58 protein-coding genes (2 of these 58 cut by a window edge) are annotated in these 54,334 nt (G+C 72.0%); 32 read left to right on the forward strand and 26 right to left on the reverse strand.

What is annotated here, in order from left to right:
* Positions 1-557, reverse strand: partial view of a GAF and ANTAR domain-containing protein gene (locus tag EDF27_RS08770; protein ID WP_123701657.1) — the 5' portion only. It extends 130 nt beyond the left edge of the window; 557 of the gene's 687 nt are visible here — the first part of the coding sequence; its start codon is at positions 555-557; the stop codon falls past the left edge of the window.
* A 53-nt stretch (positions 558-610) separates the two neighbouring features.
* Here EDF27_RS08770 and EDF27_RS08775 point away from each other — a divergent pair, with 53 nt between their 5' ends.
* Complete coding sequence (locus EDF27_RS08775) at positions 611-1,801, forward strand: MFS transporter (protein ID WP_132048251.1); 1,191 nt, start codon at positions 611-613, stop codon at positions 1,799-1,801.
* Positions 1,802-2,068: 267 nt separating this feature from the next.
* On the opposite strand, the gene EDF27_RS20240 is transcribed toward EDF27_RS08775, so the two are convergent.
* Positions 2,069-2,644, reverse strand: a complete 576-nt coding sequence (locus tag EDF27_RS20240) for a TetR/AcrR family transcriptional regulator (RefSeq protein WP_132048253.1) — start codon at positions 2,642-2,644, stop codon at positions 2,069-2,071.
* A 106-nt stretch (positions 2,645-2,750) separates the two neighbouring features.
* On the opposite strand from EDF27_RS20240, the gene EDF27_RS08785 reads away from it, so the two are divergent.
* Both EDF27_RS08785 and EDF27_RS08790 read left to right on the forward strand, forming a co-directional pair.
* A complete protein-coding gene (locus tag EDF27_RS08785) occupies positions 2,751-4,226 on the forward strand; it encodes an MFS transporter (protein ID WP_123655861.1) in 1,476 nt (491 codons plus the stop codon).
* A 154-nt stretch (positions 4,227-4,380) separates the two neighbouring features.
* A complete protein-coding gene (locus tag EDF27_RS08790) occupies positions 4,381-4,725 on the forward strand; it encodes a YciI family protein (protein WP_132048255.1) in 345 nt (114 codons plus the stop codon).
* A gap of 47 nt (positions 4,726-4,772) precedes the next feature.
* Here EDF27_RS08790 and EDF27_RS08795 read toward each other — a convergent pair whose 3' ends face one another.
* On the reverse strand, positions 4,773-5,105 hold the full coding sequence (locus tag EDF27_RS08795) for a hypothetical protein (RefSeq protein WP_123655863.1): 333 nt from the start codon (positions 5,103-5,105) through the stop codon (positions 4,773-4,775).
* A 186-nt stretch (positions 5,106-5,291) separates the two neighbouring features.
* Between EDF27_RS08795 and EDF27_RS08800 the strand changes: the two genes are divergently transcribed.
* A complete protein-coding gene (locus EDF27_RS08800; protein WP_132048257.1) occupies positions 5,292-5,942 on the forward strand; it encodes a hypothetical protein in 651 nt (216 codons plus the stop codon).
* A 63-nt stretch (positions 5,943-6,005) separates the two neighbouring features.
* On the opposite strand, the gene EDF27_RS08805 is transcribed toward EDF27_RS08800, so the two are convergent.
* Entirely contained in the window at positions 6,006-6,641 is a 636-nt protein-coding gene (locus tag EDF27_RS08805; RefSeq protein ID WP_132048259.1) for an MBL fold metallo-hydrolase, read from the reverse strand.
* Between the two features lie 61 nt (positions 6,642-6,702).
* Here EDF27_RS08805 and EDF27_RS08810 point away from each other — a divergent pair, with 61 nt between their 5' ends.
* Positions 6,703-7,161 (forward strand): MarR family transcriptional regulator, encoded by a 459-nt coding sequence (locus EDF27_RS08810; protein ID WP_132048261.1) that lies wholly within the window; start codon positions 6,703-6,705, stop codon positions 7,159-7,161.
* 2 nt (positions 7,162-7,163) lie between these two features.
* On the opposite strand, the gene EDF27_RS19655 is transcribed toward EDF27_RS08810, so the two are convergent.
* On the reverse strand, positions 7,164-7,328 hold the full coding sequence (locus EDF27_RS19655) for a hypothetical protein (protein WP_165931414.1): 165 nt from the start codon (positions 7,326-7,328) through the stop codon (positions 7,164-7,166).
* A 161-nt stretch (positions 7,329-7,489) separates the two neighbouring features.
* Here EDF27_RS19655 and EDF27_RS08815 point away from each other — a divergent pair, with 161 nt between their 5' ends.
* From EDF27_RS08815 to EDF27_RS08840, 6 genes are all read left to right on the forward strand, one after another.
* Positions 7,490-7,954: a hypothetical protein gene (locus EDF27_RS08815; RefSeq protein WP_132048263.1), complete on the forward strand. Its 465-nt coding sequence runs from the start codon at positions 7,490-7,492 to the stop codon at positions 7,952-7,954.
* 9 nt (positions 7,955-7,963) lie between these two features.
* Complete coding sequence (locus EDF27_RS08820; protein WP_123655868.1) at positions 7,964-8,305, forward strand: YciI family protein; 342 nt, start codon at positions 7,964-7,966, stop codon at positions 8,303-8,305.
* 233 nt (positions 8,306-8,538) lie between these two features.
* Positions 8,539-9,300, forward strand: coding sequence for a 5-oxoprolinase subunit PxpA (locus tag EDF27_RS08825; RefSeq protein WP_132048265.1), 762 nt, complete (start codon positions 8,539-8,541; stop codon positions 9,298-9,300).
* Positions 9,297-9,923 (forward strand): allophanate hydrolase subunit 1, encoded by a 627-nt coding sequence (locus EDF27_RS08830; protein WP_132048267.1) that lies wholly within the window; start codon positions 9,297-9,299, stop codon positions 9,921-9,923. Before EDF27_RS08825 ends, EDF27_RS08830 begins: the two co-directional genes overlap by 4 nt.
* Positions 9,920-10,804, forward strand: coding sequence for a biotin-dependent carboxyltransferase family protein (locus tag EDF27_RS08835; protein ID WP_123701641.1), 885 nt, complete (start codon positions 9,920-9,922; stop codon positions 10,802-10,804). Before EDF27_RS08830 ends, EDF27_RS08835 begins: the two co-directional genes overlap by 4 nt.
* Before the next feature lie 28 nt (positions 10,805-10,832).
* Entirely contained in the window at positions 10,833-11,138 is a 306-nt protein-coding gene (locus EDF27_RS08840) for an antibiotic biosynthesis monooxygenase family protein (RefSeq protein ID WP_123701639.1), read from the forward strand.
* A 21-nt stretch (positions 11,139-11,159) separates the two neighbouring features.
* Here the strand turns inward: EDF27_RS08840 and EDF27_RS20245 are convergent, their stop codons facing one another.
* A complete protein-coding gene (locus EDF27_RS20245; protein ID WP_260233370.1) occupies positions 11,160-11,291 on the reverse strand; it encodes a hypothetical protein in 132 nt (43 codons plus the stop codon).
* 40 nt (positions 11,292-11,331) lie between these two features.
* Positions 11,332-11,799: a DinB family protein gene (locus EDF27_RS08845; RefSeq protein ID WP_123701637.1), complete on the reverse strand. Its 468-nt coding sequence runs from the start codon at positions 11,797-11,799 to the stop codon at positions 11,332-11,334.
* 124 nt (positions 11,800-11,923) lie between these two features.
* On the opposite strand from EDF27_RS08845, the gene EDF27_RS08850 reads away from it, so the two are divergent.
* From EDF27_RS08850 to EDF27_RS08865, 4 genes are read left to right on the forward strand one after another with little or no spacing between them, the layout of a single operon-like run.
* Positions 11,924-12,862, forward strand: a complete 939-nt coding sequence (locus EDF27_RS08850; RefSeq protein ID WP_243698268.1) for a dihydrodipicolinate synthase family protein — start codon at positions 11,924-11,926, stop codon at positions 12,860-12,862.
* 9 nt (positions 12,863-12,871) lie between these two features.
* Positions 12,872-13,594 (forward strand): fumarylacetoacetate hydrolase family protein, encoded by a 723-nt coding sequence (locus tag EDF27_RS08855; RefSeq protein WP_132048269.1) that lies wholly within the window; start codon positions 12,872-12,874, stop codon positions 13,592-13,594.
* Positions 13,591-14,511: an ROK family protein gene (locus tag EDF27_RS19925; RefSeq protein ID WP_132048271.1), complete on the forward strand. Its 921-nt coding sequence runs from the start codon at positions 13,591-13,593 to the stop codon at positions 14,509-14,511. Before EDF27_RS08855 ends, EDF27_RS19925 begins: the two co-directional genes overlap by 4 nt.
* Positions 14,508-15,188 carry an N-acetylmannosamine-6-phosphate 2-epimerase gene (locus tag EDF27_RS08865; RefSeq protein WP_207909588.1) on the forward strand — a complete coding sequence of 227 codons (681 nt, stop codon included), beginning with the start codon at positions 14,508-14,510 and terminating at the stop codon, positions 15,186-15,188. Before EDF27_RS19925 ends, EDF27_RS08865 begins: the two co-directional genes overlap by 4 nt.
* Positions 15,189-15,248: 60 nt before the next feature.
* Here the strand turns inward: EDF27_RS08865 and EDF27_RS08870 are convergent, their stop codons facing one another.
* Complete coding sequence (locus EDF27_RS08870; RefSeq protein WP_123655877.1) at positions 15,249-16,757, reverse strand: MFS transporter; 1,509 nt, start codon at positions 16,755-16,757, stop codon at positions 15,249-15,251.
* 121 nt (positions 16,758-16,878) lie between these two features.
* Here EDF27_RS08870 and EDF27_RS08875 point away from each other — a divergent pair, with 121 nt between their 5' ends.
* Entirely contained in the window at positions 16,879-17,580 is a 702-nt protein-coding gene (locus EDF27_RS08875; RefSeq protein ID WP_123655878.1) for a FadR/GntR family transcriptional regulator, read from the forward strand.
* Between the two features lie 16 nt (positions 17,581-17,596).
* Here the strand turns inward: EDF27_RS08875 and EDF27_RS08880 are convergent, their stop codons facing one another.
* From EDF27_RS08880 to EDF27_RS08890, 3 genes are read right to left on the reverse strand one after another with little or no spacing between them, the layout of a single operon-like run.
* A complete protein-coding gene (locus EDF27_RS08880) occupies positions 17,597-18,631 on the reverse strand; it encodes a DUF2891 family protein (RefSeq protein ID WP_132048275.1) in 1,035 nt (344 codons plus the stop codon).
* The gene (locus EDF27_RS08885) at positions 18,618-19,715 is read right to left on the reverse strand and encodes a DUF979 domain-containing protein (RefSeq protein WP_123655880.1); all 1,098 of its coding nucleotides are present in this window, start codon (positions 19,713-19,715) and stop codon (positions 18,618-18,620) included. Before EDF27_RS08885 ends, EDF27_RS08880 begins: the two co-directional genes overlap by 14 nt.
* Complete coding sequence (locus EDF27_RS08890) at positions 19,712-20,416, reverse strand: DUF969 domain-containing protein (protein WP_123655881.1); 705 nt, start codon at positions 20,414-20,416, stop codon at positions 19,712-19,714. The genes EDF27_RS08885 and EDF27_RS08890 overlap by 4 nt, the downstream gene beginning before the upstream one ends.
* 119 nt (positions 20,417-20,535) lie before the next feature.
* On the opposite strand from EDF27_RS08890, the gene EDF27_RS08895 reads away from it, so the two are divergent.
* Positions 20,536-21,186 (forward strand): GntR family transcriptional regulator, encoded by a 651-nt coding sequence (locus EDF27_RS08895; RefSeq protein WP_123655882.1) that lies wholly within the window; start codon positions 20,536-20,538, stop codon positions 21,184-21,186.
* A 13-nt stretch (positions 21,187-21,199) separates the two neighbouring features.
* Here the strand turns inward: EDF27_RS08895 and EDF27_RS08900 are convergent, their stop codons facing one another.
* The 3 genes from EDF27_RS08900 to EDF27_RS08910 are packed head-to-tail and all read right to left on the reverse strand — an operon-like array spanning position 21,200 to position 24,133.
* Entirely contained in the window at positions 21,200-21,871 is a 672-nt protein-coding gene (locus EDF27_RS08900) for a response regulator transcription factor (RefSeq protein ID WP_132048277.1), read from the reverse strand.
* Positions 21,868-23,166, reverse strand: coding sequence for a histidine kinase (locus EDF27_RS08905; RefSeq protein ID WP_132048279.1), 1,299 nt, complete (start codon positions 23,164-23,166; stop codon positions 21,868-21,870). The genes EDF27_RS08900 and EDF27_RS08905 overlap by 4 nt, the downstream gene beginning before the upstream one ends.
* The gene (locus EDF27_RS08910) at positions 23,153-24,133 is read right to left on the reverse strand and encodes a CPBP family intramembrane glutamic endopeptidase (RefSeq protein ID WP_132048281.1); all 981 of its coding nucleotides are present in this window, start codon (positions 24,131-24,133) and stop codon (positions 23,153-23,155) included. Before EDF27_RS08910 ends, EDF27_RS08905 begins: the two co-directional genes overlap by 14 nt.
* A gap of 407 nt (positions 24,134-24,540) precedes the next feature.
* On the opposite strand from EDF27_RS08910, the gene EDF27_RS08915 reads away from it, so the two are divergent.
* Positions 24,541-24,798 carry a hypothetical protein gene (locus tag EDF27_RS08915; protein WP_123655886.1) on the forward strand — a complete coding sequence of 86 codons (258 nt, stop codon included), beginning with the start codon at positions 24,541-24,543 and terminating at the stop codon, positions 24,796-24,798.
* 122 nt (positions 24,799-24,920) lie between these two features.
* Here the strand turns inward: EDF27_RS08915 and EDF27_RS08920 are convergent, their stop codons facing one another.
* Both EDF27_RS08920 and EDF27_RS08925 read right to left on the reverse strand, forming a co-directional pair.
* A complete protein-coding gene (locus EDF27_RS08920; protein WP_132048285.1) occupies positions 24,921-25,916 on the reverse strand; it encodes a carboxypeptidase-like regulatory domain-containing protein in 996 nt (331 codons plus the stop codon).
* 97 nt (positions 25,917-26,013) lie between these two features.
* Entirely contained in the window at positions 26,014-26,589 is a 576-nt protein-coding gene (locus EDF27_RS08925) for a TetR family transcriptional regulator (RefSeq protein WP_123655888.1), read from the reverse strand.
* Between the two features lie 133 nt (positions 26,590-26,722).
* On the opposite strand from EDF27_RS08925, the gene EDF27_RS08930 reads away from it, so the two are divergent.
* Both EDF27_RS08930 and EDF27_RS08935 read left to right on the forward strand, forming a co-directional pair.
* On the forward strand, positions 26,723-28,300 hold the full coding sequence (locus EDF27_RS08930; RefSeq protein ID WP_132048287.1) for a phospholipase D-like domain-containing protein: 1,578 nt from the start codon (positions 26,723-26,725) through the stop codon (positions 28,298-28,300).
* A gap of 2 nt (positions 28,301-28,302) precedes the next feature.
* Positions 28,303-28,815, forward strand: a complete 513-nt coding sequence (locus EDF27_RS08935) for a GNAT family N-acetyltransferase (protein ID WP_132048289.1) — start codon at positions 28,303-28,305, stop codon at positions 28,813-28,815.
* Positions 28,816-28,826: 11 nt separating this feature from the next.
* Here EDF27_RS08935 and EDF27_RS08940 read toward each other — a convergent pair whose 3' ends face one another.
* The 4 genes from EDF27_RS08940 to EDF27_RS08955 all read right to left on the reverse strand — a co-directional run bounded on the left by EDF27_RS08940 (position 28,827) and on the right by EDF27_RS08955 (position 33,948).
* Positions 28,827-29,798 (reverse strand): helix-turn-helix domain-containing protein, encoded by a 972-nt coding sequence (locus tag EDF27_RS08940; RefSeq protein WP_132048291.1) that lies wholly within the window; start codon positions 29,796-29,798, stop codon positions 28,827-28,829.
* Positions 29,788-30,960 (reverse strand): MFS transporter, encoded by a 1,173-nt coding sequence (locus EDF27_RS08945; protein ID WP_123701607.1) that lies wholly within the window; start codon positions 30,958-30,960, stop codon positions 29,788-29,790. Before EDF27_RS08945 ends, EDF27_RS08940 begins: the two co-directional genes overlap by 11 nt.
* Positions 30,961-31,045: 85 nt before the next feature.
* Positions 31,046-32,629 carry an MFS transporter gene (locus EDF27_RS08950; protein WP_132048293.1) on the reverse strand — a complete coding sequence of 528 codons (1,584 nt, stop codon included), beginning with the start codon at positions 32,627-32,629 and terminating at the stop codon, positions 31,046-31,048.
* A gap of 104 nt (positions 32,630-32,733) precedes the next feature.
* Positions 32,734-33,948, reverse strand: a complete 1,215-nt coding sequence (locus EDF27_RS08955) for a YbfB/YjiJ family MFS transporter (RefSeq protein ID WP_132048296.1) — start codon at positions 33,946-33,948, stop codon at positions 32,734-32,736.
* Positions 33,949-34,064: 116 nt separating this feature from the next.
* Here EDF27_RS08955 and EDF27_RS08960 point away from each other — a divergent pair, with 116 nt between their 5' ends.
* From EDF27_RS08960 to EDF27_RS08975, 4 genes are all read left to right on the forward strand, one after another.
* On the forward strand, positions 34,065-34,928 hold the full coding sequence (locus EDF27_RS08960) for a LysR family transcriptional regulator (protein WP_207909589.1): 864 nt from the start codon (positions 34,065-34,067) through the stop codon (positions 34,926-34,928).
* A gap of 31 nt (positions 34,929-34,959) precedes the next feature.
* Positions 34,960-35,541: a TetR/AcrR family transcriptional regulator gene (locus EDF27_RS08965; RefSeq protein ID WP_132048300.1), complete on the forward strand. Its 582-nt coding sequence runs from the start codon at positions 34,960-34,962 to the stop codon at positions 35,539-35,541.
* Positions 35,542-35,620: 79 nt separating this feature from the next.
* A complete protein-coding gene (locus EDF27_RS08970) occupies positions 35,621-36,310 on the forward strand; it encodes a type 1 glutamine amidotransferase domain-containing protein (protein ID WP_123701597.1) in 690 nt (229 codons plus the stop codon).
* Complete coding sequence (locus EDF27_RS08975; RefSeq protein ID WP_132048302.1) at positions 36,307-36,600, forward strand: DUF1330 domain-containing protein; 294 nt, start codon at positions 36,307-36,309, stop codon at positions 36,598-36,600. The genes EDF27_RS08970 and EDF27_RS08975 overlap by 4 nt, the downstream gene beginning before the upstream one ends.
* A gap of 191 nt (positions 36,601-36,791) precedes the next feature.
* Here EDF27_RS08975 and EDF27_RS08980 read toward each other — a convergent pair whose 3' ends face one another.
* Positions 36,792-37,988 (reverse strand): ScyD/ScyE family protein, encoded by a 1,197-nt coding sequence (locus tag EDF27_RS08980; RefSeq protein ID WP_132048304.1) that lies wholly within the window; start codon positions 37,986-37,988, stop codon positions 36,792-36,794.
* A gap of 379 nt (positions 37,989-38,367) precedes the next feature.
* Here EDF27_RS08980 and EDF27_RS08985 point away from each other — a divergent pair, with 379 nt between their 5' ends.
* The 5 genes from EDF27_RS08985 (at position 38,368) to EDF27_RS09005 (ending at position 45,294) form a co-directional block, all read left to right on the forward strand.
* On the forward strand, positions 38,368-39,429 hold the full coding sequence (locus EDF27_RS08985; RefSeq protein ID WP_132048306.1) for a LacI family DNA-binding transcriptional regulator: 1,062 nt from the start codon (positions 38,368-38,370) through the stop codon (positions 39,427-39,429).
* Between the two features lie 86 nt (positions 39,430-39,515).
* Positions 39,516-41,183 carry an FAD-dependent oxidoreductase gene (locus EDF27_RS08990; protein WP_132048308.1) on the forward strand — a complete coding sequence of 556 codons (1,668 nt, stop codon included), beginning with the start codon at positions 39,516-39,518 and terminating at the stop codon, positions 41,181-41,183.
* Positions 41,184-41,215: 32 nt separating this feature from the next.
* Positions 41,216-43,357 carry a hydantoinase/oxoprolinase family protein gene (locus tag EDF27_RS08995; RefSeq protein WP_132048310.1) on the forward strand — a complete coding sequence of 714 codons (2,142 nt, stop codon included), beginning with the start codon at positions 41,216-41,218 and terminating at the stop codon, positions 43,355-43,357.
* Positions 43,354-43,998, forward strand: a complete 645-nt coding sequence (locus tag EDF27_RS09000; protein ID WP_132048312.1) for a hypothetical protein — start codon at positions 43,354-43,356, stop codon at positions 43,996-43,998. Before EDF27_RS08995 ends, EDF27_RS09000 begins: the two co-directional genes overlap by 4 nt.
* 3 nt (positions 43,999-44,001) lie before the next feature.
* Positions 44,002-45,294 (forward strand): transporter, encoded by a 1,293-nt coding sequence (locus EDF27_RS09005; protein WP_132048314.1) that lies wholly within the window; start codon positions 44,002-44,004, stop codon positions 45,292-45,294.
* 73 nt (positions 45,295-45,367) lie between these two features.
* Here EDF27_RS09005 and EDF27_RS09010 read toward each other — a convergent pair whose 3' ends face one another.
* The 3 genes from EDF27_RS09010 to EDF27_RS09020 all read right to left on the reverse strand — a co-directional run bounded on the left by EDF27_RS09010 (position 45,368) and on the right by EDF27_RS09020 (position 50,537).
* A complete protein-coding gene (locus tag EDF27_RS09010) occupies positions 45,368-46,195 on the reverse strand; it encodes an HtaA domain-containing protein (RefSeq protein WP_165931415.1) in 828 nt (275 codons plus the stop codon).
* Positions 46,188-49,262, reverse strand: a complete 3,075-nt coding sequence (locus tag EDF27_RS20250; protein ID WP_132048318.1) for an HtaA domain-containing protein — start codon at positions 49,260-49,262, stop codon at positions 46,188-46,190. Before EDF27_RS20250 ends, EDF27_RS09010 begins: the two co-directional genes overlap by 8 nt.
* A 180-nt stretch (positions 49,263-49,442) precedes the next feature.
* On the reverse strand, positions 49,443-50,537 hold the full coding sequence (locus tag EDF27_RS09020; protein WP_132048320.1) for an ABC transporter substrate-binding protein: 1,095 nt from the start codon (positions 50,535-50,537) through the stop codon (positions 49,443-49,445).
* Between the two features lie 42 nt (positions 50,538-50,579).
* Here EDF27_RS09020 and EDF27_RS09025 point away from each other — a divergent pair, with 42 nt between their 5' ends.
* The 3 genes from EDF27_RS09025 (at position 50,580) to EDF27_RS09035 (ending at position 53,437) form a co-directional block, all read left to right on the forward strand.
* Positions 50,580-51,650, forward strand: coding sequence for an iron ABC transporter permease (locus EDF27_RS09025; protein ID WP_132048322.1), 1,071 nt, complete (start codon positions 50,580-50,582; stop codon positions 51,648-51,650).
* On the forward strand, positions 51,647-52,444 hold the full coding sequence (locus EDF27_RS09030; protein WP_132048324.1) for a heme ABC transporter ATP-binding protein: 798 nt from the start codon (positions 51,647-51,649) through the stop codon (positions 52,442-52,444). Before EDF27_RS09025 ends, EDF27_RS09030 begins: the two co-directional genes overlap by 4 nt.
* A gap of 135 nt (positions 52,445-52,579) precedes the next feature.
* A complete protein-coding gene (locus tag EDF27_RS09035; RefSeq protein WP_132048326.1) occupies positions 52,580-53,437 on the forward strand; it encodes a DUF3761 domain-containing protein in 858 nt (285 codons plus the stop codon).
* On the opposite strand, the gene EDF27_RS09040 is transcribed toward EDF27_RS09035, so the two are convergent.
* Positions 53,383-54,066, reverse strand: a complete 684-nt coding sequence (locus tag EDF27_RS09040; RefSeq protein WP_132048328.1) for a DUF402 domain-containing protein — start codon at positions 54,064-54,066, stop codon at positions 53,383-53,385. The two genes, EDF27_RS09035 and EDF27_RS09040, sit on opposite strands and share 55 nt — an antisense overlap.
* Before the next feature lie 35 nt (positions 54,067-54,101).
* Positions 54,102-54,334 carry the 3' portion of a DinB family protein gene (locus EDF27_RS09045; RefSeq protein ID WP_123701572.1) on the reverse strand. The gene runs 385 nt beyond the window's last position, so only the last 233 of its 618 coding nucleotides appear in the window; its start codon lies beyond the right edge, outside the window — the gene reads right to left on this strand; its stop codon occupies positions 54,102-54,104.

A 54,334-nucleotide genomic window follows, 5' to 3' on the forward strand; every position in this document is an offset into this window, starting at 1 on the left:
GCGGCGACCATCCCGGTCGCCTGGTGGACCTCGCGCCGCGAGTACCGTCCGGCCCCCATGTCGGCTCGTCCGTCTGCCGCTGCGGCGAGGATCGCGTCGCGGAGGACCCGGCGGGCCGCGATCTCGGTCAGGGCGACCGCGCCGCGGACCTGGTCCACGGTGAGCACGTGGCCACGATCCACGGAGAGGTCGACGGCGCCGACGGGGATCGTGCCCACGCGCATCGGGAACGAGAACACGGCCCCGACCCCGGCACGCAGGAACTCGTCGAGCGCTGCCGGCCACCGCGTGGTCGGAGTCGCGGCCAGGTCGGGCTCGAGCACCGGGCGGCCGATGGTGAGGGCTTCCCAGCAGGGCCCCTCACCGAGGTCGAGCTGGATCTCGTCCACGCGTTCCGCGACGACGTCGCTCGCGCAGACGGTGCTCGAGCCGAGGGGGACGCCGAGGGTCGAGACGCCGACGCCGGACACGTCGAAGACGGCGAGGAACGGCGGACACAGGTCGGCTCCGTCGGGGGCCGCCTGCATGGCGCTCGCGGCGGCGGTGAACTCGCTCATGACGTGTTCCTCCGTCCGTCGCCCTCAGGCTACGCGCGACTACCGTGGTCGGCATGAGCGCCGGAACCGCGACCGCGGCCCGACCCGCCACCGGCTGGTCCCTCGTCGCCGCGACGTACGTGTTCGCCGTCGTGATGATCGGGACCACCATCCCGACGCCGCTCTACCCGACCTACGAATCCCGCTTCGGCTTCGGCAGCACCACCACGACGGTGCTGTTCGCGGTCTACGCCGGGGGTGTGATCCTCGCGCTCGTCCTCGGCGGGCGCCTGTCCGACGCGGTCGGTCGCCGTCCGATGCTCTTCGCCGGCATCGTGTTCTCGCTGGCGTCGGCCGTGGTGTTCGCGATCGGGACCGCGGAGTGGATGCTCTTCGTCGCGCGGGTCCTGTCCGGGCTGTCCGCGGGCATCTTCACCGCGACCGGCACCGTCGCCGTGCTCGAGAACGCCCCCGAGCAGCGCAGGGGCCTCGCGAGTGCGCTGGCCACCGCGGCGAACATCGGCGGGCTCGGCCTCGGCATGCTGCTCGCGGGTGCGGTCGCGACGGTGACGCCGTGGCCACTCCGTGCGCCGTACGTCGCGCACGCCGTGCTCCTCGTCATCGCGGGCGTCGCGCTGCTCGCCGTGCGGGACTCCGTGACGCCGGACCGCTCCCGCATCCGGCTGCAGTTGCCGGGCATCCCGCCGGAGAGCCGCGGGGTCTTCGCCGCGTCGGCCGTCGGCGCGGTGGTCGGGTTCGCGGTGTGCGGCCTGTACTCCTCGGTCGCGCCGAACTTCATGGGCAAGGTCCTCGGCGTCGAATCGCCGTTCGTGGTCGGGGTGGTCGTGTTCGCGCTGTTCGGGGCATCGGCCGCGGCGCAGATCGCGCTGCGGGGCCTCGCCGACCGCACCCTGATCGTGATCGGCGCGCTCGCCCTGGCAGCGGGCATGGGCGTGCTGGTCTGGTCGCTCCTCGCCACGTCGCTGGCGCTCCTCGTCGGGTCCTCGATCCTCGCCGGGATCGGCCAGGGGTTGCTGTTCATGACCGGGCTCCGTGCGATCACCGGTGCGACCGACGCGTCCCGCCGGACCGAGGCGACGACGTCCTACTTCGTCCTCGCCTACCTCTCGATCTCGATCCCGGCAATCGGCGCTGGTCTCCTCGCCGCGGGGATCGGGCTCGTCGCCGCCGGGGTCGTGTTCGCACTCGTCGTCGCGGTCGTCTCACTCATCGGCCTGACGGCCGCGCGCCGCTTCGCCGCCTGATCCCGCCTGCTCTGGACGTCCCCACCCACCGGCCTGGAGGCTCGGCACCAGCCCGGCCCGAGCCTCCCGTCCGGCGCACACGCGCGTTCCTTCCCATCGCGCGCCGACGGGAAGGGCGCAACGCGCGTAGGAGGTCGAAAGGAACGACCTCCCACGCGCGATTCAACTGCCCACGCGCGATTCGACCGCCTACGCGCGGGACCGCCTACGCGCGATTCGACCTCCTACGCGCGGGACCCCCGACGCGCGGGACCGCCACGCGCTCCGTCAGCTGCGACCCGTGAGCAGCGCGCGCAGTGCGTCGTCGAGCGGCCGGGCGATCTCGTCCTCCGGCGCGGTGGCCAGCGGCTCCACCCGGGTCGAGGTCCGCAGCATCGTCATCCCGAGCACCACGGACAGCGCGATCTCGGCGCGGAGCAGGAGTTCGTCGGTGACCGATCCGCCGACCACGGTCGCGAGCCGTTCGGCGTAGCGGCGGAGCGTCTCGCGGCGGATCGCGTCCGCACCGTCGTCCCCCGAGGACCGCACGAGCAGCATGAGCTGCATGGAGTCCTCGTCGGAGGGCGACCGCACGATGTGCCCGATCAGGTCGCCGAGCGCCCGGTCGAGCCCGACGGCACGGGGCGCGGGCGACTCCTCAGCACCGAGGTCCTGCACCACCCGGTCGAGGCACGCGCGGAACAGCCCCTCCTTCGACACGAAGTACCGGTTGATCAGGGCCACGTTGACCCCGGCGTCGGCGGCGATGTCGCGCACGGTGGTCGCCCGGTACCCGTCGAAGGCGAAGCGTCGCCTGGCGGCCTGCACGAGGAGCATGCGTGTGGCCTCGGCGTCCTTGCTCATGGCCGAAGCGTACCGGCTCGCCCCTCGATGTAAGCAAGTGTTGACATCGCGCCGGAACCGCGTACCCTCGTCAAGTCAGCAACTGTTTACATCGAAGCGGAGCACGATGACCACCACCACGGAGAACCCCCGCACGGGTTCCCACCCGACGACCGACGGTCGCCGTCCGAACAGCACGGCGATCATCGTCTACCTGTCCCTGGGTGGCCTGTCGTTCGCGGTCCTGCAGTCCCTCGTGGCCCCGGCCCTGTCGACCATCGGCAAGGACCTCGGCGTCACCACGAGCGCCGCGAGCTGGGTGCTCACCGCCTACCTGCTGTCCGCCTCGGTGCTGACCCCGATCCTCGGCCGCCTCGGCGACATGATCGGCAAGCGCAAGGTCCTCATCGTCGTGCTCTCGATCCTGCTCGTCGGGGCTGTGCTCGCCGCGCTCGCACCGAACCTCGGCACGCTCATCGTGGCCCGCGCACTGCAGGGCGCCGCCGGTGCGGTCATGCCGCTCTCCATCGGCATCGTCCGCGACGAGCTCCCGAAGGAGAAGGTCAGCGTCACGATCGGCCTGCTCTCCGCGATCTTCGGCATCGGCGCCGGTGTCGGCATCGTCGCCGCCGGTCCGATCGTCGAGCACCTGTCGTGGCACTGGCTGTTCTGGCTCCCCGCCGTCCTCGTCGTCATCGCCCTGCTCGGCGCGATCTTCGGCATGCCCGAGTCCCCAGTGCGCAAGCCCGGACGCCTCGACATGCTCGGGACGTTCGTCCTCGCGATCTCGCTCGTGTCGATCCTCCTCGCGATCAGCGAGGGCGAGACCTGGGGCTGGGGCGACGGCAAGACCATCGGCCTGCTGATCCTCGGCGGCGTCGCGCTCATCGCCTTCGTGTTCGTCGAGCTCCGTGTCGCCGAACCCCTCATCGACGTGCGGCTCTTCGCGGTCCGCGGCGTCTGGACCGCCCACGTCGTCGCGCTCGTCTTCGGTTTCGCGATGTTCGGCACCTTCGTGCTCGTCCCGACGCTCCTGCAGCTCCCCACCGCGGTCGGCTACGGCTTCGGCAAGGACGTCACCCAGGCCGGGCTCTTCCTGCTGCCGACCGTCATCATGATGATCATCGCGGGTCCGATCGCCGGCATCCTCGTCCGCAAGGTCGGGCCGAAGCCGCCGATGCTCATCGGCGGCGTCGCGATCGTCGCCGCGTTCCTGCTGCCGGCCATCGCCCACGGCGAGCTGTGGCAGGTCGTCGTCTCCGGCATCTTGACCGGCATCGGCATCGGCATGGCACTCGCCGCCTGCTCGAACGCGATCATCGAGAGCGTCCCGGCGAACCAGACCGGTGAGGCCATCAGCGCCAACACCGTTGTCCGGACCATCGGCTCGAGCGTCGGCACCGCGGTCATCGCGGCGCTCATCACCTCGCACAGCACCCCGCAGGGCCTGCCCACCGACGACGCGTTCACGATCGGCTTCTGGGCCTGCACGGGCGTCGCCGTCCTGGCGGTCCTCGCCGCGCTCGTCGCGCCGTCGATGCGCGCCCGTCGCGCAGCAGCGGTCGCGTCCGGTGTGACCGACTTCGACGAGGTCACGAAGTAGGGTCCGACCGACCCGTCAGCCTGGAGGCCCGCCCCGCGTCATCGACGCCGGGCGGGCCTCCGTGCGTGATCGGGTCCACGGACGTCGGCAGGTTCGGCGAGACGGCGTCAGGAGGAGCACGATGGGCGGCACCGAACCCAGGAGATGGTGCGCCATGCAGTTCCTCGTGTCCGTGATCGACGACGGCCAGGCCTCGGCCTCCCGCAGGACCGACTCGGCGACCGCCGCGGAGGAAGCGGCCGTCCAGACCTTCAACGACCGGCTCCGAGCGGACGGGCAGTGGCGCTTCGCCGGGGGTCTCGCCGCGCCTGCCGAGAGCGTCGTGATCGACAGCCGCGGTGACGCCCCGGTCGTCACCGAGGGGCCGCTCATCGACGCCGACGAGTACGTCGCCGGGTTCTGGCTGCTCGACCTGCCCGACGTCGACACCGCTCGGTCGATCGCCACCGAGGCATCGGCCGCGTGCAACCGGAAGGTCGAACTCCGTCGGCTGCTCTGACGACGTTCGGCATCCGCGCGGGCGGCTCGCGGGCGGCTTCCGGGCTGCTACCGCGCGGACAGGCCGAGCAACGCGTTCAGGAAGCCGAACCGTCGACGCTGCCGCACGGGTCGGAACTCGCGCGGCGGCGCGGGGAACGCCACGTCGTGCAGGTTGTTCCGCTTCGAGCCGTCCCAGTTCGCGAAGAGGTAGGCGCTGCCGAGGACCGAGAGACTCCGGACCGGAGCGCGTCGCCAGTCCCCCGCACGCACGAAGTAGCCCGAGTGCCCGGAGTGGATGTTGCGGATCACGGTGTCGACGTCGACGACGCCGGTCTCGGTGATGACGGCGGTGATGCCCGTTCGGTCTCGGGCGACGTACTCGATGATGTGTTCGGCCATGCTGCGCTCATGAATAGCGGTCCACGTCCTGACACCGGGAGGTGAGACCACGCGCAGGACCCTGCCGGAACCCTCGTTGCTTCCACAGCCAGGATACGTCGCAGCCACGCGATGTCCGCCGGGGGTGCGCATGACGGATCGGTCTGCCCTTGACCGCAACCACGGTTCAGGTCGTTGACTCCCTGCATGCGCATCGCCACCGTCACGCTCCCCGCCCGCTCCCTCGACGCCGTCGCCGCGTTCTGGGAACCGTTCGGCGTCCCGCTCACGCGGGATGCCTCGGCAGTCCGGATCCGCCTCGGGCACACCGAGGTCGTCCACGAGGCCGCGGAGTTCGACGGCACGCACCACCTGGCGTTCACGATCCCCACCGGCACGTTCGACGCCGCGGATCACTGGATCGGTCAGCGTGCGACGGTGCTGACCCGTGACGGCGTCCGCGAGTTCGAGGGACCGGCTGGATGGAACTCGCGGTCCGTGTACTTCGACGGCCCCGACGGACAGGTCCTGGAGTGGATCGAGCGCCGGGACATCGCACCGGACCACGACGGGCCCTTCAGCGCCGCGAGCATCGTCGGTGTCAGCGAGGTCGGGGTGGTGACCGCGGACGTGCTGGCGACGGTCGCCGAACTGGGGCAGGTCGGGGTCGCCCCGTACGCGGCGCCGCCGTCGCCGTCCTTCGCTGCGGTCGGGGACGTCCACGGGCTGCTGGTCCTCGTCGCGCCCGGCCGGCCATGGCTGCCGACGACCGACCGGATCGCGGCCGACACCGCGGTCACGGTCGACGGCGGCGTCGGTACCCCGGTGCGGTTGGGGCCCGACAAGCTGCTCCGGTGACCACCGGACGAACGGGAGGCTCGGTGCCAGCTGGCACCGAGCCTCCCGTCATGTGGTCAGGTCTCAGACCGTGACCGACTCGCCGTCGGCCAGCGTCACCAGCTCAGTGCCGGTGAGCTGCCCGGTGAACTGGGCGAAGGAGCCGCGCCCCGCGTCGCTGAGCATGAGGTCGTGGATCTGCACTGCACGGGTCGGGTGCACCGCGCGCACGAAGTCGACCAGCTCGCCGAGCTTCGCCCACGGGCCGGAGGTCGGCGCGAGCAGCGTCTCGACGGCGACGTCGGGCACGAAGTAGGAGTCGCCCGGGTGGTAGACGGCACCGTCGACGACGTAGCCGACGTTGCTCATCAGCGGGATGTCGGCGTGGATGACGGCGTGGTCGCCGCCGACGACCTGCACGGCGAAGCCGGCGGCCTCGAAGGTGTCACCGGGCGCGACCGTGGTGACACGTCCGTCGTGGCCACCGAGCTCGGCGGCGACGCTCGCCGGCGCCCAGACGCGGAGCTCGGGCTGGGCGTCGAGCGCCGCCGTGAGGATCGACGCGTCGAAGTGGTCGGGGTGGTCGTGGGTGACGAGGACCGCGGTCGTGCCGGCCACGAGGTCGGCGGAGTTCGGCGTGTACGCGCCCGGGTCGATCACGAGCGAGGCGTCGTCCTTGCTGAGCACGACGGTCGCGTGGGTGTACTTCGTGAGTTCCATGACTCCAAACCATACAGCCGCACTGTACAAATCACTACAGTGAACCTGTACAGTTCCTCGTGTGGACCGATCCCGGACGTTCGACCTCGACGATGCCAACGAACTCCGGCGCGCCATCGGCGAGACCATCCGCGCGATCCGGCGCTCTGAGACGACGCCCGAGGGGCAGATCGAGGTGCTGGGGTTCCTCGCGCGCGACGGGGCGTTCAGCATCGCGGCGCTCGCCCGGCTGCGGCGGGTGCGGCACCAGAGCATGCGGGTGACGGTCGGGGACCTCGAAGCGCAGGGGCTCGTCCGACGCTCCCCCGACCCGGCCGACGCGCGCGGGGTCCTCGTGTCACTCACGGATGCCGGGCGGGCGATGATCGACGAGTCGCGTACCCGGCGGTCGACCCGCATCCTCACCGCGGCCGAGTCCGCGCTCACGCCCGAGGAGCGTGCGGTGCTCGCGCGTGCGGCGGGGGTGCTCGACAAACTGACGGTGGCGCTGGAGCACGACGGCCAGGAGCGCTCGGTCTGACGTCAGAGGCGGCCGCGGCCCTTCCCGAGCAGCATGACGCCGAACAGGACGATGACCGCGACGACCACCACGATGACGACGAACATCCCGGTCCCGTCGGTGGACATCGTGTCCTCGCAGTCCGTGTTCGCGGTCGCACACGACGCGAGGACCAGTGAGCTGACCATGGCTCAGTGAAGCACACGCGTCGGGCGCGTGGGGCGGGGTCGCGGAGGTGGGGCCGCTGTCGCGGAGGTGGGCCGCGGACGTGAAACGACACCGCGCCTGTCGTTCGACAACAGCGATGTCGATCTGCTTCCGCGAAACGGCAACGCGTACGCTCCGGACCATGCAGCACGCCGCGGTCGAGGTGCTCCGCGCCTCCCGGTGGGAGCGGATCGCGAACCTCGTGATGGGCGCGGTGCTCGCACTGATGGGGTTGAGTTCGCCGCTGATCTTCCTGGTGCCGGGATCGAGCGCTCGCGTCTTCTGCGTGGTCCTCGGCGCACTGTTCGCCGTCGCGGGGATCACCCTCACCGTCCGCGCCCTCCGCGTGGCGGTCGTCCTGGACACCGACGAACTCCGGTACACCGGCTTCTTCGCCTCGACGACGATCCCGAGGGACGCGATCACCACCGTGCTCGACGACTGCACGGTCGAGTGGCGGAGCCCCGACGGCCGCGAACGACGGACTGCACTCTGGGTCTTCCGCCCGGCCTACGTCGACGACGGGACGAAGTTCGCGCCGTACTGGCGCTGGCGCCGCGCGGGACTGCTGCGCGTCCGCCAGTGGGCCGGTGCCCGAGCGGTGTAGACGAGGCGCATGACGAAGTACCTGATCTCCTTCCCGAGTGGTGCCATGGTCTTCCCGGCGGACGAGCTGCAGGCGGTCGCCGATGCCTCGCACGCCGTGGTGCGGGACGCGAAGGCCGCCGGCGTCTGGGTGTTCGGCGGCGGCATCGACGAGGACGTCCCACCCGTGATGGTGGATGCGGACGGCGGCGTGACCCCCGGCACGTACCCGCAGACTGCCCGGATCGAGGGCGGGTACACCGTGCTCGAGCTGCCCACCCGCGAGGACGCCGTGGCGTGGGCAGCGAAGATCGCCGCAGCGTGCCGGTGCGCGCAGGAGGTCCGGGCGTTCCAGGACGACCCCGAGAGCTGACCGCCGTCGCCCCGCGTACCGTGCACGCCGTGTCCGAGCCGATCCTGCGCGCCGCGTCCACACCCGTTGCCTTCGCCGCGATGGTCAGCGGACTGCCTCGGAGGACTTCCTGAACAGCAGGATCGGCCGCTAGATTGTTGAACAACCCGGCGACGGGTCGCGGCGCCCGGCGACGGGTGGCGGAACAACCCGGCGACGGGTCGCGGAACAACCCGGCGACGACAGGAGTCCTCGTGACGACGATCGACCTCAACAGCGACCTCGGCGAGGGCTACGGCGCCTGGACCATGGGCGACGACACCGCGATGCTCGACGTCGTCTCCAGCGCGAACATCGCCTGCGGCTTCCACGCCGGCGATCCGACGATCATGCTCGCGACGAGCCGCGCCGCCGCCGAGCGGGGCGTCGCCGTCGGGGCACACGTCGCCTACCGGGACCTCGCCGGCTTCGGCCGCCGCCCGGTGTCCGTCTCGCCGGACGAGCTGCACGCCGACGTCGTCCACCAGCTCGGCGCGATGCTCGCGACCGCGCACGTCGCCGGTACACGCGTCACCTACGTCAAGCCGCACGGTGCGCTCTACAACACCGCGTGCGCCGACCCGATCCAGGCCGAAGCCGTCACGCGGGCCGTCGCCGACGTCGACCCGACCCTGGCGGTGCTCGCACTGCCGGGTTCCGAACTCCTGCTCGCCGCCGAGCGCCACGGGCTCCGCGCCGTCAGCGAGGCCTTCGCCGACCGCGCCTACGAACCCGACGGGTCCCTCGTCGCCCGCAGCCGTCCCGGTTCCGTCCTGCACGACCCCGACCAGGTCGCGGCCCGGGTGCTCCGGATGGTCACCGACGGCGTCGCGACCGCCGTCGACGGCTCCGAGGTCCAGGTCCGGGCCGACTCGGTCTGCGTGCACGGCGACTCCCCGTCCGCAGTCGCGATGGCGCAGGCGATCCGCACGCTGCTGACCGCGCAGGGCATCACGATCGCGCCGTTCGCGTCATGACACCCGACGTCCGGACGGCCGGCGGCACCGCGCTCCTCGCCACGTTCGACTCGCTCGAGTCGGTCGTGGCGTTCCGCGCTGGCCTGCCCACCGACGGGCTGCCCGGCGTGGCCGAGGTCGTCTCCGGCGCCCGGACCCTGCTGTTCCGCTTCGATCCGTCCCGCACGGACGCCGGTCACCTCCGCGCAGCGCTCGCCACGGTCGCGCCGGTTCCCGCCGCCGACGTCCAGGCCGCCGCCGACCCGATCGTCATCCCCGTCACCTACGACGGCGACGACATCGACGACGTCGTGTCCGTCACGGGCATGTCCCGTCAGGAGCTCGTCGCCTGGCACACGGGCCAGGTCTGGACGAGCGCGTTCTGCGGCTTCGCCCCCGGCTTCAGCTACCTGACCGGCACGGAACCGTCGCTCGACCTCCCTCGCCGCGCCACCTCGCGCACGGCCGTCCCGAGCGGCGCCGTCGCACTGGCCGGCGAGTTCAGCGCCGTCTACCCGCGGACCTCCCCCGGCGGCTGGCAGCTGATCGGCCGCACCGACGTCCCGATGTGGTCCCTCGCCCGGACCCCGCCCGCGCTGGCTCCGGCCGGCACCCGGATCCGGTTCGTCGAGGCCGGCGCATGAGCGCCCTCACCGTCGTGCAGGTCGGCTTCGGCGCCACGACGCAGGACCTCGGGCGGCCCGGGTACAGCGACATGGGCCTGGGCGCGGCCGGCCCAGCCGACCGGGCATCCGCCGCGCTCGCCAACCGCATGGTCGGCAACCGTCCGGAAGCAGCCGTCCTGGAGGCCGTGCTCGGCTCCGTCGCACTCCGTTCCGACGCGCACGTGGTCGCCGCGGTCACCGGGGCCGAGTGCCCGGTCGAGGTCGAGCACGCGGACGGTCGGGTCCGCGGTTGCGCCGCGTACGAGGTCATCGCACTGGAGCCCGGTGACACCCTCAACATCGGCATCCCACCGACGGGGCTCCGCGCCTACCTGGCCGTCCGCGGTGGGTTCGATGTCGACCCGGTGCTCGGCAGCCGCTCGTGGGACTCCCTCGCACAGCTCGGCCCGGCTCCCCTCACGGCCGGCGACGTGCTCCCGGTCGGCACCGCAGCCGACGCGTGGCCGATCGTCGACGCGGTCCCGCCACCGCTCGAGCCGTGGCCGTGGGAGCCCGTCGTCCTCGACGTCACGCCGGGTCCCCGCGACGACTGGTTCACCCCGGAGTGGCGCGAGACCCTCACCGGCCAGGACCACCACGTGAGCGCCGACAGCGACCGCGTCGGCGTGCGCACCGCGGCTGCGACGCCGCTCGTCCGAGCCGTCACGCACGAGCTCCCGAGCGAGGGCGTCGAGACCGGCTCCCTGCAGGTCCCGCCGGACGGCTACCCCGTGCTGTTCCTCGCCGACCACCCGGTGACCGGCGGCTACCCCGTCGTCGCGGTCCTCACCCCCGAGTCCGTCGACCGCGCCGCCCAGCTCCGCCCGGGCGACGTGTTCCGTTTCCGCATCACCCACTGAGACATCACCCACTGAGAAAGGTGCTCCCATGACGACGACCGTGTTCCTCGAGGTCCGGCTCCGCGACGACCTCTCCGCCGAGAGCGTCGAGTCAGCCATCCGCGAGACGCTCGCGCAGACCGCTGCCTTCCCGGGCAACGAGTCACTCGAGGTCCTGATCGACGATGCCGACCTGAACCGGCTCGTGGTCCTCGAGGTCTGGACCTCGACCGACGCGCACGACGCCTACGTCGCGTGGCGGGCGACGCCCGAAGGCCGCGCCGAGGCACTTGCGGCGATCCTCGCCGAGCCACCCGTGACGCGCACCTTCGAGCGGAAGATCACGCTCCCCTGACGAAGCGGGGTCGTCCGCAGCTCAGAGCGCGAGCGCCCAGTCGAGTTGTGGCGTCTCGAAGACGGTCTGGAGCGATTCCCGCTCGTCCGCGCCGATCCCGAGGTCGCGTGCTTCCGCGTCCCACCGGGTGACTGCTCGTGCAGTGCGGCGCACGACTTCGCGTGCTGGTGCTGATCCGAGCCGGAACGCTCCGCTACCTCGGTGCCGGGGTCACTTGAGCGAGGTAGAGGTCGCGGAGGAGCGCGGCTTCTGCGGCGTGGTGGATCAGCTCGTCGACGACGTGCAGGACCAGGGACCGCTTCGAGCTGTCGCCGTACGGCCCGGCAACCGCACCGATCGGCTCGTCAGCCGCGTCACCGAGTCCGCGAGCGAGTTCGACGAACCGGTCGGTCGCCAGCTCCACGGCGGCCAGTGCGGCCGCTGCCGAGGTCGCCGGCGTCAGCATCGGGGCGCCCGCCACGTCAGCACCGAGCCACGCCCAGTTCCGCTCCTCGCCGAGCATCTCCGCGATGTGGTCGAGCCGCCAGCGGATCGTGACCTCGGCGTTCCCCGGGATCGGCTCCCACGCCCACTCGTCGTCGTCCAGGGTGGCCATCCGGTCCGCGAGCCGCTGTGACGCGTACTCCACGAGTTCGACGATGTCGTCCTGTGCGCTGACCATGGTCCATCTTGGCCCCGCAGCGCCGCGCGCGCAGCGTGTTGACCGCGTTGAAGTCAGCCGGTTAGGGTGGACGTAGGACGTCCAACGTCTCGACCCCCAGCCCCTCGGAAGGACAAAGACTCCCGTGACAACCACCCCCGCACTGCCTCCGCTCGCCGGCGTGATCCCGCCCGTCTGCACGCCGCTCACCGCCGACGGTGACGTCGACGTCGCATCGCTCGAACGGCTGGTCGGGCACCTCCTGACCGCCGGGGTCCACGGGCTCTTCCCGCTCGGCTCCACCGGCGAGGTCGCGTTCCTCACCGACGAGCAGCGCCGGCAGGTGGTCGACACCGTCAGCCGAGTCACCGCGGGACAGGTCCCCGTCGTCGCAGGCGTCATCGACATGACGACACCGCGCGTGCTGCCGCACATCCGGCAGGCCGAATCCGCAGGGGCGGACGCCGTCGTCGTCACGGCGCCGTTCTACACCCGCACGCATCCGGTGGAGATCGCTGCGCACTTCCGGATCATCGCCGCGAGCACCGCGCTGCCGGTCATCGCCTACGACATCCCGGTGTCGGTGCACTCGAAGCTGAGCCCGTCACTGGTCCTGGAACTGGCCGAGGAAGGCGTGCTCGCCGGCATCAAGGACAGCAGTGGCGACGACGCCGGCATCCGCGGTCTGGTCCTCGGCGCGAAGACGTTCACGGATCGCTTCAGCGTCCTCACCGGGTCCGAACTCACGGTCGATGCGGCACTCGCATTCGGCGCGCAGGGTGTGGTGCCCGGATTGGGCAACGTCGACCCCGACGGCTACGTGCGCCTCTGGGATGCCGCACAGGCCGGGGACACCGCGACCGCGGCACGCGAGCAGGAGCGCCTCTTCACGCTCTTCGACCTCGTGAACGCGGGAGACACCGCACGGATGGGACCGGCTTCGTCGGCGCTCGGCGCGTTCAAGGCCGCACTGCACCTCCGCGGGATCATCGACTGCCCGCGAACGGCCGACCCGTACGTGCAGCTCGACGACAGCGAGGTCGACCACGTGCGCGCGCGGCTCGCCGCGGCCGGTCTCCTGTGACCTGAACCGATGCGACTCGCTCGGCTCAGCACACCCGACGGACCCCGGCACGCTCGCTGGGACGCCGACCGATGGCACGAGGTCCCGTCGTTCACCGACCTCCGGCCCACGGGGCGGACCTTCCCGCCCGAGGCCACGCTGCTCGCCCCGGTGGAACCCCGGACCGTCGTCGGCGCTTCCCACCCGGAGGACGACCACGGCGCTCGCCGCGTGCAGGGATGGCTGAAGTCCTCGGCTGGGGTCACCGGCCCCGGCGGAACGATCGAGCGCGCGGCGTGGGCGACGACCGTGGTCGCGGAGGGTGAGCTCGCCGTCGTCATCGGTGCGGAGGCGCACGCGCTCACGAACGAGAACGCACTCGAGCACGTCCTCGGGTTCACCATCGCGAACGACGTGACGACCGTCGCGCCGACAGAGGACGCGGTGTTCTTCGCAGCGAAGGCCGGGACCGGGTACACCCCGCTCGGTCCCTGGATCGAGACCGACGTCGACGACCCCGACGCGCTCGCCATCCGGGTCAGCGTGGAAGGCACCCTCGTCCGGTCCTCGAGCACGGCGGACCTGCCACACACGATCTGCGAGATCCTCGCGGCGATCACCAGGACGATGACCCTGCAGCCCGGTGACGTCGTCCTGACCGGTTCGCCGAGCACCGACGCCGCCCTTCCCGCAGGGACGAGCGTCCAGGTGAGCATCGACCGGATCGGCACCCTCGAGAACGGCGTGGTATGACCCTGATCGGAATCGACATCGGCGGCACGAAGACCGCCGCCGGAATCGTCGCCGAGGACGGATCGGTCCTCGCACGGGCTGCTGCCCCCACGCCCGCGACGCAGGGAGGAGGCGCCGTCATCGGCGTGGTCCAGGCACTCGTCGAACACCTCCTCCCCCAGAGCCCGGACCCCGTCTGCGGCATCGGCGTGGGTTCCGCAGGCGTCGTCGATCCGCGTACCGGGGCCATCCGCGCTGCGACCTCCGCCATCCGGTCCTGGGCCGGGACGGAGCTGCGGACCGAGCTCAGCACCCGCTGCGGTCTCCCGGTGACCGTCCTCAACGACGTCCACGCCCATGCGATGGCGGAGGCACGGATCGGAGCCGGCGCCGATTCGCGGCGCGTGATGCTGCTGGCCCTCGGAACCGGGATCGGTGGCGCGATCGTCACAGACGGACGTCTGGACACCGGGCGGACCGGGGCGGCCGGCCACTTCGGTCACCTGCCGTCCGCTCAGGCCACGGGCCTGCCCTGCACCTGTGGAGGCACCGGACACCTCGAGGCCGTCGCCTCCGGACCCGCGGTCCTCGAGCAGTACCGTCGCGTGACGCGCGATCCGTCGGTCGTCGACACGAGAGCGGTCTTCGCCCGCGCGGCCGACGGCGACGACGTCGCGACGCGGGTGGTCGACCGTGCCGGCGCCGCCATCGGCGAGGCGATCGGCGGTCTCGTCAACTCCTTCGACCCCGACGTCGTCGTCGTCAGTGGCGGGCTCGCCTACGCGGACCCCACGTGGTTCGACCACATCGCACGAACGGCACGGACCACGATGATCCCGGTCGTGGCGGACTGCCCGATCACCTTGTCGACCCTCGCCGGGGACGCCCCGCTCATCGGCGCCGCTCTGCACCACCGCATCTCGGAGGAGACACCGTGACCCATCGACCACTGCAGGCCCTGGCCGGCGAGCTCGTCGTGTCCTGCCAGGCGTATCCCGGCGAGCCGATGCGGCACCCGGAGACCATGGCGCAACTGGCGGAGTCCGCCGTCGCCGGCGGCGCAGCCGGGATCCGTGCGCAGGGCGTCGCGGACGTCGCCCTGATCGCCGAGCGCGTCGACGTACCGTTGATCGGTCTCTGGAAAGTCGGCGCGAACGGGGTGTTCATCACCCCGACCCTGCGGCACGCCCTCGTGATCGCCGGAGCCGGAGCCGACATCGTCGCGATCGACGGCACTCGCCGTGCACGACCGGACGGGCGGACGCTCGCCGAGACCGTGCGGGAGTTCCGGTCGCGCTCGGGCGTGCTCCTCATGGCGGACGTCGGCAGCGTCGAGGACGGCCTCGCGGCCATCGACGCCGGCGTCGACTGCCTGAGCACGACGCTCTGCGGCTACACCGACGAGCGTCCGAAGACCGACGGTCCTGACCTCGAGGTTCTGGCTGCGCTCGCCGCACGATCGCCGCTGCCGGTGATCGCCGAGGGCCGCGTCCACACCCCGGCGCAGGCCGCAGCATGTCGCGCCGCCGGTGCGTACGCGGTGGTCGTCGGCACGGCCATCACGCACCCCGCCACGATCACGGGCTGGTTCGGGGAGGCCGTGCGCGGTCACTGATCGCTCCGCCGACGACGGATGCCCCGGGCCAGTCGGCCCGGGGCATCCGTCGTTCGTGCGTCAGCCGACGCGCTGGACCACCTTCGGGTCGCTGTCCACGATCGACAACCCGCCCTCGCGGGAGAAGTCACCCGCCCACGAAGCGTCCGGATGGATCCACCGCTGCACCCGAGCGGGCACGTTGAACGCCATGAGCAGGATCACCACGGCGGTCAGGGAGAACGAGATCACGGCGAGCGCTGTGCCGAGCGACGAGAACTGAACCGCCAGGCTCGCACCAAGGATCGGCGCGACCGCGCCACCGAGCGCACCGACGTTGTACGTGAAGCCGAGACCGGCGGCACGCTGCTCCGTCGGGAAGAACCCGCCGATCCACTTCGGGAGGAGCCCGGCGATGCCCTGTCCGAACACCTGCTGGACGAAGAGGAACAGCCCGAGGACCATCAGCGAGGTTCCGCCCACCGCGAAGAGCGGGAACACCAGGACCTCGGAGAGCAGCAAACTGCCGACGTACGCCCACCGGGTCCCGAGCCAGTCCCCGGTGAACCCCGCGACCCAGCACCCGACCGCGGCCCCGAAGCCGGCGAAGAACAGCGCATTGCTGACGTGTGCGGCGTCGTAGCCGAGATCAGTGCTGAGGTACGTCGGCAGCAACGACTGGATCGGCCACGAGTACAGGAACGCGGCGAACACCGTGACCGTCACCGCGAGGACCGCTGGCCAGCGGCGTTTCGAGAACTGCACGATGTAGGAGATGAAGACCGCGGCCAGCACTGCCGCTCCTGCCGCGACGGCGAACCCGTTCGGCATGAGCTGCCCGAAGATGAGTGACAACAGCACGATGGCCACCACGGCGCTGATGATGTTGAGCGCGCGGTGCCGGCCGGCGAAGAGCACGCCGAACACGTTCGGCGCCGGCACGTGGTCGTCGGACGTCGATGATGCCGCCGACTTCGCCGCCTTCCAGTCCTCGGACTCCGGAAGTGCGCGGCGGAGCCAGAGCGTGATGGCGATCGGGAGCAGTCCGATGACGAAGAGCGCGCGCCAGCCGAACTCCGGGACGACGAAGCGGTAGACCTGCGCCGCGATGATGGTGCCGATGGAGTAGCCGGAGATCAGGAAGCCGCTGGCCTTGTTCCGCAGGTGCGACGGCCAGGACTCGATCACGTAGGTGGAGCTCGATCCGTACTCCCCCGCCATGCCCATCCCGATGACGAGTCGGGCGGCGAAGAGCACCCAGTAGGAGGGGGCTGCGGCGCAAGCGACCGACCCCAGCGAGAACAGGATGATGCTGACGATCATCGCCGTCTTCCGACCGTAGCGGTCGCCGAGCGCACCGAGGGCCAGCCCGCCGAACCACCTGCTGATGAAGGCCGCGGAGATCAGTGACGCACTCTGCACGGTTCCGAGGTGGAACTCCTTCGCGATCTCGCTGAGGACGAGCGTGATGAGCACGAAATCGAAACCGTCCAGCAAGTAGCCGAGCCAGGACGCGGTGAACTGTTTCCACTGTTGCCGGGAGATGTCTCGGTACCAGGGACCGGACGGCGCTGTCCGCGCAGGAGACATGGTGTTCCTTCGATCGGGGCCAGTCTGACACCTCGTCAGACGTTGGACGTTGGACGTTGGCTCAGACGGTAACATCGGCAGGAATCCCCCGCAAGGGCTGTGAGGGAGGAAGGCGGACACCATGGCCTCTCGAGTCGTGCAGCAACCGGTCGCGCAGCAGATCGTCGAACTGGTCCGGGAACTCGGCCTCCGCCCGGGCGACGGCATGCCGACGGAACTCGAGCTCATCGAGCGGCTCGGCGTCTCCCGGAACACCGTCCGCGAGGCGATCCGGGAACTCCGCGCGTGGGGCATCGTCGACATCCGCCACGGACACGGGACCTTCGTGGCATCACCCTCGCTGCAAGCGCTCGCCCCGTCGCTCGTCTTCCGCACGCTCGTCGCAGGGCCAGACGGGCTCCTCGCGCTCCGGAACCTGGCTCGCGTGCGCGAGATGCTGGAGACCAGCGCGGTCGTCGAACTCGTCGGCGTGCTCTCGGACGACGACCGAGCGCACCTCACCGACCTCGCCGAGGAGATCGGCGACCCGAAGCTCTCCGCGGATGCCGACCGACGATTCCACCGCGCCCTCTACAGTCACCTCGACAACCCGCTGATCGGACAGCTCGTCGACGTGTTCTGGGATGCGTACCACGAAGCGCACGACCAGCTCGCGGATGTCTCCCCGTACGGACACGACTCGGTGGAGGCACACCGCGCGATCATCCGTGCGGTCGTCGACGGCGATGCCGGTATCGCGCAAGAGGCGATGCGGGCACACTTCCAGGGCATCTACGCCCGCCTGGACGCCTCGACTTCCAAGCTCACGACAGCGTCCGCCTGAGCAGCACGGAGACTCGTCAGCGGGCAGCGCCCTCGCGTGCCTCCATCGCGTCCCAGGCGAAGCTCGCGAGCCAGTGCGTGGAGTAGTACTCCTCGCCGACGCTCGCTTCGAGACCGGACGCCAGCAGACGGTCGGCTGCGTCGTCGAGCAGCCCGACGAGCTCAGCACTGTCCGTGCCCTCGAGTGCGTCGACGATCCGCCGCGCGGAACCGGCGCGGGACAGATCGAGGCCGAAGAGGTGCACCTGCTGCGGGTCGCTCTCGTCGACGACCACGGTGGGGCTCAGGATCGCGTCGCCGGAACGCACCTCGGAGAAGAAGCCGCGGGCCCACGACGCGAACTCCGCCGCTGGCAGGACCGCGCGCATCAGGTCGGCTTCGGCGAGGCCGGCGGAGAGGAAGTCGTGTCCGCTGCGCTCCCACGCGAAGGGCCAGCCGGCGTCGTCGCCGAACCAGTCGCGGGCGGTGCGCTCGATCGTCGCGGCGAGGTCGTCCCGTCCGAGGGACCGAGCCCCGTCGAGCACGAGCAGCAGCCCGAACGCGGAGTTCGAGTGCACCCCGTGCCGGACGGGGTGGGCGGCGCCGGAGACCCATCGGGTGACGAGGTCCTCGAGCACGTCGATGACCGGGGCGAACCCGGGCGCAAGTGCCCGGATCGCGGGGACGTCGGACGTGGAGACCTCGGCCGCGAGCCGCATCAGCCAGGCCCACCCGTAGGGACGCTCGTAGTGCGGGGTCTGTCGGAGGTAGGTCGCCTCGATCGCGAGGTGATCCGCGCTCAGGTGGGCCTGCAGGACGGGGACGAGCCGGGCCTCCAGGCTGGGCGTGAGCCCGAACGCGACCAACCGCGTGGCGAGCCAGTGCATGTGGACCGACGAGTGCCAGTCGTACGAGGTGGCGAACGCCGGGTGGAGCTCGACGGGCAGCGCACGGTCGTCCGGACCGGACGTGGTGTGGTGCGCGGCGTACGGGTACTCGCGGGTGACGTTGTCCGCGGCGACCGCTGCGAAGCGGTCGGCCCAGGCGGCGCGTGCGAGATCAGAATGCGACAAGGTACATGACTCCCATGTTGACGACGAGCAGGATGGCGGCGGTCGGGATCTGCGCCTTGATCGGGCCGTACTTGTCGCGCATCTCGAGGAGCGCGGCCGGCACGAGGTTGAAGTTCGCGGCCATCGGCGTGACGAGGGTGCCGCAGAAGCCGGCGAGCATCCCGATCGCGAAGATCGCGGCGGGGTTGCCGTCGAAGCCCTGGACCAGGACCGGCCAGCCGATCGCAGCCGTCATGATCGGGAAGGCGGCGAACGCGTTGCCCATGATGATCGTGAACAGCGCCATGCCGAGGCAGTAGACGACGACCGCGGCGAGGAGCGAGCCGCCGGGCAGGATCGACTTGATGATCGTCCCGACGGCGTCCCCGACCCCGGCCTGGGTGAAGACGATGCCGAGCGTCGAGAGCATCTGCGGCAGGAGCGCTGCCCAGCCGATGGCCTGCAGGAGCCGGCCGCCTTCACGGATCGGCGTGGCGACCTTCGGCGGACGGAGGATGAACACGGCGACCACCACGGCGAGGACCGAGCCGATGCCGAGCCCGGTCAGGGTCGCACTGCCCTCGGCCAGGAGCGGCTGACCGCCGATCGAGACGAGCGGACCGAGCGTCGCGACGAGCACGGCCACCACCGGGACGACGAGCGCCGGGATGAAGAGGCGGTTGCCGAAGCGGGTGGCGAACGCGGCGCGCTCGTCGGGGGTGGTGGTCGCGAGGACGCTGGTGCTGGCGCCACCGGTGCTCGGTCGCGCGGTCACACCGGTCGGCTCCGCCGGCCCGGTCTCCGCACCGGTGCCGGCGCCCGGGATGCTGGCCACCCGGGTGCGACTGGGCGCACCACCCCGCGCCGTCGTCCCGGTGAACCCGAGTCCGGCGAGCGCCACCATCACCAGCACCGCGACGCCGAGCGCCCACGCCGGAGCGGTCTTCGCGGCGACGAACGTGCCGTAGAAGAAGGAGAGGCCGAGGATGCCCCAGAACGCCGCGTTGCCGAGGCGCTTCGCGTGCGTGGTGTCCGTGACGATGAGGACCGCGACGGCGATGAAGAACGCGCCGATGAGCCAGTAGAGCCATTCGCTGGTGATCATGCCGGGGCTCCTGCCGTGGCGGGCTCGCGGACGTCCGCGGCCATCTTGTCGAGCTTCCGGTCGAACAGCAGCAGCCGTGTCCCGTGGACGAGCAGCGCGGCGATGCCCGTCGGGATCGCCCAGAGCGCGAGGTCGATCGGTTCGAGCGCCAGGTCGTACGTGGTGTCGACGAACGTCGTGATCAGGAGGATCGAGCCGACCGCGACGAAGACGTCCTCACCGAAGAACACCCCGACGGTGTCCGACGACGCCGAGTACCCCTTGATCTTCTCCCGCATCCGGTCGTCGAGCCGCCCGTACTTCTTGATCGCGGCACCTTCGGCCATCGGGTACACGAGCGGACGGACGGTCTGCGCCGGCCCACCGATGCTGGTGAGCCCGACCGCCGCGGTGATCTGCCGCACGGCCAGGTACGCCGCCAGGATGCGACCCGTGGTGAGCCGGTCGAGCTTCGCGATGAGCCGCTTCGCCTGGTCCTGCAGGCCGTAGCGCTCGATCAGGCCGATGACCGGCAGCACCAGGGCGAAGGTGGTGACGGACCGGCTGGACGCGAATCCGTTGCCGAACGCGTCGAGGATGCCGACGGGGCCGATCCCGCCGATGGCCGCTGTCACGATGCCCGCGACGGTGACGACGAGGAGCGCGTTGACGCGCAGTGCGAAGCCGACGATGACGACGGCGACGCCGATGAGGACGAACATGCGGGACAGTCTGGACCGCATTGTTCAACAATCACAAGACCCACTCCGGATCTGTAGCACGGCGGTCACACGAGGTGCCCTGTGGAGGAGTCGGTCCGCGCTCGTGTCAGGATCGGGGCATGACCCGAACCGTCGGCGGCGCCGAGTCCACCGCGACGCGCCTGCGCACGATGATCGCCGACGGCGACTTCACGCCGGGCGCGCAGCTGTCCGAGGAGCGGCTGAGCGACCAGCTCGGGGTGTCCCGGAACACGCTGCGCGAGGCGTTCCGGCTGCTCGCGCGGGACCGGCTCGTCGAGCACGTGTTCAACCGCGGCGTGTTCGTCCGGCGGCTGAGCGCATCCGACGTGGCCGACCTCTACGCCGCGCGCCGGGTGCTCGAGGAGGCCGCGGTCCGGGCGTGCACGCCGTCCTCGCCTGCACTCGAGGCCGCAGCTGCCGCCGTCGCGTCCGCGCGGGACGCAGCCGCAGCCGGCGACTGGCGCGCCGTCGGCACGGCGGACATCCGCTTCCACTCCGAGCTCGTCCGCGCGGTGCCGAGCGAGCGGATCTGGGGGCTGATGGACGGCATGCTCGCGGAGATGCGGCTGGCGTTCCTGACGACCGAGGACCCGGCAGCGTTCCACGCGCAGTTCGTCGACCGGAACGAGGCCATCGTCGCCGCACTGCGGGCCGGTGACACCGCGGCCGCGTCCGCCCTGCTCGCCGCCTACCTGGACGACGCGGAAGGGACCCTGCGGGCGGCCGCGGCGGAGGTCCGCCAGGACTGACCGGCCGTCCGGGTCACGGCTGGTCGGGCACCGCCACGATGTGGTTCTGGTAGGCCCACACCACGGCCTGCAGCCGCGAGCGCACCCCGAGTTTCGGGAGCATCCGCGCCAGGTGCGACTTCACGGTCGAGACCTCGAGCACGAGCTCGGCGGCGATGTCCTCGTTCGACATCCCCTGCGCGAGCAGCAGGAGCACCTCACGCTCCCGGGCCGTCAGGACGCCGTCCGCCCGGTCTCCCGCGACCGGCCGGAGGCTCCGGCGGGACACGAACTCGCGGAGCACCCGCCGCGTGAGGGCCTGGTCGAGCGTGCCGTTGCCAGCGGCCACCTGCCGCACCGCGTCGACGATGGTGTCCGGCTCGGCGTCCTTGAGCAGGAACCCGGACGCACCGGCCTCGAGCGCGCCGATCACGTAGTCGTCCAGGTCGAACGTCGTCAGCATCAGCACCGGGACCGCCGGGTCCGCGTCCGGCCCGCACAGGATCCGGGCGAGCTCGATGCCGTTCCGGACGGGCATCCGGATGTCCAGACAGGCGACGTCGGGTCGGGTGGAGCGCGCGAGTGCGAGCGCCTCGCCGCCGTCGGCGGCGACGCCGACCACCTCGATGTCGCGCTCGGCGTCGAGGAGCGCGGTGACCCCGGCGCGGACGAGTGGCTGGTCGTCCGCGACCAGGACGCGGATCACGCGACCACCTCGGCACCGTCGGACGCCCCGTCGGGTGCGGGAGGAGCCTCCCGTCCGAGCGTCAACGTCACCAGCCACCCGCCGGTGGCGGTGGGACCGGTCTGGAGGCTCGCCCCGACCAGGTCCGCCCGCTCGCGCATCCCCCGCAGGCCGTTGCCGCCCGATGGTGAACTCCCGACCGCCGGGACGACGGCCCGTGCGTTCTCCACCCGGATCACCACACGGGACGGGTCACGGTCGTCGACGACCACGGTGCACGGGGCGGACGGGGCGTGCATGGCGGCGTTGGCGAGTGCCTCCTGGACCGTCCGGTACGCGGCGAGCTGCGCGAGCGGACCGACGCCGTCCGCCAGCGGACGGGCTCCCGGGAGCACGTCGATCCGCACGTCGCTGCGGTACCGGGCGCGCTCGACCAGGTCGAGGATGCCGGCGACCGTCTCCACCGCCTGCTCTGCAGGGGTGTCGTCACGGAGCAGCCCGACCAGGCGACGGAGGTCGTCGAGGACGGCGGTGCTCTGCTCGCGGACCTGCCGCACCCCCTCGTGCGCTCGTTCCGGCTCGGTGTCGATCTGCCGGTCGATGACGGCCGACATCAGCGCGATGCCGGACAGGTGGTGTGCGGCGATGTCGTGGAGTTCGCGCGCCATCGCCGCACGTTCGCGGGACACGGCAGCGTCGACCAGCGCGTCCCGCTCGCGCCCCACGGCGCTCGCCTCGGCGTTGCGGGCGGCACGGACCTCACGACGTGAGCGGACGAGCAGGGCGACCAGGAGCGGGAACCCGACGGCACCGACGGCCTGCAGGGCACCCTGCCCGGCGGACGCGGCGAGTCCCTGCGCCAGGGGGCCGGGCCCCTCGGCCACGAACACGACGACGGACTGCCCGACGACGACCAGGGCCGCCGCGCCGATCAGCGTCGGCCAGAGCCGGGCGAGGGGCACACGGAGGGTCACGAGGACGACGGCGACGACGACCGGCAGGGCGGTCAGGCCGAACAGACCGGACGACCCGGGCGCGAGCGCGGCGACCACGACCGGCAGCGCCGCGATGGTCAGGAGCGACGTGCGCGGGGCCCGACGGGCGGCGAGCAGGGCGGCCGACTGGGCGAGCAGCCCCGCGGCGAGGACGGACCACGCGGTGCCGAACGGTGCCGGGACACTCGCGCCGAGGCCCGCGCTGTCGGGGTCGGCGGCGTCGAGCGGGGGCAGGCCGAGGAGCAGGCCGATCGCGAGGACGGCGGTGCCGACGGCGACGAGGACGTCGAGGCGTCGCTCGCGCGGCTCAGCGGGTGCCATCGTTCGATCCTACGAGGCGGGTCGGCTCGGCGGCTGCGTCACGGTCTCGGTCGCTCCTGCGGACCAGCGCGACGTCGTGGCCGAGGCGTCCTCGGGTGACCACGATGAGCACGACCGCGGCGATCGTGGACATGATCGCGAGCCCCGACAGCGTCGTGCCAGCGGTCATCCCCGGGTACATGTCCGCCCAGAACGTCGAGATCGTGTTGTTCACACCGACGTGCAGCAGCAGCGCGACGGGCAGACTCTGCCCGGTCTTGTTGAAGACCCAGGTCATCACGACGTTGAACGTGATCGTGAAGGCCGCGAAGACGAGCGGCTCGGTCCAGTGCGCGTCCGGCCAGCCGCCCCAGTCGCTGAGGTACAGCGGCATGTGCCAGAGCGCCCAGACCGGCCCGAGGATCGCCGCGGAACCGAGTGCCCCGAACCGGGACTGGAGGCGGGGCAGCGCGAAGTCGCGCCAGCCGGGCTCTTCGGAGAGTCCGGTCGTGAACAGCTGCACGACCAGTCCGGGCACGACGGCCGCGAACGCCAGGGCCGACGGCGCCCGGACGTCCCCGTTCGCGAACGGCAGCCCGGAGAGGATGATCAGGACCGGCACCACGACGAGTGCCAGGGCGTACCAGTACCAGGCGACGCGCCAGCGCCAGAGCCGGCCGACCCAGCGGCGGAGCCCCGGACGGCCGTCGGCGATCGCCGTCACCAGGAACGCGCTGCCGAGCGGGCCGAGGAGTGCTCCGGGCAGGATCCCGGAGAACTGGGCGGTGCCGAGCAGCTCCGGGAAGTGGATGTCCCACACCCCGAGCCCGTGCGGGGACAGGATGTAGGGGATCCAGGCGAGCCAGCTCAGGCCCAACGCGAGGGTGAAGAACGACGTGAGCGGGCGGCGGGCGACGAGGCCGCGTGCGCCTCCCGCCGGTCGGGGTGCGGTGCCGACGGTGGGCCGGACTTCGGTGGTGTTCGTCATGCCGTCGACGCTAGGGAGCGCCGAACGGCGGGACGACCGACGGAAGGACGCACCTGCCGGAGTTGCATCGAAGGATGCAGGACGACTGTTCCAGGACTGCGTGTTGCACATGTCACACTTCAGCGGCAGGATCGGACCATTACGGCGACGGACGCCGAATCGGGGAGGCAACGATGAAGTCACTGACCAGGAACGAGAAGTGCACGACCGCAGTGGTGGCCGTGCTGACCGCAGGAATATGCGCCTCACTGCTCGGCCCGACTCCGGCCACGGCGGCGTCACCCAGCGAGGCCGATCTTTTGGGGCGCATCGTTCAGCTGGGAGAAGATCCGGGCCCTGGGTGGCGCGGCAGCAGCGCTCGGCGCTGAGCTCATCGGCGTCACCGCCGTCAGACAGAAGTGCTTCTCATGAACCGCTGGAAGTCTGCGATCGTCCTCCTCGGTGGCGCGGCTGCCACGACGGCCGCCTGTCTCTTCGCCGAGCCCGCCCTTGCCGGAATGGTCTTCATGGCAACCGTCTTCTGCGCTGCCTTCACGAAACCGATCATCGGCAACACGCAGGTGCCGGTCAACGCGGGAATCAGCGTTGACGAGGTTCGGCGCTATCGCTTGCAGCATTCCGGGTCCACCATCAGCGAAGCTGCGGCTGCCGTCGCGCGCCGATGACGCTCGTGCGGCGGTGATCGCCGCGGCGGCCGCGGTCCTCCTCGTCAGGGCACCGTCGAGCGTGGGAGCGCCTCGCGAGCCGCTGGCCGCAGCAGCGGCAGCGGCAGCGGCAGCGGGGTGAACTAGCCGTTCGCCACGGGCACCGCCGCGCCCCATCCGGACCAGGACCCGTACGCGACCCGCACCGGGAGCGCCGACGCCCGGTCAACCAGGTACGCGGTCCTGCCGTCGACCGACCGCGAGAGCCACAGGTGGAGCGCGGCACTCGTCGGCGTCGCCACCGTGACGAGCTCGATCACGTACTGCCCCGTCGGCACGATGAACTGGGCCGACTGCTCGGAGTCGAGCAGCGTCGAGAACCGTGACGACGCGGTGACGCCCGTCGTCGTGTCGACGACCTTCACGGTCGCGCCGCTCAAGCGCGGGTCGGGCGCACGATCGGCGGAGTTCGCGAAGACCTCGAGGTCGTAGGTGCGGTGCACGTAGTGCGTCGACAGCGTCACACGCGACGCCGTCGACGCACCCTGCTGCTGCACGAGGGTCTTCCAGTGCGCCGGCTCCGCGTCACGCGAGTCGTACGCCGAGATCGTGTACTGGCCGGAGCCGAGCCCGACGAACTCGTAGCGTCCAGCCGCGTCTGACGTCGTCTGGAAGTTCTGCCACGTGTCGGTCTGGTTCGCGGCCGTCACCGTCTTCCCCGCGAGCGCTCCCGCCGGGCCCACGATCGAGCCGCTCGCCGTGGCGCCGACGCTCAGCGCGAGCGTGGTGCTGGTCGTCCCACCGGCGACGACGGCGACACCGGTCCGACGAGCGGGAGCCAGCGTCGCGGCTCCCTGCCCCGGGATCGCCCTCGTGGTGACCGTCACGGTCTGCGGACTCGTGATCCCTCCGAGCACGACCCGTCCGCTGGCATCGGTGAGCCCGTCGGCGTCGATGCCCTCGATCCCGAGAGCCGCCACCTCCACGCCGGCCACGTTGCGCGGAGTTCCGTCGGCTGTCGTGAGCTGCACGGAGACAGAGCCGACGGCCGCCGGCGCGGCCACCGCAGCCGTCGGCGCCAGCAGCCCGAGCGCGAGCACACCGGCCACCAGGCCGCCCGCAGTGGCGAGTCGCTTCATCACAGGTCCCCGATCCGGGCGGACACGGTGCCCTGCCACATGCGTCGAACAGTGCACCGTCAGCGGTCAGTGCGCACGCCCTCCGCGCGAGCCGGACTCAGCCGCGGAGGAGCGACCCGACCGCGTCCACCACGATCTGCCGACGCCGCGCGGGCACGACCGCCGTGACCAGGGTGTCGAACTCGGGGGTCGTCGCGTCCCAGAACCCGGCGACGTGGACCACCAGTCCGAGCAGCACGGCCGGGCGGTAGGACCGCGGGAGCACGCCTGCGCGCTGCGCGTGCTCGACGGCGGCGACGGCTTCGGCGTTGCTGCTGACGATCGCCTCGAGCGGCGCATCGGCGGCACGTTCGAGCCGGTACCAGGTCGCGAGCCGCGGCACCCACGGCCGACGGGCGTACGAGTCGAAGAGCCGCCCGGCGTACGCGGGGAGGTCGTCGGTGTCGATCGGCACCTCGGTGAGCGTCTCGGTGACCGTCTGTGTGATGAGCGCGTCGAACAGTCCCTCCTTGCTGCCGAAGTAGTGGAAGATCTGCGCCTTGTTGCTCGACGACGCCGCGGCGATGCGTTCGATCCGGGCACCGGTGAGCCCGACCGCTGCGAACTCGTCACGCGCGGCGAGCAGGAGCTTCGCACGCATGGCGTCGGCAGCGGGGGGCGTGAAGCTGGCCATGGAGACAACGGTATCGACCCGCCGGTCACGGTGGGCGCTCTGGTCCCGACCAGGACCGGACGGGAGGCCCGGTGCCAGCCGGCACCGGGCCTCCCGTCCGCCCCGTCCGCGGTTCAGGGCCTAGTGTTCGAACGTGCGCACCGAACCACGTCACTGGTTCCTCGCCCGCGACGAACGCGGCAACCTCGCCACGGACGTCCACGCCGGCGGGGCCGACGCGCTGCCCTGGTCCGAGGGCAACCTCGTCCGGCCACTGGTCCACGGGGCCCCGTACTTCGAACGCATCCACGCGGAGCTCGCGGCGCTCGCGCCCGGTGACCGTGTCTGGTTCACCGACTGGCGGGGCGACGCCGACGAACGGCTGCTGCCCGACGGCCCCACGATCGGCGACCTGCTCGCCGATCGCGCGCGAGCGGGCGTGGAGGTCCGCGGCCTGATCTGGCGCTCCCACGGCGAACGCGTGTCCGCGTCGCTCAGCGCCCGCGCGAACGAGCTGCTCGGCCGGAAGATCAACGACGCCGGCGGCGAGGTGCTGCTCGACCAGCGCGTCCGCGTGTTCGGGTCGCACCACCAGAAGTTCTTCGTCATCCAGCACCGCGACGACCCCTCGCGCGACGTGGCGTTCGTCGGCGGGATCGACCTGTGCCACAGCCGTCGCGACGATGCAGCGCACCAGGGCGATCCGCAACCCGTGTCGATCGACGCCCGGTACGGCAAGCGGCCGGCATGGCACGACGCGTCGATGGAGCTGCGTGGGCCGGTGGTCGCCGACGTCCTCGCGGTCTTCGCCGAACGGTGGGACGACCCGACCCCGCTCGACCGGAGCCTGCCGTACCGGATGCTCCTGCAGCGCCTCACCCGGATGCCGCGTCGCCCGGAACCCCTGCCGGAGCGGACTCCCCCGCCGCCGCCCGCCGGGGACCACGCCGTGCAGCTGCTCCGGACCTACGGGGTGAAGCGACCGCCGTTCCCGTTCGCGCCGGATGGCGAGCGGAGCATCGCGCGAGCGTACGGCAAGGCGTTCAAGGCCGCGGAGTCGCTGATCTACATCGAGGACCAGTACCTCTGGTCGAAGGAGATCGCGACCGGCATCGCCGAGGCCCTCGAACAGAACCGCGACCTCCGCGTGATCGTGCTCGTCCCGCGGTACCCGAACTCCGACGGGGTGCTCGGCGGCCCACCGGCGCGGTTCGGCCAGATCGAGGCGATGCGCACGCTCCGCCGGACGGCAGCGGACCGTGTCGGCGTCTTCGACCTGGAGCACGAGTCCGGGCGGCCGATCTACATCCACGCGAAGGTGTGCGTCGTCGACGACCAGTGGTCCACCATCGGGTCGGACAACTTCAACCGCCGGTCGTGGACGTCCGACAGTGAACTGACGTGCGCGGTCGTCGACACCTCGCCCGGTGCCGGGTCGATGGCTCGGGACCTCCGGCGCCAGCTGTGGGCCGAGCACCTGGCGACCACGCCCGACGACGAACGCTTCGACGGGTCGGGCGCGGAGCTCCTCGCGCTGTGGCGGTCGACGGCGCGCGCACTCGACGACTGGCAGGAGGACGGGCAGCCAGGACCTCGACCGCCGGGACGCATCCGCCACCACGAGCCCGAGCCCGTGTCCGCCTTCCAGCGGCTGTGGGCGCGCCCCGCGGCGGCGTTGGTCGCGGACCCGGACGGGCGCCCGCGCGGCCTCCGCGGGACGAGCCGGTTCTGACGGTGGAGACCCTCGAGACCGAGCGGCTGCGGCTGCGGCCCTGGCGGGTCGAGGACGCCCCGTTGCACCGTCGACTGTGGGCCGAGCGGGATCCGCGCGTCCCCGCGCACCGTCGTCTGTCACCCGACGGGCACCCGACCGTCGCCGAGCTCGAGGACTGGGTCCGCCGCGACGAGCACCTGCCGACACCCGGCTTGCTCGTGGTGGAGCGCACGGACACCGACGAGGCCATCGGGTACTGCGGACTCGTCCCGAACAGCGTCGGCCGACCCGAGGAGCCCGAGCTGGCGTACGAGTTCCTCCAGCGCTCCTGGCACCACGGGTTCGCGACCGAAGCCGCCGGCGCAGTCGTCGCCCAGGCGCGGCGGATCGGGTACGGGCACCTCGCCTCCACCGTGCGGGAGTGGAACACCGCGTCGCTCCGGGTACTCGAGAAGCTGGGCTTCGTCGACACCGGCGAGCGCGAGGAGGACGCCGTGCACGGGGCGTCGCTCCTGCTCCGGACGACGCTCTGACGACCGTCCGGTCACTCCTGGAACGTCGCGCGGTAGGCGGTCGGTGAGGTCCCGATGATCGCGCCGAAGTGCCGGCGGAGGTTCGTGTCCGAGCGCAACCCGGTGGCCTCGGCGATCCGGGTGACACTGAGGTCGGTGCGCTCGAGGAGCTCGCGCGCGTGGTCGATGCGGGCACGGAGCACCCACTGCATCGGGGTGATGCCGGTGTCCGCGGTGAAGCGCCGCGAGAACGTCCGGGGTGAGACGTTCGCGCGGCGCGCGAGCGTCGTGAGCGTCAGGTCGTCCTGCAGGTGGTCGAGCGCCCAGGCGCGGGTGGCCGCGAAGACGTCGCCGAGGGGTTCCGGGATGCTGCGGGGGACGTACTGCGCCTGACCGCCGCTCCGGTACGGGGCGCTGACGAGTCGTCGTGCCACGTGGTTCGCGAGCCCGACGCCGTGGTCACGGCGGATGAGGTGGAGGCAGAGGTCGAGGCCGCTCGCGGCTCCGGCGCTCGTGAGGACGTCGCCAGCGTCGACGAAGAGCACGTTCTCGTCGACGTCGACCGCCGGGTACCGCTCACGGAGCACGTGCGTGTAGTGCCAGTGCGTCGTCGCACGACGGCCGTCGAGCAGTCCGGCGGCGGCGAGCGTGAAGGCGCCCGTCGAGATGGCGGCGATCCGGGCACCACGCTCGTGGGCCGTACGCAGCGCGGCGATCACCGCGGGCGGCGTGGTGGTGTCAGCGGGGTTCCGGAACCCGGGGACGAGCACGGTGTCCGACCACGCGAGGGTCTCGAGGTCGTGGCCCACGGCGTAGGCGAGCCCGTTCCACCCGTCGACGGTGCCGGCCTGTTCCCCGCAGACCCGGACCTCGTACGGCATGCTCGGCCGCTTCGCGAAGACGTGCGCGGCGATCCCGACGTCGAGCGCCTTCGCGCCGTCCAGCACGAGCACGGCCACGCGGTGGTCGCGGACGGAGTTCACGGTGGCGAACCTAGCGCGCATCGAGCACCGGCCGGGACCGCGACGCGACGGCGGTCGCCACCACCAGGACGACCAGGACGACGCCGGCCGCTGCCGCGTACACGGCGCGGTACGGGTCCGGGAAGCCCCCGAGCCCGGCGATGAGCAGCCCCGCCAGGACCGCGCCGACGCGACGGGTGTTCGTGAAGAGCCCGGACGCGAGCCCAGGGCTCGGGAAGACGTCCTGGAAGACGGTCAGCCCGACACCGGCGACCGAGGCGAAGAACCAGGCGTTCAGCGGCTGCAGGGCCAGCAGCTGCCACGGCTCGTGGACCAGCGTCGCGAGTCCGTAGTAGACGGCACCGCACGCGCACCCGACGGCGAGCAACGTCCGGGCGGGGACACGCTCGTGGAGCCGCCCCATGACCAGCAGCGCGGGGATCTCGACCAGGGCGGCGGCGCCGAGCACGATCCCCGCCCACACGATCGGCGCGCCGAGGTCCCGGGCGACGAACAGGGTCGCGACGGTGACCGTGGCGATGTTCGTGGCCTGCAACAGCGTGAAGGCGGACACGACCGACCACCGTGACCATCCCCGCAACTGCGCGAGCAGGCTCGGACGGACCGCCTGGTCCTGCTCGGGCACGGGCCCGCGGCGGCGCAGCAGGAGCAGGGCGGTGACGACGTTGACGATGCTGATGCCGGCGAGCAGCAGCAGCGCGGCAGGGGTCCCGGCGAGGCCCGTGCTGAGCGTCGCGAGCGGCGGGCCGACCACCCAGGCGAACGACACGATGGCGCGCGTGCGGATGACCCGGGCCGGCGGTGCACCCTCGTGCCGGAGCTGCGCGAACAGCAGGGTCGACCCGACGCCGGGCGGGCCGCCGAGCACCACGAGCGCGATCACCAGGACGGGCAGCGAGGTCGTGAGGGCGAGTGCGGCGACGAAGCCTGCGCCGGCGAGCGCGCAGAACAGCAGCGGGCGGAGGTAGTCGTGGGTCCGGTCCGCCGTCGCGGGGATCACCAGCGACGCGACGAACCCGCCGACGTTGTAGCAGCCGAGCACCCAGCCGACCTCGGTCGGCGTCGCGCCGGCGAGCGTCACGAGGAGGACGGCGAGCAGCGGGTTCAGGACCGCGAACTGGAGCGCCCAGAACCACGCGGCGGCGGGCCAGAGCAGGCGGCCCGGTGGGCGTTCTCGTTCCATGCAGCCAACCCAACTGCTCCCGCGCGCGGCTCACCAGCAGCAGCCAGGACGGCGGTCGTACAGATCGCGCCAACCGGGTCGCCGCTCAGATCGACGCCTGGGTCCCCCGCACCTTCCCGACCACCACGTCGACGATGCCCGCCAGCAGCGCCGCGGCGACGAAGCCGAGCGAGACACCGAGCCCGAGCGGCAGCCCGTCGGAGTAGTCCCCACGCGACGTCGCCAGCGCCGAGTAGAACACGCTGCCGACCGCCGCGATGCCGATCGCCGACCCGACCCGCGCGCCGACCTGGATGAGCCCGCCCGCCGAGCCGCCCTGCTCGACCGGCACCTCGGACAGGGTGAGGGTCTGGTTCGGCGAGATGGTCAGCCCGGAGCCGATGCCCGCCACGAGCAGCGGCGCCACGAGCCACCACCCGAGGTCGGACCGGAAGTGGTTCGCGACGACCCAGATGACGCCGCCGAGTCCGATGAGCACGAGGACGGTCCCCACGACGATGAGCTGCCGTCCGAAGCGGTGCACGACCCGTCCGCCGACGGTCGACGCGATCCCAGACCCGATCGCGAACGGGACGGAGGCCAGTCCCGCCAGCAGTGCGGAGTAGTGCAGCCCCGACTGCAACGCCAGCGTCAGGACGAAGAACAGCGGGGTGAACCCGGCGAAGTACAGGGTCGCGAGACCGACGCCGAGTGAGAACGACCTGCGCCGGAACAGCCCGAGGTCGATCACGGGCTCCTTGGTCCGCTGGTACCGCCGCTCCCACAGCACGAAGCACGCACCGAACACGACGGCGACGACGACGAGCCACCACTTCGCGCCGCCCTTCCACTCTTGGGACTGCACGAAGGGCAGCAGGAGGGCCACCACGGCAGCTCCGAGCAGGGCGATGCCCACCGGGTCGAAGTCGTGCTTCCGGCCGCGTTCGGTCCGGGCCGCCGCCGGCAGGAAGCGGAAGGCCAGGAGGATCGTGACGAGTCCCACCGGCAGGTTCACGAAGAACACGAACCGCCACCCGTTCTCGGTCCCGAACGCGGTGATGAGCAGTCCGCCGACGAGCGGACCGATCGCGGTCGCGATCCCCACGGTCGCCCCGAACAGCCCGAACGCGGTGCCACGCTCCTTGCCGCGGAAGAGCTGCTGGATGAGCGCGGTGACCTGCGGGGTGAGCAGCCCGCCGGCGAGACCCTGCACGAGCCGCGCGATCACCAGCACGAGACCGTTCGGCGCGAATCCGCAGAGCGCGCTCGCGAGGGTGAAGAGCCCGACGCCGATGACGAACATGCGTCGTCGACCTGAGGCGTCCCCGAGCCGCCCGCCGGGCACGAGCAGCAGGCCGAAGGACAGCGCGTAGCCGGAGAGGATCCACTGCACGGCCTCGGGCGACGCACCGGGGAGTCCGCTCGAGATCGACTGGAGCGCGACGTTGACGATCGACACGTCGAGGAGCACGATGCCGCCGCCGAGCAGACAGACGACAAGGGCCTTCCAGCGGTTCGGGTCCGGCTGGTCGCCGGTGTCCGCCGGGGAGCGGTCGGGCTGGTCGCCGGTGTCCTCCGCTCGGCGGTCCGGCTCGGACGGCGCGTCGGTGCGCGCCGCGTGGTGTGCGGAGTGGTGCTCGACGGCGGGGTCGGCGTCGGGCTCGGCGGGTTTGCGGTGTTCGGCTGCCATGACGCTGTCACGCTAGGCTCGGCGCCTGTCCGGTCGGGGTACAGGCGCCGGAGCTTGGACGAGACCCGTGGCTGACCACGAGTGCGGCGCGGACGCAGCGGGGCTCAGCGAGCCGAGCGCGACGGCTCGACCGCGGTGCCGACGCGGTGCGGGAAGTGGAACCGCACGGCGAGTCCGGCGAGCGCAGCGGCAGCGATGATCGCACCGCCGAGCAGCAGCGGACCGGCGTAGCCGCCGACCAGCAGCGGGCGGGACAGCACCGGGCCGAGGATCTGCCCGACGGCGTACCCGGTGGTCAGGAGCGCCACGGCCCGCGGGACCTGGATGTGGGCGCCGAGGGCGAGTGCGAGCGAGCTGATGCCGACGAAGGTGCCACCGAAGAGCGCGGCCGAGACCAGGGCACTCGCGCTCCCGGGCAGCACGCCGGTCAGGGCCACGCCGACGGCCTGCACACCGAGTGCGACGGTGAGGAGCGTCGGTCGGCTCCACCGGCGGCCGAGCGCGGTCCAGAGCACGGCCCCGGGCATCGCCGCCAGGCCGACGACGACCCATGCTCCGTCCCCGGTCCACGCGGGCCCGCTCTGCCCGATCGCCGCGACGAGGAACGTCCCGGCGATGATGTAGCCGATGCCCTCGAAGCCGTAGCTGATCACGAGCGCGGCGAACCGGTGCCCCGTCGGCGGCAGCGCGTCACCGTCGGACGTCCGCCCCTCGGCTGTGGCCACCGCGGGTGGCAAACCCCACGCGACGACGGTGAGGAGCGCCGCGAGCCCCGCTGTGATGAACCACGCCGTCTGCCAGGTGGACGTCGCCCGCACGACCAGGACGACGATGCCGGAGAGCGCGATGCCGGTGCCGATGCCGCCGAACCCCCAGCCGACGAAGTGCGGTCCGACCGCTCGCAGGCGGGAGATCATCGCCGAGGTGGCGGCGATGAACACCAACGCGCTGGTGAGTCCGGCGACGAACCGGAGCACCGACCACCACGCCACGTCCGACACCGCGGGCATGAGTGCGAGCGTCGCCACGGTGAGGAGCATCGCGACCCGCATCACCCGCTGGGACCGGACGAGGACCGGGATGCCGATCCCGAGCAGCGCTCCGAGCAGGTACCCGACGTAGTTGACCGTGGCGAGGCCTGCGCCGTCGCTGACGGACAGCCCGGCCTGGGTCTGCATGAGCGGCAGGATCGGCGTGAAGACGAACCGGGCGATGCCGGTGCTCGCTGCCAGGGCAGCAGCCCCCTGGAGGGCGATCACCCCGGGCGAGCCGACGCGCAGCGACGGGAGGGCGATGGTGTGGGTGGCGGTGATGGCCATGGTGTTCCCGTCGGTCGGTGGTCCGGTGTCGCAGCGTTCCCGGCTGCAGCAGTGACGCTACGAGCGGCCGAGCGGGAGCGGAATTGCCGGAGACGGCGGACTTATGCTTGGCGGTCATGGACGTCGAACTGCGCCACCTGCGGGCGTTCCTGATGGTCGGCCGGCACCTGTCCTTCACCCGTGCGGCGGAGCAGCTGTTCGTGACGCAGCCGGCCCTGACCCGGACGATCAAGCAGCTCGAGGACCTCCTCGAGACACGGCTCCTCGACCGGGACACCCGGCGTGTGGGGCTGACGGAAGCGGGCGCGCGGTTCTTCGAGCAGGCGCAGTCGGCGGTCGCGGCCGTCGACCGGGCCGTGTCGTCGGTGGTGGCGCCGACCCCGCTGCGCCTGGCCTTCACCTGGCTGCTGCCGACACCATGGGCGCAGGACGCCATCGCGGAGTACGAGCGGATGGGCGAGGGGTCGGTGTCGCTCGTCCGGACCGATGAACCCGTCGACGCGCTCCTCCGTGGGGACGTCGACGTCGCGGTCCTCCGGGAACCCCGTGCCGTCCCGGAGCAGGTCCGCGTGGTCCCGCTCTTCCACGAGGAGCGGGTGCTGATCTGCTCGGCGAGGTCCGGCATCCCGGTCGACCGCCCCGTCCCGTGGGGCGACCTCCGACACCACCCGTTCGTGTTCAACGCGGTCACCGGGACGGTCGGGCCGTGGTCATGGCCGGACGGGGACGGTCCGGCGACGTTCGTGGAGACGGCGAACTACGACGAGTGGCTGGAGTCGATCGCCGCGGGCCGGGGTGTGAGCGCGGTGTCGGCCATCGCGGCGCAGCGCACCATCCACCCTGCGATCCGGTTCGTGCCGTTCGCGGATGCTCCGCCGAGCTCGGTGTCGATCGCGTTCGTCCCGGGTGACCGCGACCTGGTCAAGCGCCGGTTCGTGGGCGCCGCCACCGCGGTCCTCGCCTCGACGGAGCAGCGATAACCAATCGGTCTACTAGTGCTACGGTCATGCCATGCCCATCGAGACCGACTCCCGCCAGGCCATCCTGGACGCCGGACAGCGCACCATCGCGCACAAGGGCTGGGCCGCCGTCGGTCTGAACGAGCTCCTCACAGAAGCCGGCGTTCCGCGGGGGTCCTTCTACTACTACTTCAAGTCGAAGGACGTCTTCGGTGAAGCGATGATGCAGGAGTACTTCCGCGAGTACCTCGCCGACATGGACGAGATCTTCGAGCGGCAGGACCTCCCCGCGGCCGATCGACTGCTGCGGTACTGGCAGCAGTGGCGGGAGACGCAGAGCCTCGACGACTGCCAGGGCAAGTGCCTGGCGGTCAAGCTCGGCGCCGAGGTGTCCGACCTCTCCGAACCGATGCGGATCGCCCTCAAGGACGGCACGACCGCGATCATCGAACGCATCACCCGGATGATCACCGCGGGACAGACGGACGGCTCACTCGCCGCGGACATCGATGCCGAGAGCACCGCACAGACGCTCTACGACCTCTGGCTGGGCGCGAGCGTGATGGCGAAGATCCACCGCAACACTGCTGCGATGGACAACGCGTACGGCATCACCACGCAGATCCTGCACTGACCAACTGACTCCCCCGGTTCACCGGGGTCCAGCTCCACCTCCAGATAACTGACCGGTCTACTAACGAAGGACGACTCCCATGAAGATCCTGATGGTCCTCACCTCGCACGACGAACTCGGCACCACCGGCCGCAAGACCGGCTTCTGGCTCGAGGAACTCGCCGCACCCTACTACCGCTTCATCGAGGCAGGCGCCGAGATCGTCCTCGCCTCCCCGAAGGGTGGCCAGCCCCCACTGGACCCGGTGAGCAATGCGCCGGCCAACCAGACCGACCACACTCGCCGCTTCGAGCAGGACGCCGTCGCGACCCGAGCGCTCGCACACACCGTCCGTCTGGACAGCGTGGACCTGGCCGACTTCGACACGGTCTTCTACCCGGGCGGGCACGGACCGCTCTGGGACCTCGCCGAGGACCAGGACTCCGTGACCCTGATCCAGGACACCCTCCGTGCGGGCAAGCCGATCGCGCTGGTCTGCCACGCACCCGGCGTCCTCCGTCACGTCACGAACGAGGACGGCACCCCGCTCGTGCAGGGCCGCCGTGTCACCGGGTTCACCGACTCGGAGGAGGAGGGCGTCGGCCTCACCGACATCGTGCCCTTCCTGGTGGAGGACGAGCTCGTCCGTCTCGGCGGCGACTACAGCAAGATCGGCGACTGGCAGCCCTACGTGGTCGAGGACGGCCTGCTCATCACCGGCCAGAACCCGGCGTCGTCCGCGTCCGCCGCGGACGCGCTGCTCGCGAAGCTCGGGGCGCTGACCGCATGAGCGCCTACGTCGTGATGATCCGGGAGTCGCTCCGCGACCAGGACGAGTTCGCCACGTACACGACCGCCGCTCGCGCTGCCCGCGCCGGGCACCCGATCACGCCGGTGATCGGGTACGGCGAGGTCACCACGCTGGAAGGAGCTCCCGTCGACGGCATCCTCGTCAACGAGTTCCCGACCGTGCAGGACGCCCTCGACTGGTACCACAGCCCGGCGTACCAGGCCGCGCTGCCGCACCGGCACGCCGCCGCCGACTACCGGGTGCTGATCGTTCCGGGCGTCGAGCACTGACCCGGGTCACGGCGCCGCTGCACAACCGACAGCAGCCCGAACCACGCAAGTCCGTGGTTCGGGCTGTTCTCTGTTGTGCGGAACGGCACGGAGCGTGTCCGGGTGAGCAGGGACGTCACGCGACCACGTTCCGGACGGGAGGCCCGGTGCCAGCCGGCACCGGGCCTCCCGTCCCGCAGTGGGCCAGCCGACTACTGCCGGCCGCGCTCACCGTCGTCGCCCCAGCGCTGGTGGTGCGCCCGATCCGTCACGCTCCACCGCACCAGCTGACCGATCGCCTGCGGCGCTCCGTCAGCATCCGGGACGAACACGGAGGTCGTCCCGTAGAGGACGCCGTTCCGCAACTCGATCGCGCCCGGCGAGGTGACGGCGATCCGTTGCGTCACCCGGCCGCTCCACGGTGAGACCACCGAGACCTGACCGGTCCCGGCCGCTCCGCCGAACAGTTCGGCGACGAGGACGGTCCCGGACCGCTGGTCGACGGCGAGGTCCGTCGCTCCGACGAAGCCCGTCGCGACCCGCTGCACCGCGCCGTTCGACGGGGTGACCCGGTACACGCTGCCGCGGGCGCCGAGGCTGGCGTCCTCCGGCCCACCGGGCAGGGTCGACACGTAGAGCGCGCCGTCCGGTCCGCTCTCCACGTCGGTCGGGACCGGCTCGAACGAGTACGGGTACCCGACCGAGCAGGCGGGCAGACCGGCCTCCGCGGCGAGCGCCGTGGTCACCGTGACCGGAGGCTGCGCCGGCAGCACCGCGACGGTCGACACCCGGCCGTCGTAGCCCACGCGGACGATGTCGTTCCCGCCGGCGTCCGCGACGTAGACGCCGTCACGGAGTGCGAGCGAGGCGTACGGGTGCGAGTCGACGATCCCCCGGTAGGTCGCCGGGCCCGCCTGCCCAGCGGGGTCGACCTGGGCGGCGCACGACGCCGGCAGGCCACGGAAGCCGTAGCGGTTGACACGGTCGGGGTTCCGCGACGCCTCGTACGCGTGCAGGTCGGCCAGCTGGACGGCGGCGCTGCCGGCTCGGAGCGCCATCAACTTCGCGACGCCGTTCGGCTGGTCGTTCTCGGCGTAGTAGACGGTGTCGCGGCGCGAGGACACGGCACCGATCTCGAGGCCGGGCGTCGCGGAGGCGAGCGTCGTGCTGGTCCCGCCGGGGCTGACCCGGTTGAGCTGGCCTGCGAAGTTCTGCGAGAGGACGGCGTTGCCCTGCCGGTCGATGTCGAGGCTGAGGGGTGTGACGAGACCGCTCGCGAGCGTGGTCGGGGCACTGAAGCCGAGGGCGGGAGCGTCGCCGTGGCGGCCCCCTGCCTGGGCTGGCGCGGCGATCGCGACGGACGCCAGGGCGGCCGCGGCGATCGCGCTGCAGAGCAGCACTTTCTTCATGGAGAGTTCCTTCTGTCGGGTTCCGCATCGGAACGACAGGGTCGGGCACGGGTCGGGCTGAGGTACGGGACCGGGCACCGCGCCTGTGCGGCGGCCCTGTCACGTCCGGCTCGGCAGAGCCCCGTCGGCGGCTGAAACCTACGACCGTCGCCCGTGCCTGCGTGTCCGTTCAGGGCGCCTTGCGGTCTTCCGCGCAACTTCGGCGGCATCGCGCATCGTCCGCCCGTCCCCCTTGCGCTCTGCCGCCCCAGCCGTAGTCCGGTGCAGCCGATGATGCTTTTTCGGGAAGTTCTCCTGCTCATACGTATGAATAACGAGAATCGCGTACGGTCATCCGTATTACCTCATTGACGAGGTCCACAGCCCCGGAGCAGCCCCCATGCCAGCACCCCACGCACGCGTCACCCAGCGCATGATCGCCGACATCGCCGGCGTGAGTCAGTCGACCGTGTCGCTGGTGCTCAACGGCAAGGCGGACGAGACCCGGCGGATCCCGGCAGCGACCCGGGACCGCGTGCTCGACGTCATCCGCGAGACCACCTACGTCGCGAACCCGGTGGCCCGGAGCCTGGTCGGTGCGACCAACGACCTGATCGGCGTCTTCACGTACGAGCCGGCGTTCCCGAACCGCTCGTCGGACTTCTACACGCCGCTGCTCACCGGCATCGAGAGCGCCGCGGAGCAGGTCACAGCGGACCTGCTCGTGTTCACGAGCACCCCCGTCGTGAACGGCAGGCGGCGGCTGTTCCACGAGTCCAACCGCCTGCGGCTCGCGGACGGCTGCATCCTGCTCGGCCGCGAGATGGACGCCGACGAGCTCGAACGGCTGCTGGACACGGACTACCCGTTCGTGGCGATCGGCCGTCGCGATGCGGCCGGCGGACGGGTGCCCTACATCGGCGTGGACTACGCCGCCGCCACACGGGCGCTCGTCCAGCGCGCGCTCGACCTCGGCCACACACGGTTCGGGCTGCTGCGCCTGGCTCTCGGCGCCGAGTCGTCCCGCGACCGGCACACCGGCATCGTCGACGCGCTCACCGGAGCCGGGCTCGACACGGCGGACGCACTGGTCGAGACCACGGTGACCGACCACCGGACGGTCGCCGATGCGTGGGAGGCGATCCGGGCCTCCAGTCCGACCGTCGTCCTCGTCGAGGACCCGGACGACGGCGAGGAACTGCTCGACCTGCTCGCCGCCACCGGCCACGACGTCCCCGCCGACCTCTCCGTGATCGTGCTCGGCGAGCACACCCGCCACCGTGATCGCGGTACCGACGCCACGCGGCTCAGCGCGCCGCGCACCGAACTCGGCGCACGCGCCGTCGCCGCGCTCACCGAGCGCATCGCCGCCGCGCAACGCGGCGACGCGCCGCCTCCGATGCAGGAGCTGCTCGCGTGCACGCTCGTCGCCGGGACCACGCTCGGACCGCCACCGCGCTGACCCGACCGACCGCACCCCCGCACGCTCCCCAACCGCCCCCACGTCCCCACGTCCCCACGTCCCCATCCGTCAGGAGTCGCTCCACCATGCCCGGAACCACCCCAACCACGACCGGCGGCACCGCTGCCGACCTCATCAACACGGACGTCGTCATCGTCGGCGGCGGCCTCGGCGGTGTCGCCGCCGCGATCGCCGTGTGCCGCGCCGGCCGCCGCGCCGTCCTCACCGAGGAGACGGACTGGCTCGGCGGACAGCTGACCAGCCAGGCCGTGCCGCCGGACGAGCACCCGTGGGTCGAGCAGTTCGGCGTCACCCGGAGCTACCGGGCACTGCGGGACGGCATCCGCGACCACTACCGCCGCGTCTACCCGCTCCGCGCCGAGGCGGCCGCGCTCCCCGACCTGAACCCCGGCGCCGGCCGCGTGAGCAAGCTCTGCCACGAGCCGCGCGTCGCCCGCGCGGTGATCGAGGAGATGCTCCAGCCGTACCGCACCGCCGGACTCCTGACGGTCCTGCTCGACCACCGTCCGGTCGCCGCGACGACGGACGGGGACCGCGTCACGGGCGTCACGGTCGAGCGTGCGGACGGCCGCCGGACCGAGCTGCGCGGCACGTTCGTGCTCGACGCCACCGAGACGGGCGAGGTCCTGCCGCTCGCCGGGGTCGAGCACGTCGTCGGCGCCGAGTCGCGCGACGAGCACGGCGAGCCGCACGCACCGGAGGTCGCGGACCCGGCGAACCAGCAGGGCATCACGTTCTGCTTCGCCGTGTCGCACCACGATGGCGAGGACCACACGATCGCGCGCCCCGAGATGTACGACTTCTGGCGCGCGTACCAGCCGGACTTCTGGCCGGCGCCGCTCATCGGGTTCCTCGCACCCGATCCCCGCACACTCGAGGCGCACCCGCGGACCTTCGAGCCGAACCCGGACACCGACCCCCTCGCCGTCAGCGCCGACCAGAGCGCCGACGCGGGCGACAAGGAACTCTGGGGATTCCGGCGGATCGTCGCACGGAAGCTCTTCACCGAGGGGGCGTTCGAGTCGGACATCTGCCTCGTGAACTGGCCACTCAACGACTACTGGCTCAAGCCGGTGATCGGGACCTCCGGCGACGCCGATGCCGACGCCGAGACCACGAGGCAGGCGCTGCACGAAGCACGACAGCTCTCGCTCTCGGTCCTGTACTGGCTGCAGACCGAAGCACCCCGGCCGGACGGCGGCGCGGGCTTCCCCGGGCTCCGACTGCGCGGCGACGTCACCGGCAGCGAGGACGGCCTGGCCAAGGCCGCCTACATCCGTGAGTCCCGGCGGATCCGCGCGGTGACGACCATCGTCGAGCAGGACGTCTCCGCCGAGGTCGTCGGGGTGACCGGCCGGACGCACTACCGCGACTCGGTCGGCGTCGGCAGCTACCGCCTGGACCTGCACCCGTCGACCGGTGGCGACAACTACGTCGACATCGCGAGCGTCCCGTTCGAGATCCCCCTCGGCGCCCTCGTCCCCCAGCGCGTCACGAACCTGCTGCCGGCGGGCAAGGACATCGGCACCACCCACATCACCAACGGCTGCTACCGACTGCACCCCGTCGAGTGGAACGTCGGCGAGGTCGCCGGCGCACTCGCCGCGCACTGCATCGCAACCGGCTCCACCCCACAGGCCGTCCAGGCCGACGACTCCCGGTTCGCCGCCTTCGCCGCAGATCTCGACCGCGACGGGGTCGAACGGCGCTGGCCCGCGGTCCAGGGCTACTGACACTCCCTCCTCACCCGAAAGGTCACAACGACGTGAAACCCAACGCACTGCGCATCGGCATCGACGTCGGTGGCACGTTCACCGACGCGGTCGCCATCGACGCCGCCACCCTGCAGCTCATCGGCCAGGCCAAGGTCCCGACCAGCCACGACCATCCCGACGGCGTCGCCCACGGCATCGTCGAGGCGCTGCACCAGCTCCTCGAACGGATCGGCCGCTCCGCCGAGGACGTCGTGTTCCTGGCGCACGGCACCACCCAGGCGACGAATGCCCTGCTCGAGGGCGACGTCGACCCGGTCGGCCTCATCGGCGTCGGGACCGGGCCGGCCGGGTTCTTCGCGAAGCGGCTCCGGCGGCTCGCGAAGATCGAGATCGCGGACGGCAAGAAGCTCCCCGTCGCGTACGAGCACGTGCCCCGCGCCGACGACGACCGGCACGTCGACGGGGTCCTCGACCGCTTCGAGCAGGCGGGCATCCGCTCGGTCGTCGTCACCGAGCCGTTCTCCGTCGACGACCCCGTCGGTGAGGAACGCATCACCGAACGGGCGCGCGACCGCGGGTTCCTCGTGACCGCGACCCACGACATCAGCTCGCTCTACGGGCTCAGCAAGCGGACGCGGACCGCCGTGCTCAACGCAGTCATCCTGCCGCGGATGTTCGCGACGGCGGACCTGGTGCAGTCGAGCATCGACGCGGCCGGGATCACCGCACCGCTGATGGTGATGCGGTGCGACGGCGGCGTGATGTCGCTCGACGAGATGCGCCGCCGCCCGCTGCTCACCGTGCTGTCCGGCCCGGCGGCCGGCGTCGCCGGGGCACTCATGCAGGAGAAGCTCTCCGACGGCGTCTTCCTCGAGACCGGGGGGACCTCCACCGACATCTCGGTCATCCGCCGCGGCAAGGTCGCGGTGCAGTACACCGAGTTCGGTGGCAGCTCGACCTACCTGTCGGCGCTCGACGTCCGCACCGTCGGCGTCGGCGGCGGTTCCATGGTCCGCATCCGGACGGGAGGCTCGGCGCAGGTCACGCACGTCGGCCCGCGCAGCGCGCACATCGCGGGACTCCCCTACGCGTGCTTCGCGACGCTCGCCGACCTGGACGGCGCCACGCTGTCCACGGTCGCGCCGGTCGACGGGGACCCGGCTGACCACGTCGTCGTCGACGCCGCCGGTGGCCGCTTCGCGATCACGATGACGTGCGCGGCCAACGCCATCGGCCTGGTGCCGGAGTCCGACTACGCGCACGCCGACCCGGCGGTCGCACGTGCCGCGCTCGCGCCGCTCGCGAACGCACTCGGAACGGACGTCGACGGTGCCGCACGTGCGGTGCTCGACGCCGGGGTCGCCCCGGTCCGCGCCGTCGTCGAGCGCATGGTCGAGGACTACCGGATCCCCGAGGAGACCGTGCAGCTCGTCGGCGGTGGCGGTGGTGCGGCCTCGGTCACGCCGCACACCGGTGAGCGCTCGGGCAACGCCTGGCGGATCGCGGACCACAGCGAGGTGATCAGCCCGATCGGCGTCGCGCTCGCGCTCATCCGCGAGCAGGTCGAGCGGGTGATCCCCGGCGCGACCGACGAGCAGATCCTCGCCGTCCGCCGCGAGGCCGAGCAGGCGGTGATCAAGCAGGGTGCCGCTCCGGCGGAGGTGTCGGTCGACGTCACCGTCGACCCGCAGTCGAACACCGTCCGCGCCGTCGCGACGGGAGCCACCGAGCTCCGCACGCAGGACCGCACGGCCCGGCTCACCGAGGACGACCTCCGCGCAGTCGCCGCCGGCAGCCTCGGCGTCGACGCACGGGCTCTGACGGTCCTCGCATCGACCGACAGCCACGTCGTGTTCGGCGCACCCGAGGAGCGCCGGTTCCTCCGGAAGCCGAAGCACCCCGTGCGGGTGCTCGACCGCGACGGAGTGATCCGCTTCGCGTCGAGCGACGCCCGGGTGGACCAGACCACGGCGGGTGCCGGTGCCGAGGCCATCCCCCGGCTCATCAGCGAGCACACCTCCTACGGTGACGGCGGGTCCCGCGCGCCGGCGCTCCAGCTGCTCGTCGGGCCGCGCATCGCCGACCTCTCCGGGGTGCTCGACGAGTCGCAGCTCGTGTCGCTCGCGCGGACCGAGGTCGAGTCGCGGGACCGGGCAGAGTCGCTCGTCGCCGTGCTCGAGGTCCGGTCGTGACCGTCGTGGTCGCCGCCGCGGCGCTGCGCGCGCTCGCGGAGGTGCCCGACGCCGAGCTCGGGGCGCGCCTGCTCCGTGGCGTGCCGACGAACGAGGCCCGCAGCGACGAGGAACTGCTGCGGCACGCTGCCAGGGCGACGGCGTTCGGCACCGAGCTGGCCGGTTCGACGCCGTGCGGTTCGACGGCCGGTTCACTGGCCGGCTCGACGCCGGCGATCGTGGAGCACGAGGGCGGGCTCGACGCGGCACTGCTCGCCCAGTACGACGCCCGTCACCACCGGATCGACCTGTTCACCGACTCGATCGCGTTCTGCGAGCAGCTCGTCGACGACCTCGGGTGGCGACACCTGTTCCCCGTCGGCTCGGTGCGTGCTGCCGCCGTCGAGCACGAGCGGGCGCACCACCTCGTCACGGCCGACCGCTCCCGTGGCCTCCGTGCGGCGCTCGACCACGAGGTGTTCCGCCTCGGCCGGTTCCGTCGGCTGGCGTACATCGCCGGCGCGGACGAGGTGGCCGCGCACGCGTTCGCCGCCAGGAGCCTCGGCCTCACCCGGTCCCCGCTCCTCCTCACCCGAGCGGCGACGGCCGCGATCCGGACGCGCAACGATGCGCGAGCCGCTTCGAACCCGAAGGAGAACTGACCAATGGGCATCGCAATCATCGTCATCATGGCGATCGGGGTCGCCCTGATCCTCACCGGCAAACTCCCCACGGCGTTCGCCCTCGTGCTGCTCGCGGTGGCGATCGCCCTCGCCGGCGGCGCCTCGTTCGTCGGCGCGGAGAACAGCGTCCTGACCACGGTGGTCCAGAACGGCGCGATCACCCTGGCGTCCACGATGGTGGCCATCCTGCTCGGCTCCTGGCTCGGCTCGCTGATGCGGGACACCGCGATCGCCTCGACCCTGGTCCGCAAGACCGTGGAGTTCGGCGGCGACCGCCCCGTCGTGATCGCGCTCGGTGTGCTGGTGATTTCGGCCCTGTGCGGCGCCGTCACCGGCTCGGCCCCCGCAGCACTGCTCGCCGGCGTCATCGGCATCCCCGCCATGATCGCCGTCGGTGTCCCGAAGGTCACCGCTGCCGGGACGATCCTGATGGGCATCGGTGCCGGGGTGCCGTTCGAGCTGCCGGTCTGGCAGTTCTTCTCGACCGCGCTGCACCTCCCCATCCCGCAGGTGCGCTCGTTCATGATCCTGCTGTTCCCGTTCGCCGCCGCGGCCGCGGTCGCCTACGTCATCGTCGAGACCCGGCGGCGGGGCACCGTGCACGCCTGGTCCCTCGCGGCCCCGGCGGACGGCTCCCGCGTCACCACGAGCCGGCGTCGTCGCCTCGGCGATGCGCCGTGGTTCGCGCTGCTGACCCCGCTCGTCCCGATCGTCCTGGCCCTCGTGCTGCAGGTGCCGATCATCCCGTCGCTCCTGGCCGGCGTGCTGTTCGCCGTCGTGACGACGACCCGGCCCGGCCTCTGGGGAACCACGATGCTGCGCTCGCTCTACGACGGGTTCAAGGTCGCCGCCCCGCCGATCACGCTGTTCATCGCGATCGGCATGCTCCTCGCCGCCGTCGGGCTGCCGGGATCGGTCGCCGCGCTCCGACCGATCGTCGAGGCCGTCGCCCCGACGAACATCTGGCTCTACGTCATCGTGTTCTCGGTCCTCGTCCCACTGTGCCTGTACCGCGGGCCGCTCAACATCTTCGGACTCGGGGCGGGGATCGCCGGTGCGATGACCGCGATCGGCTTCTACTCGCCGATGGCCGTCCTCGGGCTGATGACCTCGTACAACCAGGTGTTCGGCGTCGCCGACCCCACGAGCACCCAGACCGTGTGGGCGTCCCAGTACGCGGGGGTCTCGCCGCAGGCCGTGATGGTCCGGGTGCTGCCGTACGTCTGGGTCGTGGCGATCGCGGGCATCGTCCTGTCGGCGGTCAAGTACCTCTGACGACGGGCACTCGAAGGGCCCCGGCCCCGCGCACTCGCTGTGCCGACGACGTGCCCGCGGGCGGCCGATCCGGTCAGGGTGACGGATCGGCCGCTCGTCGCCGGCGCACGACGACGAACGCGGTCGCACCGGCCGCCGCCGCGCTCGCCGCCGCTCCGATCCCGATACCGAGCGCGGTGCCGGCTCCCCCCGGTCCGTGATCTTTCGAGACGGCAGCCGGACTCACCGTCGACGTGGGGGCCACGACGGCGGGCACGGGTGTCGCGGACGGCGTCGGGGTGGGATCGGCGCAGCTGACCGGGATCGATGCGGACACCGGATCGAGCGCGGTGCCCGCGGGGTAGGTGCCGAACGCCGTCGCCCCCTCCTGCGTGAGGGTGGCGGCAGCCGCGTCGAGCACGACGGTCCCCGCGGCCGGGTCGACGGGGTGTGCGGTGAGGTCGAGCGTCGCGAACGGCACGTCGAGTTCGTCGATCGCAGCACCGTCCTGGGTGGTACCGCGGACGTCGAGGTGCAGCATCGCCGAGGTCGGTCCGGTGACCTCGATCGTGGGGTCGGCGATCATCGTGTCGAGGATCCCGCCGTGCCCCGTGAAGCGCACGGACCCCGTCCACCCGACGGTGCCCGCACCGGAGACGTCGGTGGTGCCCGAGCCGCCGGACCACCCGAACGACGGCGTCGTGTAGGTGGCGCCGTCGGCCGTCGTCCAGCTCCCCTTCGCGATGGATCCGCTGATGTACGACCGGAACGACTCCTTGAAGCCCCAGGTCAGGGTGGCTTCGGCGACCGTGCAGCCTGGAGTCGTCGTCGCTGCGGACGCCGAGGACACCCCGAGGGCCGGGACGGCCGCGGCGAGCGCCACGACCGTCCCGGCCAGCCCGAGCGTCAGGGCATCACGCACCGGCGACCGCCGCCGTGTCGCGGAGGTGACGGCGCCGACGCGCGACCAGCATCGCGATGCCGAGGGCGAGGAGCACAGCGGCGACGCCGGCCGGACCGGAGACGTCGGTGCCGGTGAACGCCAACTTCGGGTCGGTGGTGCCGTCGCAGGCCGTCGCACCGCCGGTCGGCAGGCTGAACGACACGGGGTCGAGCGCGGTGCCGGCGGAGTAGAAGCCGGAGAACGCAGTCGCTCCGGTGGCGGTCAGCGTGGCGGGGACCCCCTGCCAGCTCGTGCCGCTCCGCGTGCCGCCGTCGAGGTCGAGCGTCGCGATCGCGGCCTGCGCCAGACGCACGTCCGCTCCGCCGTCGAGCGCCGTGCTCGTGACGTCCGCGACGAGGGTCGCGGTGCCCGGGCCGGAGAGCCGCACCGTCGGGTTGCTGAGGGTGACGTCCATCAGGCCGTTGTGCCCGGTGAACTCGACACCGCCCGTCCAGCCCACGCGCCCGGTGGTCGCCGCGGTGTTGAGCGCACCGGTGCCGCCGGACCAGGTCCAGCCGCCGCCGGTCGCGCTGACCCCGTGCAGGGCGATGGCCCCCTTGGCGATCGAGCCGGTCGTGTAGTTCCGGAAGCTCTCCTTGAAGCCCCAGGTGAGGGAGGCACCAGACACCGTGTTCGCGGTGCACGTCGCGCCGGCCGCGACGTTCGAGCCCGCTGCACCCGTGCCGGCCTCGGTGTCGCCGGCAGCGGGGACCTCGACGACCGGCGTGGTCGGGTCGGTCGTGCCGGGGTCGGCAACGGCCGCGTCGTACCCGAAGGAGACGGGGTCGATCGCCTGACCGCGGTACTGCACCCAGCCGTCGGGTCCGAGCGTGTCGGAGAAGTTCCCGGCGACGTCCGTCCAGGTGTTCTGTGCCGCGGCCACCCGGAGCAGCTGCGCGGACGTCCTGGTGGTCGTGCCCGTCCCGAGGTCCGCGACGGTGACCCGCGCCGTGTCGCCGAGCCCGGCGGTGTCCGAGGTGGAGACCGCGGCGGTCAGTGTGGAGGCACCGGAGGCGTCGGTCACGATCCACGGGTCACGCAGGGCGATGTCGAAGCCGTGCGCCGCGCTGACGAAGTCGACAGCCCCGGAGTAGCGGATCGTCCCGATTCCCGTGGCCGGGTCGAAGTCGCCGCCCTCGGCCTGCGGGAACACGAAGCGGTCACCGGAGATCGTCGCGCCATCGGACACAGTGGTGGTGCCGTGCGCGATGGTGGCGAGGTAGGAGCGCCACGAGCTCTTGAACCCCCAGGCGAGGTTGCCGGAGAGCGACGCGTCGCCGTCGCCGGCACCAGGGAGGCCAGGGTCGGTGCCGGGCTGCTCGGGGTCGGTGCCGGGCTGCTCGGGGTCGGTACCGGGCTCGGAGGACGCGCCGGTCCAGCTGACCTCGACGGGCGACGGCGCCTTCTCCGCGTTCTTCGTCGCGGTCGCGGTGCCGTGGTAGAAGGCACGGACGGCGCTCGGGACGCGCATCACGAACGCGTTGGACCAGGCGTCGGTACGGGTCGTGTCCCACGTGCCCGCTGCGGTCGTGCCGTCGAAGGCGAGCGGAGCCGACAGCGTGCCGTCCGCGGTGAGGTCGGGCAGCGATGCACCGGCGACCCGCGCGACGACCGTCCGGACCGGGGCGTCGTCGTTGTCGGTCGACGTGCCGCTCCGGACGCCGGCGCTCCACGCACCGGTCCCGTCGGCGGCGATCGACAGGGTCGGGTCGACGAGCTCGACCCACTGCCCCGCGGTGGGGAAGTACGCGGTGTAGGCGGCGACACGGATCGCGCCGGTGAACGCGACCGTGGCGCACGAGGTGTCGACCGACGCCACACCGTTCGAGAGCACGAAGTCCTGACCGTCCACCGCGACGTCGTCGCCGGTCGCGGTCTTGGTCCACTCGCTGCTGTACGCCGACCAGTCCCACGTGGCGGAGACGCCGTCGACCGTCGTGGCGCCGGAGCCCGTCGTGCAGGTGGTCGGCTCGGAGACGTCGACGACGCCGTAGCTCGCCGCGGCTCCGCCACGGCCGGACAGGACGCCCGAGGACGCGGCGTACGTGGTGTCGCCCGCGTACGCGGCGGAGAGCGAGTGTCCACCGGCGCCGAGCGCGCCGGTCCAGGCGGCCGTGCCGTCGGTGCCCAGCAGGACGGTGCCCAGGGTGGTGGGCGAGGCGCTGCCGGCCGGGGTGTCGGTGAAGGTGACGGATCCCGTCGGGGAAGCCGTGCCTCCCGTCACGGTCGCGGTCACGGTGGTCGGCGTGCCGGCGGTGACCGGCGCTGCCGGCCCCGCGGTCACGGTGGTGGTGCTGGTCTCGGCGCCCGGAGTCGGCGTGCTGCCGCCGTCGCCGGGCGTGTCGTCGCCGTCGCCCGGCTCCTCCGTCACGAGTTCGCGGTCGACGGTGATGGTCACGGGGTCGAGGGCGCTGCCCACCGGGCGCTGCTCCGGCGCGGTGTCGCTCGCGGATGCGAACCGTGCGAAGACCTGCGCGCCCTGGTCGGTGATCGCCGCCGGGGCCGCCGTCCAGGTCACGGTGTCGTCCGTCGAGGACCGCTGTGCCGCGCCGAGGTCGATGGTGGCGAACGTCCGCTCCGCCTTCGCCGTGGTCGGCAACGCGGGGTCGAGGTCGTGCGACGATCCCGCGGTGACGGCGGAGAGCGTCGCGGTGTCGCCGTCGATGCTGACCGTCGGGGACTCGATGTACACGTAGTTGCCCGCGCTCACGCCGACCTGCTGTGCGCCGGTCATGTACCCGATGCGCACCGCACCGGAGAACCGCAGGGTGCCCGTCCCGGTCGCGTCGTCGTAGCCGCTGCCGTCACCGGCGGCCAGCGGCCAGCTGGCCGTCGCCCCGTCGAACGCCGCCGGAGCGGTGGCGTTCCGGTAGTTCGCGAAGATCGTGCTGTACGAGGTGTCGATGCCCCAGCTGAGCGATCCTGCCGTCGCGGGCGACTCCGCTGCCGTCGCGGGCGCTGCGCCGGTCAGCGCAGCACCTCCTGCGACGAGCGCTGCGAGTGCCATGGCGACGACGGACCGCGTTCGGGTGCGCGTCGTGATCACGGGGTCGTTGCTCCTGGTTCGTCCGCCGGCACTGCCGGCTGCTTGCCGCCGGCGGTGCAGCCGGGGCGGCCCGGCAGAGCCGGACCTGTCGGAGCTGACAGTATTAGGTTCACCTAACCAAGGCAAGCCTTACCTTAGTCCGGCGGGGCGGACGCCAGGATTCGAGAGCGGGGAACCGCGTCACGGGGCGTACACCGCACGGGCCAGCGCGTCGAGCACCGCCGGCGTGCGCGGACCGAAGCTCAGGATCTGCCCGTCGGCCATGTCGACGAACCGTCGGTGCTCCCCGGCCGGGGTGAGCCCGACCGCGGGCTTCGCCTCGAGCAGCCCGTCCACACCCCCGACGGACTCCAGCCCGCCGGTCATCACGAGGTACACGTCCGCGTCTGCGGCGACGAGGGCCTCGTCCGTCATCGGGCGGGCACCGTCCCAGCCGATCTCCGCCGCGACGTCGACGCCGCCGAGGGCCGTCGCGAGCGCGTCCGCGCCGGTGCCCTCGCCGAGCAGGTAGTAGACGCCGCTCGTCCCGCGCAGGTACAGGAAGGCGATCCGGAGCGGCCGGCTCGATGCCCGATCGGCGAGTGCCGCGACGTCGCGCCCCGTCGCGGCGATCCGCTCCGCCAGCTCCGTGGCCAGTGACGCACCCGCCGCGGGCACCCCGAGGGCGGCAGCGGTCTGTCGTGCGAGCTCCGCGGCACCGTCGGGGCTCGGCTCGTTCTCGACGTAGACCACGGTGACGCCGGACTGCCGGAGCTGCTCGACGACGTCGGTCGGGCCGATGGTGCCGTCCGTCAGCACGACGTCCGGTTCGAGCGACAGCACGGCCTCGGCGTTGATCGAGTGCCCGTCCTGCGTGACGACGGGGAGCTTCCGGACACTCGAGAAGGTGCTCGACACGTCACGCCCGACCAGGTGGTCGCCGAGGCCGAGCCCCACGACCGTGGCGGCGAGCGACCCGGACACGTCGAGCGCGAGCACTCGGTCGGTGTGCGTCACGGTCTGCTCCGAGTCGCCGCCGAGGTCGTGCGACGTCACCGTCGCCGGCAGCTGCGCGCCCCCGGGTTCGACGAGTGGTTCGACGTCGTCGCGCTCGAGCCGTGCGGTGCTCGGCCCGATCAGGTCGACCGCGTCGGTCTTCGGTCGGAGCGCGGAGATCGGCTGCTCGGCCGCGGCGGAGCCCGAGGCCACCGAAGTGGCCTCCCCACCACCAGAGCACCCGACCAGGGCGGCGACGAGGACGATTGGGAGTGCGACGACGAACGGACTTCTCCTCATGTGAGGTAAGGCTAGCCTTAGTTGGCGCTACACTGCGAACCGATGCTGCAGCGAACCGCCTCCGTCCCACGCACACGCGTCCGACCCGGTCGGATCACGCTCGCGACCCTCGTGCTCGTCGCCCTGCTCGTCGTCTCTGCCGTGCTGGCAGCAGCCGTCGGGCAGTACCCGATCCCCGCCGGCGAGGTCGTGCCGGGGATCCTGCGCACCCTGCACCTCGCACCGGCTGACCCCGCGCACCTGCTCGCCGATCGCGTCCTCACCGGCGTCCGTCTCCCCCGGGTGGCGCTCGCCGTCCTGGTCGGCGCCGCACTCGCCGCCGCGGGCACGCTCATGCAGGCGGTGTTCGCGAACCCCCTCGCCGACCCCTCCGTCGTCGGCGTGTCCTCCGGCGCCGCGCTCGGCGCCTCGTTCGGTGTCGTCTCCGGCGTCGCGACCGTCGGTACCTGGACCACCCCGGCGCTGGCGTTCTGCACCGGTCTCGCCACGACGCTCGCGGTGTACCTGCTCTCCCGCTCCGGCGGCCGGACCGAGGTCGTCACGCTCGTCCTGACCGGCATCGCGGTGAACGCGTTCGCGGGAGCGGGGATCGCGCTCATGACCTTCCTCGCCGACCAGCAGGCCCGCGAGCAGATCGTCTTCTGGCAGCTCGGCAGCGTCAACGGCGCGCTCTGGTCCGAGGTGCTCGTCGCCCTGCCCGTGATCGCGATCGGTCTCGCCGGGTCCGTCACGCTCACCCGCTCGCTCGACCTCCTCGCACTCGGCGAGCGCCCGGCGCGGCACCTCGGCGTCGACGTCGAGCGGCTGCGGGTCGTCGCCATCGTGCTCGTCGCCCTGCTCGTCGGCATCGGCGTGGCGTTCACGGGCATCGTCGCCTTCGTCGGGCTGGTCGTGCCGCACCTCATGCGGATGCTGATCGGTCCGGCGCACGGTCCCCTGCTGCTGACGAGCACCCTCGGCGGCGGCGCACTCGTGCTCGTGGCCGACACCGTCGCGCGCTCGCTCGTCCCGAACGCGGACCTGCCGCTCGGCCTGCTCACCTCGCTCGTCGGCGGGCCGTTCTTCTTCTGGCTGCTCAGGCGGACCCGCCGCCGGTCCGGGGGCTGGGCATGACCCCGGCCGGATCGACGATCGAAGTCGACGCGGTCACCGTCCAGCTCGGCGGACGAACCGTCCTCGGCGGGGTGTCGCTGCGGGTCGAGCCCGGTGAGCTCGTCGCGGTGATCGGACCGAACGGCGCGGGCAAGTCGACGCTGCTCGCGGCACTGTCCGGGGACGTCCCCCTGCAGGCCGGATCCGTCCGGCTCGGCGGCCTGGACGTCGCGTCGAGCCGCCCTCGCGACCTCGCCAGGCTCCGTGCCGTGATGCCCCAGGACCACACGATCGCGTTCCCCTTCCCGGCGGCGGACGTCGTCAGGATGGCCAGGGCACCGTGGGCGCGCACCCCGCACGAGGACGAGGACGACGACGCCGTCACCGCAGCACTCGCCGCAGCGGGGGTGACGCACTTCGCCGACCGCCCGATGCCGTCCCTGTCCGGCGGCGAACGGGCGCGGGTCACGTTCGCGCGGGCACTCGCGCAGCGCACCGGCACGCTCCTGCTCGACGAGCCGACGGCATCACTCGACATCGGACACCAGGAGGACGTGCTCACCGAGTCACGGCGCCTCGCCGACGACGGATGGACCGTCGTCGTCGTGCTGCACGACCTGACGCTCGCGGCCGCCTACGCGGACCGGATCGCACTGCTCGCCGACGGGCAAATCGTCGCCGTCGGCGAGCCCGACGAGGTCCTGACCGCGGACCGGGTCTCAGCGGTCTACGCACACCCGGTCGTCGTCGTCGCCGACCCGCTGACCGGAGCGGTCCTCGTCGTCCCGGACCGCCGTGGGCGCGTGCGCCGCTGACGGGAGGCCCGGTGCCAGCTGGCACCGGGCCTCCCGTCCGTCATGTGCCCAACGTGCACCCACTCGAACTGGGGGCTGTCCTGCGGAGCTGTCCACCCCAATACTTGGGCGGTCCTCACGTTCCACAGGAGTCGCATGTCCCGCCCCCAGCACCACCGTTCGCCCTCCGGGCGAAGCCGTTCCCTCCACCTTCCGGTCACCACCTGGGTGGGGATCGCCGGCACCGCCCTCCTGGCACTGATCGGCCTCGCGGCCGGGGGCTTCTGGTCGATGGTCCTGATGGTGTCGGTCGTGGTGCTGCTGACGGCGGTGTACGGGGCGCTCTTCCACCGGACCACCTGGCTGCGGCTCCCGAAGAAGCGCACGTCCGCCGCGATCGGCGCGGCGGTCGCCTTCGTCGTGCTGATCGGCTCCAGCTCGGCGTACGGCGCAGCGCACCCGGAGACGACTTCGGCACACACCACCGTCACCGCGTCGTCGTCGGCCGCTGCGCTCGCGAAGGCGGGGCCGTCCGCGAAGCCGCGGAAGACGGCCGCACCGACGCCGACTCCGACTCCGGTCGTCACGACGAAAACCGTCACCGAGACCCTCCCGATCCCCTTCGCGACGAGCACGGTGCAGAGCGCGTCGATGGCCAGCGGGACCTCGTCGGTCACGACTGTCGGTGCGAACGGCGTCGAGACGACGACCTGGACGGTGTCCTTCACCGACGGTGTGGAGACGAAGCGGACGCTCGCGAGCGACGTCACCACGACGCCGCCCGTGACGCAGGTCACGACCGTCGGGACCTACGTCGCACCACCGCCACCCGCCGCTCCAACTTGCACGAACGGGACCTACGTGAACACCGCCGGCAACACCGTCTGCCGCCCGGAGGTGTCGCCGAACGCCCCGAGCGGTGCGACCGCGAAGTGCGGCGACGGGACCTACAGCTTCAGTCAGTCCCGACGCGGCACCTGCTCGTCGCATGGGGGCGTCGCAGACTGGCTCTGAGCCGGGCGCGCCGGGTCCGGGGTGTCCCATCCCGTCGGCAACGCCAGCGCTCGGCCGGCCCCGGACGACGGCCTGCGGTCTTCCCAGTGGCCGACGGAGTCGATGAACCGCCGCGGGTCAGCGGCGATCCGCTCCCCCGTCCAGCGGGCCGCCGCGAGGTCCTGCTCGCGGAGGTACTCGGTCCCGACAGCCGCTGCGGCCTCGTCCTCGTCCTTCCAGGTGACCTCGAAGTCCGGTGCGATCAGCAGGTCGAGGTGCCAGTCGACCGCGACGACACCGTGCTGGTCCACCCGCTTCTCGGATTCGAGGTTCACGTACCAGCCGGTGAAGACCCCGTCGGCATCCCAGAAGTGCAGGACCTGCCAACGCTCGCGGTACGGGATCACCCGGAGCACGCTGCCGCCGCTCCACGTCCGACGGCCCGTCCCGAGCGCTTGCCGGAACCGGGCCTCCAGCGGGACCGTCCGGGGGTCGGCACCGTCGGACGTCGCCCAGTAGGCGATCTCCGACCCGACCGGCAACCACCCCACCAGCCGTTCGGGCGTGGACTCGACGAGTCGGATCGGGAAGGCCGCTTGCAGCCGACCGTCCGGGTAGCGGTACCGCAGGAGTGTCGTGCCCAGGTCCATGGACGCGAGCCTAGGAGGTCAGGTCCACGTGCGGCTCAGCGCGCGCGGTGTGCGTAGAGGTCCCGGAGCAGCGCGATCTCGGCGCCGTGGTGCAGGATCTCCTGGTTCTCCCACCACACCATGGACGGGAGCGTCTCCTCGGCGTCGCTGCCGTACGGGTAGCTGCTCAGACCGGTCCGGTCGTGATCGGACTCGTCGACCGACAGCAGCGCCCGACGCCAGGCGGCTGCGGCGTCGCGGAACTGCTCGATGGCTCCGGCAGCGTCCC

This window comes from Curtobacterium sp. PhB136 (assembly GCF_004346855.1).
Classification (GTDB): domain Bacteria; phylum Actinomycetota; class Actinomycetes; order Actinomycetales; family Microbacteriaceae; genus Curtobacterium.

Coding starts and splice junctions, on each gene's coding strand:
- EDF27_RS08775 (WP_132048251.1), top strand. CDS start 611: ATGAGCGCCGGAACCGCGACCGCGGCCCGACCCGCCACCGGCTGGTCC.
- EDF27_RS20240 (WP_132048253.1), bottom strand. CDS start 2,644: ATGAGCAAGGACGCCGAGGCCACACGCATGCTCCTCGTGCAGGCCGCC.
- EDF27_RS08785 (WP_123655861.1), top strand. CDS start 2,751: ATGACCACCACCACGGAGAACCCCCGCACGGGTTCCCACCCGACGACC.
- EDF27_RS08790 (WP_132048255.1), top strand. CDS start 4,381: ATGCAGTTCCTCGTGTCCGTGATCGACGACGGCCAGGCCTCGGCCTCC.
- EDF27_RS08795 (WP_123655863.1), bottom strand. CDS start 5,105: ATGGCCGAACACATCATCGAGTACGTCGCCCGAGACCGAACGGGCATC.
- EDF27_RS08800 (WP_132048257.1), top strand. CDS start 5,292: ATGCGCATCGCCACCGTCACGCTCCCCGCCCGCTCCCTCGACGCCGTC.
- EDF27_RS08805 (WP_132048259.1), bottom strand. CDS start 6,641: ATGGAACTCACGAAGTACACCCACGCGACCGTCGTGCTCAGCAAGGAC.
- EDF27_RS19655 (WP_165931414.1), bottom strand. CDS start 7,328: ATGGTCAGCTCACTGGTCCTCGCGTCGTGTGCGACCGCGAACACGGAC.
- EDF27_RS08815 (WP_132048263.1), top strand. CDS start 7,490: ATGCAGCACGCCGCGGTCGAGGTGCTCCGCGCCTCCCGGTGGGAGCGG.
- EDF27_RS08820 (WP_123655868.1), top strand. CDS start 7,964: ATGACGAAGTACCTGATCTCCTTCCCGAGTGGTGCCATGGTCTTCCCG.
- EDF27_RS08830 (WP_132048267.1), top strand. CDS start 9,297: ATGACACCCGACGTCCGGACGGCCGGCGGCACCGCGCTCCTCGCCACG.
- EDF27_RS08835 (WP_123701641.1), top strand. CDS start 9,920: ATGAGCGCCCTCACCGTCGTGCAGGTCGGCTTCGGCGCCACGACGCAG.
- EDF27_RS08840 (WP_123701639.1), top strand. CDS start 10,833: ATGACGACGACCGTGTTCCTCGAGGTCCGGCTCCGCGACGACCTCTCC.
- EDF27_RS08845 (WP_123701637.1), bottom strand. CDS start 11,799: ATGGTCAGCGCACAGGACGACATCGTCGAACTCGTGGAGTACGCGTCA.
- EDF27_RS08855 (WP_132048269.1), top strand. CDS start 12,872: ATGCGACTCGCTCGGCTCAGCACACCCGACGGACCCCGGCACGCTCGC.
- EDF27_RS19925 (WP_132048271.1), top strand. CDS start 13,591: ATGACCCTGATCGGAATCGACATCGGCGGCACGAAGACCGCCGCCGGA.
- EDF27_RS08870 (WP_123655877.1), bottom strand. CDS start 16,757: ATGTCTCCTGCGCGGACAGCGCCGTCCGGTCCCTGGTACCGAGACATC.
- EDF27_RS08875 (WP_123655878.1), top strand. CDS start 16,879: ATGGCCTCTCGAGTCGTGCAGCAACCGGTCGCGCAGCAGATCGTCGAA.
- EDF27_RS08885 (WP_123655880.1), bottom strand. CDS start 19,715: ATGATCACCAGCGAATGGCTCTACTGGCTCATCGGCGCGTTCTTCATC.
- EDF27_RS08890 (WP_123655881.1), bottom strand. CDS start 20,416: ATGTTCGTCCTCATCGGCGTCGCCGTCGTCATCGTCGGCTTCGCACTG.
- EDF27_RS08895 (WP_123655882.1), top strand. CDS start 20,536: ATGACCCGAACCGTCGGCGGCGCCGAGTCCACCGCGACGCGCCTGCGC.
- EDF27_RS08905 (WP_132048279.1), bottom strand. CDS start 23,166: ATGGCACCCGCTGAGCCGCGCGAGCGACGCCTCGACGTCCTCGTCGCC.
- EDF27_RS08910 (WP_132048281.1), bottom strand. CDS start 24,133: ATGACGAACACCACCGAAGTCCGGCCCACCGTCGGCACCGCACCCCGA.
- EDF27_RS08915 (WP_123655886.1), top strand. CDS start 24,541: ATGAACCGCTGGAAGTCTGCGATCGTCCTCCTCGGTGGCGCGGCTGCC.
- EDF27_RS08920 (WP_132048285.1), bottom strand. CDS start 25,916: ATGAAGCGACTCGCCACTGCGGGCGGCCTGGTGGCCGGTGTGCTCGCG.
- EDF27_RS08925 (WP_123655888.1), bottom strand. CDS start 26,589: ATGGCCAGCTTCACGCCCCCCGCTGCCGACGCCATGCGTGCGAAGCTC.
- EDF27_RS08940 (WP_132048291.1), bottom strand. CDS start 29,798: ATGCGCGCTAGGTTCGCCACCGTGAACTCCGTCCGCGACCACCGCGTG.
- EDF27_RS08945 (WP_123701607.1), bottom strand. CDS start 30,960: ATGGAACGAGAACGCCCACCGGGCCGCCTGCTCTGGCCCGCCGCCGCG.
- EDF27_RS08950 (WP_132048293.1), bottom strand. CDS start 32,629: ATGGCAGCCGAACACCGCAAACCCGCCGAGCCCGACGCCGACCCCGCC.
- EDF27_RS08955 (WP_132048296.1), bottom strand. CDS start 33,948: ATGGCCATCACCGCCACCCACACCATCGCCCTCCCGTCGCTGCGCGTC.
- EDF27_RS08960 (WP_207909589.1), top strand. CDS start 34,065: ATGGACGTCGAACTGCGCCACCTGCGGGCGTTCCTGATGGTCGGCCGG.
- EDF27_RS08965 (WP_132048300.1), top strand. CDS start 34,960: ATGCCCATCGAGACCGACTCCCGCCAGGCCATCCTGGACGCCGGACAG.
- EDF27_RS08970 (WP_123701597.1), top strand. CDS start 35,621: ATGAAGATCCTGATGGTCCTCACCTCGCACGACGAACTCGGCACCACC.
- EDF27_RS08975 (WP_132048302.1), top strand. CDS start 36,307: ATGAGCGCCTACGTCGTGATGATCCGGGAGTCGCTCCGCGACCAGGAC.
- EDF27_RS08980 (WP_132048304.1), bottom strand. CDS start 37,988: ATGAAGAAAGTGCTGCTCTGCAGCGCGATCGCCGCGGCCGCCCTGGCG.
- EDF27_RS08985 (WP_132048306.1), top strand. CDS start 38,368: ATGCCAGCACCCCACGCACGCGTCACCCAGCGCATGATCGCCGACATC.
- EDF27_RS08990 (WP_132048308.1), top strand. CDS start 39,516: ATGCCCGGAACCACCCCAACCACGACCGGCGGCACCGCTGCCGACCTC.
- EDF27_RS09005 (WP_132048314.1), top strand. CDS start 44,002: ATGGGCATCGCAATCATCGTCATCATGGCGATCGGGGTCGCCCTGATC.
- EDF27_RS09020 (WP_132048320.1), bottom strand. CDS start 50,537: ATGAGGAGAAGTCCGTTCGTCGTCGCACTCCCAATCGTCCTCGTCGCC.
- EDF27_RS09025 (WP_132048322.1), top strand. CDS start 50,580: ATGCTGCAGCGAACCGCCTCCGTCCCACGCACACGCGTCCGACCCGGT.
- EDF27_RS09030 (WP_132048324.1), top strand. CDS start 51,647: ATGACCCCGGCCGGATCGACGATCGAAGTCGACGCGGTCACCGTCCAG.
- EDF27_RS09035 (WP_132048326.1), top strand. CDS start 52,580: ATGTCCCGCCCCCAGCACCACCGTTCGCCCTCCGGGCGAAGCCGTTCC.
- EDF27_RS09040 (WP_132048328.1), bottom strand. CDS start 54,066: ATGGACCTGGGCACGACACTCCTGCGGTACCGCTACCCGGACGGTCGG.